Genomic DNA, 57,377 nt, shown 5'->3' on the forward strand with positions numbered 1-57,377 from the left:
TCACACGGTAGCGCTTGTGCATGCCGCCCTCCTGACTTCAAGAGACAGGAGACTCGCGCCAACAAGCCCACACCGCAAGCGGGACAGAGCACTAGATTCGAGGCCGGGAAGCCGAGGGACGGGTTTCAGGAAAAAGAGAGGCGGGGACGCGTGTCGCTCGAAACGGCAGGTCCCGCTCACGGCACCGTCCGAGCGCTCGTCAGCGACACGAGGGCCGTCCCGGTCGAGGAGGTCTGGCGATTCGAGGATCGGGATGCATCCGCATCGTCGCGAATCACCGTCCGGCGGAGTCCACGGCCCGCAGACAGGCTTGCGAATATCGACGGGCACTCTCTCACCCGGGGACCGGCCCGCTTCGGGACGCGCCCCGCAGCCTCGATGCACCATCGGCAAATCAAGCGCGCTTCTGGACTGGTGTTCCGCTTCCGGCCGACTTGAGGAACCCGCTCCGTCGCCGGCCGGTGACGGCGGCAGGGCAGCAAGGTCTACAAGAAGACGGTTCACGGGCCGTGAGATCCAGTGTCGGGGCCGGATGGAACCTCGTATGAAGGGTCGTGGGGCCGATTGCTGCGCCGCCGGTGTGTCCTGGCCGCTACATCGGCAGCGGCGGAAATGGTCTAGCTTCTTCTCGATCGGGCTCTCTGCTGGGGATCAAAAATGAAGAAGCTTCTGACATCGCTCGCCGCGTTCACGGCGATGACCGCCGCGGCCTCCGCCGCCGACCTGCCGCGCCGCGCCGCGCCGCCGGTCTTCACCCCCGTTCCGGTGTTCACCTGGACCGGTTTCTACGCCGGTTTCAACGCCGGTTACGGCTTCGGCGTCGAGGACAACGGCGCCCGTTCGGTCGTCGGCGTCAACTCGCTGACCGGCCTCGTGCGTCCCGGCCAGACCGCCGTCATCGCCTTCGGCGGCAACGACCGCAGCGACGGCTTCGTCGGCGGTGGCCAGATCGGCTACAACTACCAGTTCACCCCGGGCTCCGGCGTCGTCGTCGGTATCGAGGCTGACGCTCAGTACGTCGACTTCGGCCGCAACCGGAACCAGTTCTCGGTCGTGAACAGCAACCCGGCCTTCCCGGGCGTCGCCGCCCAGCAGGTCTTCAACCCGAACGGCGTTTCCAGCCTCGACTTCTTCGGCACCGTCCGCGGCCGTCTCGGCTACGCCTTCGATCGCGTCCTGTTCTACGGCACCGGCGGCTTCGCCTACGGCGCCGGCGGCGGCCGTCAGTTCGGCCTGCCGAACAGCTCCACCGACGACTTCCGCACCGGCTACGCCGCGGGTGGTGGTGTCGAGTACGCTCTCCCGACCGACTCGTTCCTGAACTTCTTCCGCTCCTCGGCCGTGACGCTGAAGGTCGAAGGTCTGTACGTGAACCTCGATCGCGGCGGCGGTGCCCTCAACGGCGCCTTCGCGGTGAACAACGTCGGCACCGTGATCACCACGGCTTCCCCGGGCGTGGTCGTCGTCTCCGGCGCCCAGCGCCGCAACGACACCGAGTTCGCGGTCATCCGCGCCGGTCTGAACTACAAGTTCGGCAGCTACTAAGCCGAACCGTCAATAAGGGTCTCGAAACCAGGGAGCCCGGCCGCAAGGCCGGGCTTCTTGCGTTTGGGCGGGACGCGAGACGAGGGACCTGGACCGGGCCCGCCTCCGGGCGCGAAAAAGCCCGGCCTCTCGGCCGGGCTGTCCGAACGACGCTTCGTCCGGGTCGGGTTCGTCAGGCGCTGGCCTGGATCCAGCGGGAGAGGTCGCCCTTCGGAGCGGCGCCGACCTTCTGGCTGGCGAGCTTGCCGTCCTTGAAGATCATCAGCGTCGGGATCGAGCGGATGCCGTAGGTCGAGGCAATGCCGGGGTTCTCGTCCACATTCACCTTGACGATCTTCACCTTGCCCTGAAGATCGACGGAGATCTCCTCAAGGGCCGGGCCGATCTGACGGCAGGGGCCGCACCACTCCGCCCAGAAATCCACCACGACGGGCTCGGAGGACTGCAGAACGTCCTGCTCGAAGCTCGCATCGGTCACTTTCACGGTCGCCATCATACGTCCTTTCGACACGCGGTCCCCGAAGACACCGGGGAGCGGGTTCGGCGCCTATCGGTCGAGCGAGAATTGGCGACGCCCCGGCGCCCGGTCAAGGCACCCCGTCCGCGCCACGGGTCTGAGGCGCCGGGGCGGCATGGATCGTGCCCGAATCCTCCCCGCAATCCTTGTCCGGCCCGAGCGTCCGCCGCGCGGCAGCGGCGTCTGGACGCCGGTGCGACCCTCGCCGTTCGCGCCCAGCGCCCCATTTGGCGGGCAGGATCGGCGACCCGCACAAGGATCAATCGACGTGACGCGCACCCTTTCGCTCCTGCTCGCCACCGTCGCGGCTCTCGGCCTCGATGCGTCCGCCTTCGCCCAACAGCCCGCCGGTCAGGACACGCGGTCTCCCCGGATCGAGGGCGAGTCGTTCCAGGCGCCGGCGGCGCCGAGCGCGGGCAATTCGGTCGCCGAGAAGGACCCGCCGAACACCGAGTACAAGCCACTCCTGCCCAACCAGACCCGGGCGCCGGAGCCCGCGCAGAAGTCCGAGGTCGAGACCGCGGTCGCGGTGAAGGGGCTCGACAGCCCGTGGGCGATGGAGTTCCTGCCCGACGGGCGGATGATCGTGACCGAGAAGGCGGGCAAGATCCGCCTCGTGGCCAAGGACGGCACCGTGGGCCAGCCGGTGGCGGGCGTGCCGAAGGTCGATGCGCGGGGGCAGGGCGGCCTGCTCGACATCGCGCTCAGCCCGAGCTTCGCCAACGACCGCACGATCTATTTCAGCTTCAGCGAGCCGCGGGACAAGGGCAACGGCACCACCGTGGCCAAGGCCAAACTCGTCGAGAGCGACGGCAAGGCGCGGCTCGACGATCTCAAGATCATCTTCCGCCAGACGCCCGCCTACGACGGCGACAAGCATTTCGGTTCGCGCCTCGTCTTCGCGCCCGATGGGAAGCTGTTCGTCACGGTTGGCGAGCGCTCCGACAAGCAGACCCGCGGACAGGCCCAGGATCTGACGAGCGGGCTCGGCAAGGTCTTCCGGATCGAGACCGACGGCAGCGCGCCGAAGGACAACCCCTTCACCGGCGGCGAGAAAGCGCGGCCGGAGATCTGGTCCTACGGCCACCGCAACGTCCAGTCCGCCGCCCTCGACAGCCAGGGCCGGCTCTGGACGGTGGAGCACGGTCCCCGCGGCGGCGACGAGCTGAACCGCCCGCGTCCCGGCCTCAACTACGGCTGGCCGGTGGTGACCTACGGCATCGAGTATTCGGGCGAGAAGATCGGCGACGGCCAGACCCAGGCCGGCGGTACGGTGCAGCCGGTCTATTACTGGGACCCGGTGATCGGGCCCTCCGGCATGGCGCTGTACAACAAGGATCTCTTCCCGGCCTGGAAGGATCAGTTCCTGATCGGTGGCCTCGTCAGCACCGGTCTCGTCCTGCTCAAGCTCGACGGCGACAAGGTCGTCACCGAGGAGCGCATCCCGCTGGAGCACCGCGTCCGCGACGTGCGGGTCGGCCCGGACGGCGCCGTCTACGCGGTGACCGAGGATGACGGCCAGATCGTCAAACTGACGCCGAAGAAGAGCAGCTGAGGCCAGGCTCGCCTCGCCTCGGCTCCCCGGCACGTCCTTGCGCGGCTCGGCGCAAGCCATCCAGGGCGCGACCTCTCAGGAAAGGTCGCGCCGCAGGATCGTTTCGCAGCCGCGCGATGACGGCGAGGGCGCTCAGGAAACGGCCTCCACCCGCCGCACCACCGGCCCCGAGGTCCAGACCAGGAGAGCCGTGATCGCGTGGTCGGGCCAGATCGCGGCGGCGAGCCGCGCATAAAGTGCAACCTGGGCCGCCTCGCGCTGCGGCAGGGGCGCGCCGTCGGCGGGTGGGCGGCCGGTCTTGAAATCGCACAGCGTGACCCGGCCCTCCTCCACCACGAGGCGGTCGATGCGGCCGGTCACGTCGCGCTCGACGCCGTCCACGCTGATCCGGCCCGAGAGCGCCACCTCGGCGCGGGCTTGCGCCGAGAAGAGCGCGGCGAGGTCGGGCGCCTCGATCAGCCGCAGCACGGAGCGTACGAGGTCCCGGCGCCGGGCCTCGTCCAGGGTCGGCGCACGGGCGCGGGCAAAGCGCTCCGCAGCCTCCGAACGGCGGGCGGGCTCGATGCGCGGCAGGTGTTCGAGCAGGGCGTGAACCAGGGCGCCCCGGCGCCTTGCCTCGGCGTCGCCCTGGCGGCGGCGCGGCTGGCGCTGGCCGTCCGCCGCGCCGAGGGCGCCGGACGGGCTCAGCGGCGGCGCGGACTCGGTCTCCGGGGCGGCCGGCGCGAACAGCCAGGCCGGCACCGCCTCCGCCTCGGACGGAGTCGAATCCCGGGCCGCAGCGGCCAGCGCGGCGGCGGAGCCGTCGCGCCAGAGGGTGATCGCCCCGTGGTCGGTCTCGAGGGTCTCGCCGGCACCCAGGCCCCGCTCCAGGCCGATGCGCACCATCTCGCACCAGGAGGCCGGCGTTTCCCGCGTCGCCCCGCGATACGGCGCGATCACGAGGTGGTCGGCCGCGCGGGTCATGGCGACGTAGAGCAGACGGTTGTGCTCCTCCCGCGCCCGCGCCTGGAGGGCGGAACGGGCCCGGAGCGTGGCCGCGCAATCCTGCGTGCGCCCGCCGGTCCAGACCGGCGGCAGCGGACCGTCGGCGGCGTGGTCGAGGCTGAGCAGCGGCGGGTCGTTGCGGCCGAGCGGCTCGCAGCCGTCGATGACGACGACGACCGGGGCCTCCAGGCCCTTGGCGCCGTGCACCGTCATCACCCGCACCTCGTCCCGGCCGGATTCGAGGTCGCGCTTGACCGAGAGGCCGGACCGGCCGCGGCCGGGCTGCACCACGTAGTCTGCGAGGAAGGCGTCGAGGCAGGGCGCGTCGGTGCCGGTCTCGGCCTCCGCGGCCTGGGCCAGGAACACGTCGATGGCGTCACCCGCCTCGCCGCCGAGCCGGGCGACCAGCCGGCTGCGGCCCCCGTGCGGCCCGAGCAGGGCGGCGTAGAAGCCGAACGGGCCGTTCTCCGCCGCGAGCCGGATCCAGAGCCGCAGCGCCTCCCGGCCGCGTATCGCAGCAGGGTCGCCGGCCTCGGCGTGACGGGCGAGCGCGTCCTCCAGCGTCTCCTCGAAGGGGCGGCGGGCGCAGATACGGGTGAGGTCGTCGTCGGTCAGCCCGACCAGCGGGGTCTTGAGCGCGACAGCCAGCGTCAGGTCGTCGGCGGGGAGCAGCCCGGCGCGGCCGACCGCCACGAGGTCGAGCACGGCGATGTGGCCCGCCACCTCCAGCCGGTCCTGGCCGGCCACCGGCACGCCGAGACCCTTCAGCGCCCGGATCACCTCCTCGAAGGCGGCCGAGCGCTTGCGCACGAGGATCAGCACGTCGCCGGGCCGCCAGACCCGGCCGCAGGCATCGCCCGTCGTCGTCCAGGTCTTCACCGCGCGGGCGATGCGACGGGCGACGACGATGGCCGGGGCGTTGGTCTCGGGCGCGTCCACGGGCGCGGCCCAGGCGTCGGGCTCCTCGGCCTCGGCCGGCTCCTCGATGCCCCAGAGCTCGACGGCGCCGGGCACGCCGGCCCGGGCGGAGGCGTGGACGGTGCCGGGTGCTCCCGCCTCGAAAGACAGGCCGGCGAAGTGCTCGGGGACCTGGAAGACGGCATCGACCGCCGCCAGCACGTGGGAAGCGGTTCGGAAGGAGAGCCGCAGGCTCACGTCGGCGAAGTCGTCCTCGGCGTCCCGCGCGGCCCGCTCCCAGGCGCGCCGGGTCAGCTCGAATTCCCGCGGGTCGGCGCCCTGGAAGCTGTAGATCGACTGCTTGGGATCACCCACGGCGAAGCGGGTGCGGCGCAGGCCCCGCGCGCCCTCGCCCGCGGCGAACTCGGCGGTGAGCGTGCGCAGGATCTCCCATTGCTGCGGGTTGGTGTCCTGCGCCTCGTCCACGAGGACGTGATCGACGCCCCGATCGAGCTTGAACAGGACCCAGGAGGCGCCCACCCGCGAGAGCAGGTCGAGGGTCTTATGGATCAAATCGTCGAAATCGAGGGCGCCGAGCCGGGTCTTCTGCGCCTCGACGCGGCGGTGGATCTCGGCGGCGAGCCGGAACAGACCGCGCGTGCGCGCCAGTGCCCGGGCGGCGCGCAGGCTGTCGAAGAGCGGGATCAGCCGCGCCTGCTCGTCGAGCAGCGCCTGCTTGATCTCCTCCGGGACGGCCTTGGTGCCGAAGGATTTGGCCGCGCGCGGCTCGTCCTTGTCGGTGAAGAAGACCGCGCGGTAGGGGGCCAGCGCCTTGCCCGTGCCCGCGTCCAGAAGCGCGTGCGCCTCCACGAGCCCGTCGGCGAGCCGCTCGTCCGTGCTCTTGCCGGTGCGCAGCCGGCCGGCGATCTCGAGCCAGTTCCCGAGGGTGCTCCCGCCCAGAATCTCGGCCTCGACGGTCTCGACCCCGGTGCCGTCGGCGAGCGCCAGCGCACCGGGCAGGCGGGCCAAGGCCGGTTCGAGGGCGCGGTGATCGGAGAACAGCGCACGCGTGCGCATGGCGGTGCGGATCGCGTCGCGCAGGGTGTCGCCGGAAGCTTCCGCCCCGACCACGGCGAACGCGTCCGACAGCTCCTGGTCGCCCCCGAGGAAGGCATCGGCCAGCACGTTGTCGGTCTCGATCTCGAAGGCCTCGCGCGACTGGTTCTCGTCGAGCACGACGAAGCGGGCCGGCACGTTGGCCTCGAACGGGAACATGTGCAGCAGCCGCTCGCAGAGCGCGTGCAGGGTCTCGATCTTGAGGCCCCCCGGCGTCTCGACGGCGCGGGCGAACAGGCGGCGCGCCAGCCGCAGGGTATCGCGGGAGGGCCGCGCGCCGGTGAGCTCGGTCAGTTCCGCGGCCAGATCCGCATCCGCCAGGGTCACCCAGCGGCCGAGTCGCTGGAAGACGCGGATCGACATGTTGGCGGCGGCCGCCTTGGTGAAGGTGAGGCAGAGGATGCGGCCCGGAGGCGCGCCGTCGAGGAGCAGGCGCAGCACCCGGTCGGTGAGCACCTTGGTCTTGCCCGCGCCGGCATTGGCCGAGACCCAGGCCGAGAGGCGCGGGTCGGCGGCCCGGCGCTGGGCCGCCCGCGTGAGGTCGTCGACGGTGAAGCCGGCCAGAGGGGCGTTCACGCGAGGTCTCCTTCACCAGCCAGCGACCATTCGAGGACGCGGGCGAGGTGGTCGTAATCGCTGTAGGCGCGCACGTACTGGGCGTAGGGCCGCGACAGGTAGGCCGCCTCGCCCGTCATGTAGCGGGCGATCAGGCCGCGCAAGCGCTCCAGATGTTCTGCGACGATGGCCTCGACCGTGCGCGCATCGCCCGGGGGTGCCTTCACGGGGATCGGCCGGAACGGCTCGCGCCCGCCCGAGGCGTGCACGTAGAGCAGGTCGGGGGGTGTGGCCGCCTTCAGCCCCTCGAAGGCGCCCTGCATCAGCATCGCCGCCTCCAGCGTCAGCTGGGGCGAGAAGCCGGCGAAGACGGTGCGGTTGCTCGGCGGCGCGCCGGTCTTGAAGTCGACGATGCAGAAGCCGCCATCGGCCCGCGCCTCGATGCGGTCGGCCCGGGCCGAGAGCGTGAAGCTGCGCTCGCCCAGCGGAATCACCAGCTTGCCCGAACGCTCCGCGTGGATGGCGCTCACGCCCCGGCGCTGCTCGGCCTCCCATTCGAGGAAGGCGGCGGCCATGCGCTCGTAGCGGGGAAACCACTCGGCGTAGAGTTCGGGATACTGGTCCTGGAGCGGGCCGAAGGCATCCAGGGCGATGGCGTAGAGCAGCGTTTCCGCATCCGCCGGCAGCGGGCCGGGATGGGCCTGCGAGAAGTCGCCGAGGACCTTGTGGATCAGGCTGCCGCGCTCGGCCGCGCCCGGCACCACGGCGATGGGCTCCAAAGCCTCCAGCCCCAAAATGTGCCGGGCGAAGATCGCGTAGGGGTCGCGCACCAGGGTCTCGATCTCGGTGACGCTGAGCCGGTCCGGGAACAGGGCCGGGTCGGGCTTCGGCGCGGGACGTTTCAGGCGCGGCGGCGGCGCCTCGAGACCGCGGTCGAGGATCGCCGCGAGCCCGCGCAGGCGCTGACCGCGGGCGACCGCCTCGGCCCAGATGCCGTCGCCGCCGAAGGCGCGCAGGCGCTGGAGGAAGCGCGAGGGCACGGTGGGCGAGCCCTCGCGCTTGGCCGCGCGGGTCAGCACGGCGTCGTGGCAGCCCAGGGCTTGCACGAAGTCGTGGGCTGCCTGCCCGATCCGGCGCTCGGGCGGGCTCAGGCCCACCTGGCCCCGCATCGGCCGGTTGAGGAAGGCGTCGGTGGTCTGGCGCACCGGCCAGACCGCCTCGTCGAGGCCGCCGAGCACGATCCGGTCGACGGAGAGGAGGCGCGCTTCCAGGGGGCCGAGGATGCGCAGGCGCGGATGCGCCGCGCCCTGTGCGCAGGCCACGCTGCGGTCGCGGGCGAGCGTGGTGAAGAAGGCGGCGTAGTCGGAGAACCGGCCCGGCAATTCCTCGAATGCGGCCGATTCCAGATCGTCGAACAGGGCGTCGAGCGCGTCGAGGGAGGGATCGTCGGTCTCCTCGGCGTCCTCCTCCGCCTCGTCCTCAGCCGCGTCCATCATCCGCTCGCAGGCCTCCCGGTGCCCGGCGGCGAGCGCCACGAGGTTGCCGGTGGCGGGGTGGCGATCCGTGCGGAACGGGCCGAGCGCGATCTCCAGCCGGTCGAGGATGGCTTCCGCCAGATCCCAGTCGATCGGCTTCAGGCGCTTCTTAGCGCGGGGCACGCGGCCCGTTCCCCCGCGCTGCAGGGCGAGCGCGTCGCGCATCCCGTCGAAGCTGTTCTTCGGGATCGGGGCGGGACCGCGCAGGCCGCCGATCTCCAGGGCGGCGGCGGCCCGCACCACGTCGCTGCGGGGCAAGCCCAGCCGCACGTAAGGGTGGGCGAGCAGCGCGATGACCCGGGCCGGCGCCATCTCGGCGGCCAGCTCCGCCACGAGGCGGGCAAAGCGCCCCCCCTGCGAGCGGGCGAGGCTCAGGCCCGCCGAATCCTCCGCCGCGATGCCCCAGCGGGCGAGGTCCGCCGAGACGCGCAGCGCGAGGCCCCGGTCGGGCGTCACCAGCGCCGCGGTGGCACCGGGCGTCTCAAGGGTCTCGCGGAGCGCCAGCGCGGCGACCAGCGCCTCCTCGCGCTCGTCCGCCGCCTCGACCACGGCGAGCCCCGCCATGCCGGCCCGCGCCAGGGCGAGGCGCTCGCTCGCGTCGAGGCGGGCCCAGGCGTCGGTGGTCTCGGCCGGGCGCAGGGCCTGCGACAGCAGCCGCTCCCGGGCCAGCGCCTCCGGCGGCGGTGCGCCCAGCGTCTCGACGGCCTCGCGCGCGACGGCGAGGCCCCTCGGGCCGGTCAGCGCCCGCAGGATCGCCTGCGGATGGCCGTGGGCGATCTCGTCGCGGTCGCCGCCCGCGCCGTCGATTGCCTCCCAGCCCTCCGCGTCGAGATGCAGGTCGAGCCCGGGCAGGACCACGGCGCCGCGGGGCAGGCGGGCCACCGCCGCGATCAGGCGGGCGGTGGCGGGCACGGAGCCCGTGGAGCCCGCCACGATCACGGGATCGCCCGGCCGCTCGCGGGCGAGCCGCTCGGCCTCGGCGAGCACGAGGCGGCGGGCGCGGGCGGTGGGATCGGCCAGCGAGCGGGCGGCGAGGATGTCGGGCCAGTGCTCGGCGGCGATCTTGAGGAAGTCGAGGGTGAGACGGAAGTAGCGGGAATGCTCGGCCTCGACGGCGGACGCGATCTCGCTCCAGGGCAGGCCCTCGACGGTGAGCGCGTCCATCAACCCTTCGAGATCGGCGGCGAGCGCCACCGCGTCGGCCGGGGAGGAGGGCACGAGGAAGGGCACCTCGTCGTCGATGGGAAGCAGTTCGCGATCCACCGTCTCGGCCCATTTCTGGACGAGGCGCGCCAGGATCAGGCGGCGCTCCAGGGCGGGGATCGAGGGATGCAGCAGCTCTTCCGGCGTCTCCAGCAGGGTCTCGGCGGAGAGGTCGAGTTCCGCCTCGTCGGCCTCGCCCAGCGGGATCATCCGCGGCAGCAGCGCCGCCCCGCCCAGGCGCGCCGCCAGCACCGTCGAGAGCGCCCGCACGGCGCGCTGCGTCGGCAGGTAGAGCGTGACGGAGGCCAGCGCGAAGGGATCGCCGCCCGCCTCCGCCACCCCGCCGACGAGCCGGCCCGAGACGAGCGCCTCGGCGAGCGTCGTCAGGAACGGCGCGCCGGGCGGGATCGTGAAGACGCGGGGGGAGGGGATCGCGGGCATTCTCGAAGCGGGAAACCTGACGTTGGCCGTGCCCGACGATCTGAGGGCAAGAGGGTGAAGGCTTTCGAAAGGCCGGCAGGCCCGCTCCGGCGAAGGAGGCGGTTCGGCGGGCCGGCCGTTCGAGCTTTGTTCTAGCACGGACCGTGGAATCGTGGCGAGCCGCCTGTTCGCCGGGGCCGGCTTGGCCTATTGCGCCCTTCGACCCGCCCGGCTCCGGCCGGGCCGGGACAACAGGCGGGGCGGCAGGCGGACCGGTGGAAGAAGCCTTCATCCGATGGCTCGGCTCGACGGGCGCCATTCGCACCGAGATCGTCGCGGCCATCGGCCTCGTGCTCACGCTCGGGGTCAGCGTCCACGTGCTGCTGCGCAAGCGCGTGGTGGGCGCGGCCATCGGCTGGATCGGGCTCGCTTGGCTCGCGCCCGTCTTCGGCACGATGCTCTACGTCACCTTCGGCATCAACCGGGTCGAGCGGCGCGCCCGCCGGCTGAAGCGGCGGCCCTCGCAGCAACTCGACGACACGCCGCAGCCCTCCGCCCACGTGCCCGAGGCCTACCGCCCCCTCGACCGGGCGGTGCAGACGATCACCGGCCTGCCGACGGTGGCGGGCAACCGCATCGCGCGCTACCGCAACGGCGACGAGGCCTACCCGGCGATGCTGGCGGCCATCGGCGCGGCGCGGCGCAGCGTCGCCCTGTCGAGCTACATCTTCCGCGACGACCGGACCGGCCAGGCTTTCTGCGCGGCGCTGAAGGCCGCGCAGGACCGGGGCGCCGAGGTCCGCGTGATCGTCGACGGGATCGGCAGCGGCTACTTCTCCCCCGCCGCGTGGCGCCGCCTGCACCGGCTCGGCGTGCCGGCCGGGCTGTTCATGCACTCCGTGCTGCCCTGGCGGATGCCGTTCCTGAACCTGCGCACCCACAAGAAGCTCCTGATCCTCGACGGTCAGGTCGCCTTCACCGGCGGCGTCAACATCTCCGACGACAACCGCGTTGCACAAGGACCGGACTTCCCGATCCGCGACACGCATTTCAAGATCGAGGGGCCGGTGGTCGAGCACCTGACCCAGGCCTTCATCGCCGACTGGCTGTTCGTGAGCGGCGAGGAACTGGAGGGCGAGGCGTGGCTGCCGCCGCTGGCGCCCGCGGGCGACGTCACCGCCCGGGTCGTCACCTCCGGCCCCGATGCCGACATCGAGAAGATCGCCACCGTCGTCCTGCACGCCATCACCCTGGCGAAGGACTCGATCCGGCTGACGACGCCCTACTTCCTGCCCAACGACCTCATCGTCAGCGCGCTCTGCCTCGCGGCGACGCGGGGCGTCGAGGTCGACGTGGTGATTCCCCGCAAGAGCGACCACCGCTTCGTCGACTGGGCGACCCGCGGGCATATCGATCCGCTCCTCAGGAGCGGCGTGCGGGTCTGGATCGACGAGCCGCCCTTCGATCATTCGAAGGCGACGGTGATCGACGGCCAATGGTGTTTCGTCGGCAGCGCGAACTGGGATTCGCGCAGCTTCCGCCTGAACTTCGAGCTGAACGTCGAGGTCTACGACGCCGAACTCGCCCGTGCGCTCGAAGCCTTCATTTCGGAAAAGCGGCAGACCCGGCTGACGCTCGCCGATCTCGACGCCCGCTCGCTCCCGATCCGCCTGCGCGACGCAGCCGTCCGACTGCTTCTGCCATACCTTTGAGCCGCCCGACCGAGGCCGCCCCCTCCGGCGCGGGGGAGAGCCGCACCACGATCGGACGATGGTCGGATAGGCCGCGGGGCAGCACGGCCCGCTCGTGGCAGACGAGGCCGCGCACGAGGCAGCGGTCGAGCCGCAGGGGCAGCACGTCGACCATGGCGTGGGTCGGCCGCCGGGGGCCGACGTCGCGGAAGCCCGGCAGCAGGGCGGGGCCGACGATGTTGTAGTCGCCGAGCACCGCCGCGCGGGCCGGCAGGTGGCTCTCGATGCGCCGCAGCTGGCGCCGGTTGAGCACCTGACCGTGGGAGAGATGCACGTTGGCGACGCCGAATTCGCCGCAATCGAGCACCTGGCAGACCCGGTCGATCAGGACGCCGGGGGGCAGGGTGACGATCTCCGGCGGGTTCGGCCAGGGCGTCGGGCTCCACATCGCCAGCCCGTGGATGCGCCCCGGCAGTTGCGCCCAGGCATAGACGCCGCCGACCCTGTCCTTCAGGGCCGCGATCTCCCGCGTGGCCTCCTGCATCAGCAGCAGGTCGGGCCGCTCCTGCTCGATCAGCGTGACGAGGCAATCCACCGCCGCGCCCGTGCGGCGCAGCAGATTCCAGCTCACGATCTTTTTGGCATCGGGACCGGGCGAGGGGAGCGCGGGAGCGTTGCGTCTCAGGAGCATGAGGCTGGTTCGCGCGATCTCGTGTCGGCTTCGGGGCGGCGGGGAGGCAATGCACGGGGCGAGGATCGGTTCGACCGCTCCGGCTCTCAGCGTCCCTTGCGATCGAGGAAGGCGGCGATCCCGTCTTCCGCGACGCGCGTCAGCATGTTCTGCGTCATCACCCGGCCGGCATGGGCGTAGGCCTCGGCCAGCGGCATTTCCAACTGCTCGTAGAAGGCCCGCTTGCCGACCCGGACGGTGTACGGGCTGCGCGCCGCGATCCCCGCGGCCAGGGACTGCGCGGCGGCGAGCGCTCCGCCAGCCTCCACCACGTCGTTGACGAGACCCAGGCGCCGGGCCTCCTCCGCATCCGCCATCTCGGCGGTGAGCAGCATCCGCATCGCCGCCTTGCGCGAGAGGTTGCGCGAGAGCGCCACCATCGGCGTCGAGCAGAACAGGCCGATCTGCACGCCCGGCGTGGCGAAGCGCGCCTGCGCCCCCGCCACGGCCAGATCGCAGGAGGCCACGAGCTGGCAGCCGGCGGCGGTCGCCACGCCCTCCACCGCCGCGATCACCGGCTGGGGCAGGGCGGGAATCGCCATCATCACGCTCGAGCAGAGCGCGAACAGCGCTTCGAACTTCTCCGCGCCGCGGTCGCTCTGCGCCCGATAGCCGGTCATCTCCTTGAGATCGTGGCCGGCGCAGAAGGCGGGACCCGCCGCCGCCAGAACCACGGCGCGCACGCCGTCGTCCTCCGACAGCGCCGCGAAGGCCTCGCGCAAGGCTTCGAGCAGACGGAGCGAGAGCGCGTTGCGCGCCTGCGGCCGGTTGAGCGTCAGGGTCGCGACGCCGTCGCGATCCGCGCGCAGCAGGGAAGGGGCCGACCCGGTCTCGCTCATGGCATCCTCGCGCCGCGGGTGTCATCCACCCTGTTCCCGCACTCCGTTCTCGCGCGCCATGCGGGGCGCGGCAACGCCACCCCCCTAGCCGGCTCTTGTGCAGTGCCATACCGTGCGCCGCATCAAAGCCCTGCCAGCCCGGAGCCCCCTTTGACGACCGAGATCGCCCGCCCGACCACCCGCAGCCCCGACCACGCCATCGATCCGATCTTCACCGAGCGCTGGTCGCCGCGCGCCTTCACCGGAGAGGCGGTGCCGGAGGCCGAGCTGCTGCGGATGGTCGAGGCGGCGCGCTGGTCGCCCTCGTCCTACAATTCGCAGCCCTGGCGCTTCCTCTACGCGCTGCGCGACACGCCGGACTGGCAGAGCTTCCTCGACCTGCTGGTTCCGGGCAACCAGAAATGGGCCAAGGACACGGGCGCCCTCGTCTTCCTCGTCTCCAGCGAGCGGATGAAGGTCGGCGACGAGTTGAAGCCCTCCGCCAGCCACTCCCTCGATGCCGGCGCCGCCTCGCTCGCTTTCGCGCTCCAGGCCAACCGGCAGGGCTGGCACGTGCACGGCATGGGCGGCTTCGACCGGGAGCGGGCGATGACGGTGCTGAACGTGCCCGAGCATCACCGGATCGAAGCGGCCTACGGCGTGGGTCGGGCGACGCCCTGGGCGGAGCTGACCGAGGAGCAGCAGGCCAAGGAGCGCCCGAACGCCCGGCGCCCGATCACCGACTTCGCCTTCCGCGGCGGCTTTCCGCAGCGCGAAGGCTGAGGGCGGATCGCGCCGAGTCCGACGAGGGGCGCTCGGATGCGGCGCGGCTGTGAGAAAGACGCGGGACCGGCTCAGCGCCGCCGCAGGTTCGAGGACAATGCCGTGCCGGAGCCGGCCCCCACCTACGACAGTCTCGTCGCGGATTTCCGCTGGGAGATCCCGGAGCGCTACAACATCGCGAGCGATGTCTGCGACCGCTGGGCGCTGACCGAGCCGGACCGCACCGCCCTCCTCGTGCTCGACGCGGACGACCGCCCCGAGCCGGTGAGCTACGGCCGACTGCGCTCGGATTCGCTGCGGCTCGCCGCGGCGCTCGCCGCGCGCGGTGTCGGAGCGGGCGACCGGGTGGCGGTCCTGTTGCCGCAATCGGCCGCGGTCGCGGTGACCCACCTCGCCGCCTACCGGCTCGGGGCGATCGCGCTCCCGCTCGCCGGCCTGTTCGGCGAGGCGGCCCTGCAGCATCGGCTCGCCGATTCCGGCACACGGGCCGTCGTCACCGACGCGGCCGGGCTGGCCAAGCTGGAGCGGCTGCGGCCTGAACTGCCGAACCTCGCCACGATCCTGTCGGTCGACGGCGCCGCCGGCGCGGCCGAGGACTTTTTTTCCGTCCTCGCCTCCGCGGCGGAGGATTTCGAGACGCGGGCGACCGGCCCCGACGACCCGGCCCTGATGATCTACACCTCCGGCACGACCGGGCTGGCCAAGGGCGCGCTGCACGGGCACCGGGTCCTGCTCGGCCACCTGCCGGGCTGGACCCTGATGCACGGCTTCCCACCCGAGGGAACCGGCCTGATGTGGACCCCCTCCGATTGGGCCTGGGCCGGGGGGCTGCTCAACGTGCTGATGCCGTCGCTGCGCCTCGGCATGCCGGTGGTGGCCCGGCCCCACGGCCGGTTCGAGCCGGAGGCGGCGTTCCGGCTGATGGCGGATCTCGGCGTCACCCACGCCTTCCTGCCGCCCACCGCGCTGCGGATGCTGCGCGGCGTCGCGAACCCGCGCGAAACATTCGATCTCTCGCACCTGCGCAACATCGCCTCGGCCGGCGAGGCACTGGGCGCCGAGACCTTCGAATGGGCGAAAGCCGCGCTCGGCCTCACCATCGGCGAGGCCTACGGCCAGACCGAGTGCAACCTCGTTCTCGCCTCCAGCGCGCGGATCGGCGTGGCGCGGGCCGGCGCCACGGGCAAGCCGGTGCCGGGTCACCGCGTCGCGGTCCTGCGCGAGGACGGGACCGAGGCGGAGGCCGACGAGACCGGCGAGATCGCGGTACGCGCGCCCGACCCGGTGCTGTTCCTCGGCTACTGGAATCAACCCGAGGCGACCGCCAAAAAATTCCGCGACGGCTGGTGGATGACCGGCGACCGGGCGCGGCGCGACGCCGACGGCTACATCCGCTTCGTCGGCCGCGAGGACGACCTCATCACCTCGGCGGCCTACCGGATCGGCCCGGCGGAGATCGAGGCCTGCCTCTGCGCCCACCCGGCGGTGGCGCTCGCCGCCGCCGTGGGCGCGCCCGACCCGCTGCGCACCGAGGTCGTGCGGGCCTTCGTCACCCTGCGCGACGGGTTTTCAGCCTCCGAGGCGCTCGCCGCCGAGATCCTGGCCTTCGCCAAGGCCCGGCTCTCCGCCCACGAGGTGCCGCGGTCGCTCAGCTTCCGCGAGACCCTGCCGATGACGACGAGCGGCAAGATCATCCGGCGGCAGTTGCGGGACGAGCCAGCCTGAATGCAAAGCCGATCAACTTGAAGCAGATTGAACATAAAAAGCGTGTCGGTCGCTTCGCCCTTTTGCCCAAGATTTTCAACCGATTCACAACTCATGATTTATAAATTTAGCGCATAAGATCCTGACGCGGAAATTCGACACGCCTTCAATTGAATTATGAAGCGAGGGATGGGTTTTTATGAATAGCTATAGAGAAAAACTGGTATTTGGGATTATTGTAGATGTAACCATTTTATTCGCAATATCTTTATTAATTCTAAGTAAAATTTTCCAAGAAGCTGAGCTCATAGCACAACCTGTCATGATCTTCTGCTCTCTAATATGCTTGAAGCTGAACCAACGAGCCGGCGGAGCCACTATCGCACGATTATTTTCGCCTATTAATATCAAGCACATTCGTGATGTATTAAGGAGAGACCGAGGTCGATTATCTATCTTATTTGTTTCAACATCATTATTATTTGCATTTAAATCTATACGACAAACTATTTACATGGAAATTGATGGATTTTATAAGATCGTGTTTGTATTTTTTATATTATCTTGCATATACATAGTGATAAGGATAGCTCTCGTTGTCGAATATTTACTGGTAGATCAAGAATCTGTTCGCCAGTCTAATTAAAAGCCAAATCTGCGCAATTTTATTCCCCGACCGTATCGTTTCCATAAGCTGGCCAGCGCAGCCGATCGATAGGCAAGGGCGCAGCTGACCGGCGCTGCCTTGTGTAAGAGCGGCTATCCAGCCTGCCGCACCTCCATCGGAGTTGCCCCGCCGATTGGTCGCGCGCGACATGACTTTCTGGCACGTGCGCATCTTCCTGGCCCGGAGCAATCTTGATCGAACGCGGAATCCCCGCCCAGCCATCGCCCATGCCCTGTCCGGCGCAGTTCGACCGGCTGCAGCTCGAGCGTGGCACGGACAGCATCTCGCCCCAGCCTGGAATGAAACGCATAAAGACATCTTTATGTCTTGATTGCTCCCTAAGCCACGCCCTGCTACAGGGATGGCCGACCCGGCCGGGTGAACCGGCCGACGCGCCGGGCCGAAGTGCCGGAACGACTGGCCGTTTCGCGCCGGCCACGACTGAAAAGGGATACCGAGATGGCAGCTGCCAACGATTACATCGTCCGCGACATCGGGCTGGCCGATTACGGCCGCAAGGAGATCTCGATCGCCGAGACCGAGATGCCGGGCCTGATGGCGACCCGCGCCGAGTACGGCGCCAGCCAGCCGCTCAAGGGCGCCAAGATCGCCGGCTCGCTTCACATGACGATCCAGACCGCGGTGCTGATCGAGACCCTGAAGGCGCTCGGCGCCGACATCCGCTGGGTGTCGTGCAACATCTACTCGACCCAGGACCACGCCGCCGCCGCCATCGCCGCCGCCGGCATTCCGGTCTTCGCCGTGAAGGGCGAGACGCTCACCGAGTACTGGGACTACACCGCCAAGCTGTTCGACTGGCATGACGGCTCCATGCCGAACATGATCCTCGACGACGGCGGCGACGCCACCATGTTCGTCCACCTCGGCCTGCGCGCCGAGAACGGCGACACCGCCTTCCTCGACAAGCCGGAGTCGGAGGAGGAGGAGGTCTTCTTCGCACTCCTGAAGAAGAAGCTCGCCGAGAAGCCGAAGGGCTGGTTCGCGGGGCTCGCCGACTCGATCAAGGGCGTCTCCGAGGAGACCACCACGGGCGTGCACCGCCTCTACAACCTCGCGCGTGAGGGCAAGCTGCTCTTCCCGGCGATCAACGTGAACGACTCGGTCACCAAGTCGAAGTTCGACAACCTCTACGGCTGCAAGGAGTCGCTGGTCGACGGCATCCGCCGCGGCACCGATGTCATGATGGCCGGCAAGGTCGCGATGGTCGCGGGCTTCGGCGACGTGGGCAAGGGCTCGGCCGCTAGCTTGCGCAATGCCGGCTGCCGCGTGCTCGTCTCCGAGATCGACCCGATCTGCGCCCTGCAGGCGGCGATGGAGGGCTACGAGGTCGTCACCATGGAAGACGCCGCGCCGCGCGCCGACATCTTCGTGACCGCCACGGGCAACAAGGACATCATCACGATCGAGCACATGCGCGCCATGAAGGACCGCGCGATCGTCTGCAACATCGGCCACTTCGACAACGAGATCCAGGTCGCCGGCCTGAAGAACCTCAAGTGGCAGAACATCAAGCCGCAGGTCGACGAGATCGAGTTCGCCGACGGCCACCGCATCATCCTCCTCTCGGAGGGCCGCCTGGTGAACCTCGGCAACGCGACGGGCCACCCGTCCTTCGTGATGTCGGCCTCCTTCACCAATCAGACGCTCGCCCAGATCGAGCTCTGGACGAACCCGGGCAAGTACGAGCGTCAGGTCTACACCCTGCCCAAGAGCCTCGACGAGAAGGTCGCGGCGCTGCACCTCGAGAAGATCGGCGTGAAGCTCTCGAAACTCCGCCCCGATCAGGCCGCCTATATCGGCGTGTCGCAGAGCGGCCCGTTCAAGCCCGAGCACTACCGCTACTGAGCGATCCCGGCCTCCGAACACCCGGCCTGCCACCCCGGCAGCCGGGGCGTCGCCCGGAGCCCGAAGGGTCACCAGAGCAGATTCGCGAGGAAGCCCGGCCCCAGGCCGGGCTTCTTTCGTTGATGCCGGGCACTATCGACGGCGCGGCGGTCGCTGCATCCTCTGACGAGCGGCAGCCCTCGTCGCGCGCTCGTCGCGCGAATTCTGAAACGATTGGCTCACCATTGCGCTGGGCAGCTCGAAAAGATCGTCAAGTCCTCATTCCGGTGGTGTGGCTTTTGTGCGCTGTACGGCGCCGGAATGCGAAGCGAGGGCGTTCGGGGGCAGAAAGGCGCTTCCAGCCGGATTCGACCCCGCGTTACAGTGGCACGAATCCTCGGAGCGGGTGACCCGCGCGTCGGCGGCAAGCCGGACGCGACGGCGATCCTTTGGCCGGTTCCACCCTCGGTTTGGCTCCGAGGGCGCGGGCGGCCGGGTTCGGGTTGGTGGGGGACGGAAACATGGGTCTGGAGCGGGCGGCGCGCGCCCTGCCGCGCTTCGGCATCCTCGCCGTCGCGGCACCGGTCGCGGCGCTGGCCGAGGGCCTTCCGTCCATCGAAGCGAGGCCGATGCTGGGACCGATGCAGACGCACAACGTTGCCGGCCTCGCCGTCATCCTCGGCCTCGTCCTGTTCGCGACCATCCTGTCGCTGGTCTATCTGCGCGAGCGCGTGGGCTGGCTGCGCAAGGAACGCGCGCTGCAGGACGAACTCGCCCGCCTCGACGGCGCGCACGATCAGGCCGAGATGCTGCTCCACGCCGAGCGTCAGGTCATCGTCGCCTGGGCCGGGCGCGGCGAGCCGATGATCGTCGGCGATGCGGGCTTCGCTCAGGACCTCCGCAATCAGGATCCGCGGGGCCAGGACGCCTCACGCGGCCCCGAGGGCGGCGTGCGGCGCCTGCTCGCCTTCGGCACCTGGCTCACCGCCCAGGACGCGCAGCTCCTCGATTCCGCCGTCGCCGCCCTGCGCGAGCGCGGCACCGGCTTCCGGATGAACCTGCGCAGTCTCGCCGGCCGCTTCATCGAGGCTCAAGGGCAGGCCGTGAGCGGTCGGGCGCTGCTGCGCCTGCGCGAGACCACCGAGGAGCGGCGCGAGCTGATCGAGCTGCGCCACACGCTGGAGGAGGCCAAGCGCGGCCTCTCGGCGCTGGCCGGATTGCTCGACGCGCTGCCGCAGCCGGTCTGGCACCGGGGCACGGACGGGAGCCTCGCCTTCGTCAACGCCGCCTACGCCGCCGCCGTGGAGGCCCCGAACCGCGAGGCGGTGCTGAGCCAGGGTCTCGAACTGATCGACCGGCCCGCCCGCGAGCAGATCGCCCGCCAGCCGGGACGGCCGGGCCTGATCGGCCAGCCCCTGCGCCTCTCCGCCGTGGTGGCAGGCGCCCGCCGCACCCTCGACGTGACCGAGAGCGCCCTCGACAGCGGCCGGGTCGGCATCGCCGTCGACGTCTCGGAGTTGGAGAGCGTGCGCGCCGACCTGCAGCGGCAGATGGACGCCAACGTGCGCACCCTCGACCAGCTGCCGACCGCGGTCGCGATGTTCGACGCGCGCCAGCGCCTGATCTTCCACAACGCCGCCTACCAGCGCCTGTGGGACCTCGACCCCGCCTTCCTCGAAGGCCGTCCGCTCGACGGCGAGATTCTCGACCGCCTGCGCGGCGCCCGCAAGCTGCCGGAACAGGCCGATTTCCGCTCGTGGAAGGCCGACGTGCTGGCCGCCTACCGCGCGGTCGAGCCGACCGACACGCCCTGGTACCTGCCGGACGGGCGGACCTTGCGCGTCGTCGCCGATCCCAACCCGCAGGGCGGCCTGACCTACCTCTACCACGACGTCTCGGAGAGCATGAAGCTCGCCTCGCGCTACGACGCGCTGATGAAGGAGCAGGCCGAGACCCTGGAGGCCCTCAAGGAGCCGGTGGCGGTGTTCGGTGCTGACGGGCGCCTGACGGTCGCCAACCGCGCCTTCGCCGTCACGTGGCGACTCGACCCGGCGACGCTCGCGGGCAAGCCGCACGTCGATGCCGTGATCGCCGCCTGCCGGGCGCTGACGCCGGACCAGGGCGCCTGGGCCGGCATCCGCCAGTCGATCACCGGCCTCTCCGAGACCCGCAGCGGCCATGCCTGCCGGCTCGACATCAGCGACGGCACGGTGCTCGACTGCTCCTCGCAGCCCCTGCCGCTCGGCGCCACGCTGCTCACCTTCATCGACGTCACCGCCAGCGCCAACGTCGAGCGGGCGCTGACCGAGAAGAACGACGCCCTGGAGCGCGCCTCGCAGCTGCGCGACACCTTCGTCCACCACGTCTCCTACGAGCTGCGCTCGCCGCTCACCAACATCATCGGCTTCACCCAGTTGCTGGGCGACGAGACGGTCGGCGCCCTCAACGAGCGCCAGCGCGAGTATTCCGAGCACATCATGCGCTCGTCGGCCGCGCTGCTCGTCATCATCAACGACATCCTCGACCTCGCCTCGATCGATGCCGGCTCGCTCGAACTCCAGCGCGAGACCATCGACGTGCGCGCCACCGTGGAGGCCGCCGTGCGCGGCATCGAGGACCGGCTGGCGGAATCCGACATCCGCCTCGATCTCGACGTGCCGGAGGGCGTCGGCAGCGTCTTCGCCGACGGCAAGCGGGTGCGCCAGATCTTGTTCAACCTGCTCTCCAACGCGGTCGGCTTCTCCGAGCCCGGTCAGCAGGTCCGCGTCGAGGCGCGGCGCGAGGGGGCGGAGCTGAAGCTCACGGTGACCGATCGCGGCCGGGGCATCCCGCCCGAGGTGATCGACCGGGTGTTCGACCGCTTCGAGAGCAACACGCTGGGCACCAAGCATCGCGGCGTGGGCCTCGGCCTCTCCATCGTGCGCTCCTTCGTCGAGCTGCATGGCGGCCGCGTCGAGATCCGCTCCGTGCCGGGCAGCGGCACCCGCGTGGCCTGTCTCTTCCCCGTCGAGCCGGCCCCGGGCAGCGGGCGGCTTGCCGATCTCGACCATGTGGATGACGGGGCGCGGGGCGCGCCCGGAGCCGGGGCGAAGCTGGTCGCCCGTTCCGCGGCAGCCAATCTCGACGCCGCCGAATAGGCTGCGCCGCGCGTCGTCCGGGCGCCGGGGTCTCACGCCGGGCGCCGGAAACGGTTAATCATCCCCTGCTACGATCGGCCCGGTTTGGGGGACCGCATCAGGCTCCCGTTCATCGGGACACCCGCCGCCGGGCGCGGCGGGTCGGGCGTGAGGGACGCCGCATGCCGGTCCGAGGGGCCGGATCGCGGCTTGGCGGAGGGTTGAGGCGGTGAGCGATGATCGGGACGGCACGGCGGAGAACCCGCAGCCCGGCCAATCGCCGAATGAGGCTCAGCCGCAGCCCGCGCCGCGGCGGACGGCCTGGGAGGTGCTGCTGCCGGAGGAGGGGGCCACGGAAGACATGGCCGCCTTCCTCGCGGGCTTCCTGCGCCCCGGGGACATCGTCGCCCTGTCCGGCGGCCTGGGGGCCGGCAAGACCACGCTCGCCCGCGCCATGATCCGGGAACTCGCGGGCGATCCTGCGCTCGAAGTGCCGAGCCCGACCTTCACCCTGATGCAGCCCTACGAGACGCGCTCCGGCCGCACCGTGCTGCACGCCGACCTCTACCGCCTGCGCGGGCCGGACGAGCTGGTGGAACTCGGCTTCGACGAACTCTCCGAGACGGCGATCACCCTGGTCGAGTGGCCCGAGCGTCTGGGCGTGCGCGACGCGCCGACGCTGACCGTCGAACTCTCGCTGCGGGCGGAATTCGGCGAGGAGGCCCGCCTCGTGCGGATCGACGGCAGCCCGGACATGCGCGAGCGCCTCGCCCGCGCCCGCGCCATCCGCAGCCTGCTCGCCCGCAGCGGCTGGGACGAGGCCGACCGCCTGCACATGCAGGGCGATGCCTCGTCGCGCGCCTACGAGCGGCTGGTGAAGCCGAGCGGCGAGACCGCCGTGCTGATGATCGCGCCGCCCCGTCCCGACGGGCCCCCGGTCAAGGACGGCAAGCCCTACAGCGCGATCGTCCGGCTCGCCGAGAGCGTCCACGCCTTCGTCGGCATGGACCGGGCGCTGCGGGCGATCGGCCTCTCGGCCCCGAAGATCCTGGGCGAGAACCTCGATGCGGGCCTGCTCATCCTTGAGGATCTCGGCGCCGAGCCGGTCACCGAGAACGGCACGCCGCGGCCCGAGCGCTACGCCGAGGCCGTGCGGTTGCTGGCCAAGCTGCACGCCACCGATCTGCCCGCCGCCGTGCCGGTGAGCGAGGGGATCGACCACGTCATCCCGCCCTACGACCTCGAAGCCCTGCTGTTCGAGGCCGAGCTGATGCCGGAATGGTACGCGCCCGCCATCCGCCGCACGCACTTGCCGCCGGAGGCGCGGGCGACCTTCCTCGACCTCTGGGCCGACGCCCTGCGGGAATTGCTGGCCGAGCCGCCGACCTGGACCCTGCGCGACTACCACTCGCCCAACCTGATCTGGCTGCCCGAGCGGACGGGGCTGGAGCGGGTCGGCGTGATCGACTTCCAGGACGCGGTGATGGGCCACCCGGCCTACGACGTGGCCTCGCTGCTGCAGGACGCGCGGGTCGACGCCAGCGCCGATTTCGAGCTGCGCCTGCTCGGGCTCTACATCCGCGAGCGCCGCTCGCGCGACATCGGCTTCGACATGCAGGCCTTCGCCCGCGCCTACGCGGTGCTGGCGGCCCAGCGCGCCACCAAGATCCTCGGCATCTTCGCCCGGCTCGACCGGCGCGACGGCAAGCCGGGCTACCTCGCCCACCTGCCGCGGATCGAGGGCTACCTCGCCCGCAACCTCGCCCATCCGGCGCTGGCGCCCCTGCGCGCGTGGCACGAGGCCCATCTCCCGAGCCTCGTGGCACAGCGGCCGGACGCCGCGCCTTGAGCCCTACCTTCCAACCGGACTCCTCGACGCGGCATGAGCGCTGAACCGAATTCCAGGACGATCACCCGCGCCTTCGTGCTCGCCGCGGGCTTGGGCAAGCGCATGCGGCCGGTCACGGCGACGCTGCCCAAGCCCCTGGTCGAGGTCGCCGGCAAGGCGCTGATCGACCACGCCCTCGACCGAGCGGCGGAGGGCGGCATCGAGACCGCGGTGGTCAACGTCCACTGGCTGGCCGACCTGATGGAGGGCCACCTCGCCCACCGCAGGGCCGCGCCGCGCATCGTCCTCTCCGACGAGCGCGCGGCGCTCCTGGAGACCGGCGGCGGGGTGAAGAAGGCGCTGGCCCATTTCGCGGGCGAGCCCTTCGTGGTGTTCAACTCGGACTCGTTCTGGCTGGAGGGGCCGCGGCCCAACCTCAACCGGCTGATCGAGGCCTGGGACCCGGAGACGACGGACATCCTGCTCTTGGTCGCCCCCACCGCCACGAGCCTCGGCTACGACGGCGCGGGCGATTTCGACATGGATGCCGACGGCCGCCTCGCCTGGCGGGGCGAGCGCGAGGTCGCGCCCTTCATCTACGCAGGCGTGGCGATCCTGAAGCCGGAGCTGTTCGCCGACACGCCGGACGGCGCCTTCTCCCTGACCCTTCTGTTCGACCGGGCGGCGCGGGCCGGCCGCCTCCAAGGCCTGCGCCTCGACGGGCAGTGGCTCCATGTCGGCACGCCGGAGGCGATCGACGCGGCCGAGGCGCGGGTGCGCGACAGCGCGCGGATCGTTTGAGCGGCGCATCCGTTGTCGGTGCCGACGCCGGGATTTTCGAGACGATGGGCTTTCTCCACGACACGGTCGAGCGGTTCCGCACGACGCTCAAGGCCTATGCCGGCGACGAGACGCTGATGCAGGCGGCGGTCTCGGCCTGCGCCAACGTCGCGGTCGCCGACGGCGAGCTGATGACCGAGGAATTCGAGACGGCGCTCGAGGGGATGCGGGCCAACCCGATCCTGGAGAAGGGCTACGACGCCCTGATGCTGGAGCACGCCTTCTACGAAGGGCTCGGCCGCGCCCGCACCCGCTCCGGCCGCGCGGAGAACCTCGTGCGGATCGCCGCCATCGCCGGGCGGCCCGAGGAGCAGCGCCGCAGCGTCTTCCTCCTCGCCGCGGACGTCGCCGACCACGAGGGCATCGGCCGCGAGGAGGATGCGGCGCTGGCCGAGGTGGCCGGCGCCCTCTCGCTCGACAAGGCCGGGCTGCTCGCGCGCTTCCCGGAGCTGTGAACCGGCGCTTTTCGGCGATTCCGGTCATCCGCCCTTAAGCCTCTTTCTCAAGCGCCGCTTCACGCGCCCCTGTCACTCTGCACGTTCGAGACGCCGGATGCCCGGCGGGCGGAGCGCGTGATGCAGCCGATGACCCTGGCGGTGACCGTGATGAGCCTGAGCGTGGCGGCGGCCATGCTGGCGCTGATCGTGGTCTCGCTCCGCCGCCGCGAACCCGTCGTCCAGGATTCGGACATGACGGAAGCGCTCCAGGACCGGCTCTGGCAGATCGCCGAGAGCGAGGAGCGCTACCGGGTGCTGGTGGAGGCCACCACCCAGGCGGTGGTACAGCGGGACGGGCAGGGGCGCATCACCTTCGCGAGCGAGGGCTTCGCCGCCCTGCTCGGGCTCCGGCCCCTCGACCTGATCGGCTCGACGCTGACCCCGCAGGTGGTCGAGCACGGCGCGGTCGAGCAGCGGCCCGACGGGGTGCGGGTGGTCGAGGAGCGGCTGGTGCCGGTGGACGGCGTGCCGCGCTGGTTCTCCTTCGTCGAGATGCCGGCGGCGGGCAGCGAGGGCAGCCCGAACTGGCTGCGGGCGGGCAAGGACGTGACCGAGCGCGTCGAGGCGGTGCGCTCCCTCGACGAGGCGAAGAGCCGGGCGGAGGCCGCCAACGTCGCCAAGTCCCGCTTCCTCGCCACCGTCAGCCACGAGCTGCGCACGCCGCTCAACGGCATCCTCGGCATGGCCGACCTCCTGCTCGATACCCGCCTCGACCCGGAGCAGCGCACCTACGTCGAGTCCCTGCGCACCAGCGGCAAGGCGCTGCTCGGCCTCGTGGACGGCATCCTCGACTTCTCCCGCATCGAGGCGGGCCGCCTCGACCTCGCCGCCGAACCTTTCGACGTCGCCGCCCTGGTCGAGGGCGTGGTCGAGCTGCTGGCCCCGCGCGCCCAGGACAAGGGCCTGGAGATCGCCCTCGACATCGCCGACGACCTCGTGGCCCTGCGCGTCGGCGACGCCGACCGGGTGCGGCAGATCCTGCTCAACCTCGCGGGCAACGCCATCAAGTTCACGCACAGCGGCGGCGTCGGCGTGAGCCTCGCCCGCGCGGGAGACGGCTTCAGCCTCACCATCGAGGATACCGGGCCGGGCATGGCGGAGGAGCGCATCCCGATCCTGTTCGAGGAGTTCGAGCAGGGCGACGACAGCGCCAGCCGGCGCCACGAGGGCACCGGCCTCGGGCTCGCCATCACCCGCCGCCTCGTGGAGCGCATGAACGGCACGATCGAGGCGCGCTCGACGCTGGGACGCGGCTCGACCTTCCGGGTCGTGCTGCCGCTGACCGCCTCCGACGGGGCGCAGGCGCCCCGGCCCGCGCCGAATCTCGCGTCGCGAAAGATCCTGATCGTGGCGGCCTCGCCCTTCCAGGCCACCTTCCTGGCCCGGCGGCTGGCGCGCTGCCGCGCGGCGGCCGTCGTCGTCGACAGCGCGGAGGCCGGCCTCGACGCCCTGGCGGGCGCCTCCTTCGACGCCCTGATCGCCGACCGCAGCCTCGGCGACGGCGCCGTGCGGGCGCTCGCGGCGGAGGGCAAGCGCTGCGGGTTACGCTGCAGCCTGATCCTGCTCTCGCCCTTCGACCGGCGCGAGTTCGGAGCGCCCACCGCGGCGGGCTTCGACAGCTACCTGATCAAGCCGGTGCGCGCCCGCTCCCTGTTCGACCGCCTGCTGGAACCGCGACCCGCCGCGGCCGGCTCGGCCGCGCCGCCGAGCGAGCCGGCGCCGGCGCGGGTCGAGGACGCGGTGCCGGGCCGGCGCGTGCTCCTGGCCGAGGACAACCCGATCAACGCGCTCTTGGCCACCAAGGCCCTGGAGCGGCTCGGCGCGCAGGTCACGCTCGCCCGCGACGGGCTGGAGGCGCTGGCGCTGATCGCGGACGCGCCGCGCTTCGACCTCGCCCTGATCGACATCCGCATGCCGGGCCTCGACGGCCTGGAGACCGCCCGCCGCATCCGCGCCCGCGAGGCCGAAACCGGTGCCGCCGCCCTGCATCTCGTGGCGCTGACCGCCAATACCGGGCGCGAGGACGTGGCCGCCGCCCACGCGGCGGGCTTCGACGGGTTTCTCGCCAAGCCCCTCAACCTGCGCGCCCTGCCCGGTCTTCTAGGGAACCGCGCCGAGGCCGCGTGAACACGAAAAGCGGCCCTCCTCCCTCGCCCTGGCGCGGATTCTGCCTCATGGTCCGCCCGTCGAGCTGACGGGACGCGCATGACGGCACTGAGCGAACGATCCATCGGGCAACGGCCGGGGAGGGTCCGGCCATGAAGCAGCTTCGATGGCTCGCGGCCCTGCCCGCGCTCGGCATGCTGGTGGGGCCGTTCGTGTTCAACCGGGTCGAGCCGATGGTGCTCGGCATGCCCCTGCTGCTGGCGTGGCTCGTCGCCTGCACGGTGGCGACATCGGCGATCATGGCGCTGATCTACCTCACCGATCCGGCCAACCGCGAGCCGGAGGACGGCGCATGAACGCGGCGCTTCCGATCATCGCGCTCGCCGTCGTGGTGGCGCTCGGCCTCGGCCTCTGGGCCCGGGCCGGGCACACCATGGACATGGAGCAGTGGAGCGTGGGCAAGCGCGGCTTCGGCACGCTGCTCGTCTTCCTGCTGATGGCCGGCGAGATCTACACCACCTTCACCTTCCTCGGCGGCTCGGGCTGGGCCTACGGCAAGGGCGGACCGACCTACTACATCCTCTGCTACCTCACGCTGATCTACGTCATCTCCTACTGGATCCTGCCGCCCGCCTGGCGCTTCGCCAAGGAGCGCGGGCTGTTCTCGCAGCCGGACTACTTCGCCGCGCGCTACGACAGCAAAAGCCTCGGCATCCTCGTGGCCCTGGTCGGGCTGGTGGCGCTCGTCCCCTACATGGTGCTCCAGCTCAAAGGCCTCGGCATCATCGTCGCCACCGCCTCCTACGGCGTGATCTCGCCGACTCTGGCCGTCTGGATCGGGGCGGGCACGCTCACCGTCTACGTCATGGTCTCGGGCGTGCGCGGCTCGGCCTGGACCGCGGTGCTCAAGGACTTCATGATCCTGTTCGTGGTGATCTTCCTGGGGATCTATCTCCCGTATCACTATTACGGCGGCATCGGCCCGATGTTCGAGGCCATCGACACGGCCAAGCCCGGCTTCCTGGCCCTGCCGGACCGGGGCCAGAGCGCGACCTGGTTCGCCTCGACCACGCTGCTCACGGCACTCGGGGGCTGGATGTTCCCGCACATCTTCGCCTCGATCTACACGGCGAGCGACGAGCGCACCTTCCGGCGCAACGCGGTGTTCCTGCCGCTCTACCAGCTCATGCTGCTGTTCGTGTTCTTCGCGGGCTTCGCTGCCGTGCTGCAGGTGCCGGGCCTGACGGGGCCGGACGTCGATCTCTCGCTGTTCAAGATCGCGCTCCAGACCTTCCCGCCGTGGTTCGTCGGCATCATCGGCGCGACCGGCGTGCTGACCGCGCTGGTGCCGGGCTCGATGATCCTGATCGCGGGGGCGACGCTGATCGCGCAGAACCTCTACCGACCGCTGGCGAAGGGCGCGACCGACGCCTCGACGGGCCGGCTCGCCAAGGGGATCGCGCCGCTGCTGGCGCTCGCCTGCGTCGGCTTCACCCTCTATGGGGGCGAGACCATCGTGCAGCTCCTGCTGATCGGCTACGCGGTGGTCACGCAGCTCTTCCCGGCCTTCTTCTTCAGCCTGTGGCCGAACAACCCGCTCACCCGCGCGGGGGCGATGGCGGGCATCCTGGCCGGCGTGGCCGCGGTGGCGGTCACGGTGGTCGGCGGCTACACGCTGGCCAAGCTGTTCCCCGGCCTGCCGGGACCGGTGCAGGATCTCAACATCGGCGTGGTGGCGCTCGCCCTCAACCTCGCGGTCGCCTTCGCCGTCAGCCTCGCCGGCGGCGGGGCGCGGCGGCCGGTTCGGCCCTGAGACACCGGCCGGGCGGCGCTCAGGCGGCGCCCGGCCCTCCCGCGCCCGCCTCGGACTCCGAGCGGGCGTCCTCGAAGGCTTGGCCGGTCCAGATCCGCACGGTGACCGTGGCGCGGCCGTCCTCGATCACGATGCGGTTATAGGCGTTGGGCTCGTTACCGCGCAGCCGCGTCGAGGTGGCGGAGCCGGCCTGTACGGCGAGCAGCCGCTTGCCGCTCCCCTGCATCGTGCCGCGATCGACCGCGACCGTATCGGGCTCGGCACCGCTCTCGGGCGCCTCGGCGAAGCGGGCGTAGTGCCGGTGGAGATGGCCCGCCAGCGTCAGGCCGACGCCGTGGCGGCGGAAGGCGTCGAGCGCCTCGTCGGCGCGGCCGACGAGGCGGGCCTCCGCGTCCCAGGGCGGCGGCATGAAGGGGTGATGGCCCACCACGATGCGGAAGACGTGGCCCGGCAACGCCGCCAGCCGCTCCTCGGTGCGGGCGATCTGCGCCCGGGTGATCTTGCCCTGCGACCAGTCCGTCTCCGGCGCCCAGGTCCGGACCGTGTTGAGGCAGACCACCGCGACCTCGTCGTCGAGGAAGGTCGGCTCGGTGTCCCGCGCGATGAAGCGCCGGTAGCGGCCGAACGGGTGGAAGAAGCGCGTCAGCAGCTTGAAATAGGCGATGTCGTGGTTGCCCGGCACCGCGATCCAGGGCGCGGAGAGCCGATCAAGGAAGGCGCACGCCTCCGCGTATTCCTTCCGCCGCGCCCGCATGGTGAAGTCGCCCGAGGCGATGATCAGGTCGGGCGCATCGCGGTTCAGCTCGGCGACGAGACCTTCGACCACCGCCGGATCGGTGCGCCCGAAATGCAGGTCGGAGATGTGGGCGATCCGTCTCACCGGCCGGGCTCCCGCGCGGCCGGGACGATCACGGTGAGGGCGCGCGGCTCGAGCCGGTAACGCAGGGGCGAGGCGATCAAGCGGATCTCTCCATCGTTCATCACCCGCAGCGCGCGCCGCCCCGCCGAGAGGGCGAAGCGGGTCGCGCCGCGGCGTTCCAGCCCAGGCAGAGCGCGCCAGCGGCCCAGGCCGAAGCCGAGGGCCAGCCGGGCGAGGCGCCAGGGCGGGAGCCGGCGGGCGATGTAGAGCGTCAACCCGCCGCCATCGACCCGGGTCCGCTCCAGAATCTGTCCCGGCCCCTCGGCGTAGTCGTTGTTGATCACCGCGAGCAGGCGAAGCCGCATCCGCATCCGCCGCCCGCCCACCGAAAGGACCGCCGACAGGCGTGGATAGGGTCCGAGATGGCGCAGGGTGGCGAGCGCGAGGCGCAGGAGCCCCGGCAGGCCGATGCGCCGCCCGCGAAAGCCCTCCCGGTGGCGGACCATGCGGGCGGGCATGCCGAGCACGGAATTGATGAGGAAGACGTGCCCGTTGACGCGGCCGACATCGACGGCGCGGGGCCGCCCCGTGCGCAGCGTGTCCACGGCCCCGTCGAGATCGAGCGGGATGCCGAGATCCTTGGCCAGCAGGTTCATGGTGCCCAGCGGCAGGATGCCGAGCGCCACGCGCCCGCCCGCGAGCACGCCGGCCGCGCAGTTGAGCGTGCCGTCCCCGCCCGCCACCGCCAAAGCTTCGACGCCCTGCGTGCCCGCGGCTTGCCGCAGCCGCTCGGCGAGCGGCAGGCTCTCCTCCGGCTCGGGCGCGAGGTCGAAGCCCGCCGCCGCGAGCCGCGCGCGGATCTCGGCCGGGGTGGGACCAGCCGCGAAGGCGCCCGACGCGACGTTGGCGACGAGGACGATCCGCATGTTCGGAAGTGCCGTGTGACCCGCCCGTGATCGCGCGGACATGGCAGGCGCGGGCGTCGGGCGTGTGACGGCGGCCCGGTCCCGCCGGATCAGCTCCGCGGGGGGCGCCGCTCGGCGATGCGCGCCTGGAACCAGTCCCGCAGCAGCTCGCGCTCGTAGAAGAAGGACTGCCCGGAGGAGGAGCGGGCGTAGCGCAGCAGGAAGTTGAGGTCGGTGACCGTCTCCTCGGCGGTGAGCAGGGTGCGGCCGCGCTCCTTCAGGGCGTAGCGCAGGCGGAAGCGCGGCGGGGTCACGTCGCTCACCACCCGCACGCCCTGGCTCGGACCGAAGCTCGGCTGGTCGAACCCGGCGAGGTCGATGTCGAGCACCGCGATGTCCAGCGTCTGGCCCGGGGCCAGCACCCGGTCGCCGAGCGTCTCGAACAGGCGCTGCATCTCCGCCAGCACGACCCGCCGGGACAGGCCGGAGCCGAAGCGGTTCTCGGCATCGGTGTAGCGCTCGGGCGCGACGAAGCTGAGCCGCACCTGCGCCGCCGCCGGAGCGGCGAAGGCGATCGGGGCGGCCAGGGAGGCCAGCAGCGCGAGCGCCGATGCCCTCACTGCTGCGAGCGCTTGATGATCGCCTGCAGGGCGCGGGCGACCGGCTCGGTGATCGTGCGCCGGTACTTGCGGTGAACGAGCTGCCCGTTGTGGTAGATATCCTGCTCGACGTAGAGCCGCTCGCCGTCCCAGCGGACGATGTTGTCGGACTCGGTCGTCTCCTCGACGCCCAGATCCTGGCGGAGGATCGGTGCGCCGGATGTCGTTTGCATGGAGCGGCCTCGGCCTTCGTTGAGGGAACGTCCCCTCCTGTTTAAGGCCTGTGCGCCCGCTGTGCCAGCGCCCTGCGCGCGCGCCGGGCGCTCTCGAAATTGTTTCCCCGTTTCGCTTCCGCCCCGTTGTCGCCGACGGGCCTCCGCCCGGGCGCGGCGCTCCGTCAGCGCACGATCACCTGATCCTTGATGCGCTGGTAGGTGGCGCGGTTGAGCACGCGCTTCGACAGCAACTGGTCGACCGAGGCGTAGGGGCGGTGCTGGATGACCGTGCGGCCGATGGCGCCGCCGCCCTTCAATCCGTTCAGTTCGGCGAGCGTGGCGGTATTGAGATCGACCAGGGCGATGGCCGGGGCGGGCGCGTTCTCCTCCGCCTCGGCGACCGGGTCAGGCTCGGGCGGGGCGGGCGCCGGCACGGCCGACGGCTGCGGGACAGGGGGCGCGGCCGGCGGCGGTGGCGCGGGAGCCGGTTGCGGCGCAGCTTGAACTGCGGATTGGGGCGCGGCCTGAGGCGCCTCGGAGCGCGGCGGCTCGGCCGGCGTCACGACCCGCACAGGCCCGGTCTGCGGCGGGGCTGCCGATGCCTTCGTCCGCCCGGTCTCCGCGGAGCCGGCCGCGGGTGGGGTGGGAGTCGAGGCCGGGCCGCCCAGCCAGACGTGCTGGATGATCCCGGCGATGCCCGCCGCCGCCACGATCAGGAGGAGAACCCGCAGGATCGCCGATCCGCTCAGCATATGCGCCCTTCGTCGAAGTTCGGCCGGCGGCCGGATGCGGGTTCGTCCGCCCGACCTCGGAGAGCGGCCCGTGCGTCGTCGGCGTTCCCGAGGCCGGGCGCCTTCGGCGTCGTCCCGTTCACATCTTAGTGCGCGTAAGCGCCTCGTACATCTGACAAGTCCGAGAGATCGGGCACGGTCCCGCTTCTCCCGCGGCCGATTCGCGGGACCGCCGGACCTTCGCGGAACAGCGGGTTCGGCCCTGAGAAGCCAGCTCAAGGTTGTGGCCGCACCGCATCAGATGGTGCCGGACGACGGGCTCCCCGCGGGAACGCAATACGGCCAAGCTCGTTTGGTGTATGCTCAAGCCTCGCGTCCGGGCTTTTCAGGTCATGTCGATGTCACACGGTTTCCGCTGGTCGCGCCTGCTCCTCGCCGCGGCGGTCGCCGGGCAGGCCGCCGCCTGCTCCTCGCTCCCGCGGACCAACTACACCAAGGCCGAGGCGGACGCCGCCACGGTCCCGGGCATGGTCGGCGTGCGGGCCTATGCCGACGCCAGCGCCGAGGACTTCCTGTCGATGACGGTCGGCCCGCAGAAGAAGCGGCAGGCCTTCAGCTACCTCGCCCTCTCGGGCGGCGGCGGGGACGGGGCCTACGGCGCGGGCGTGCTCAACGGCTGGACCGCTTCCGGCAAGCGGCCGGACTTCACCATCGTCTCCGGCGTCTCGACGGGCGCGCTGATCGCGCCCTTCGCCTTCCTCGGGCCGGCCTATGACAGCTATCTCAGCGATATCTACACCAGCGGCATCGCCGAATCGCTCGTGCAGAGCCCGAGCCTGTCCAACGTCCTGTTCGGCTCCGGCCTGTTCGGCGACGGGCGCCTGCGCAGCCTGATCGCCCGCTACGTGACGCCCGATCTGCTCCAGGCGGTCGCCGAGGAGCATGCCAAGGGCCGCCGCCTCCTCGTGGTGACCACGAACCTCGACACGCAGCGCGCGGTGATCTGGAACATGGGCGCCATCGCCGCCAGCGGGGCGCCCAATTCGGTGGCCTTGTTCACGGACGTGCTGACCGCCTCGGCGAGCATCCCGGCGGTGTTCCCGCCGCAATTCCTCGACGTGCAGGCGGAGGGCCGCGCCTTCCAGGAGATGCACGTGGACGGCTCGGTGGTGACGCCGGTCTTCACCCTGCCGCAGAGCTTCCTCGTGCGGGACGGACGTTTCCGCAACGCCGGCAAGGCCGACATCTACGTCGTCATCAACGGCCGGCTCGAGCCGGAATTCGAGGTGACCAAGAACAACACGCTCTCGATCGTGGAGAAGTCCTTCACCACGGCCAGCCGCGCCCGCTCGCGGGCCACGCTGGTGGCGACCGACGCCTTCGCCCGCCGCAACGGGCTCGGCTTCAACCTGACCTATATCGACGAGAGCGCGCCGCAGACCACGACGGCGCGGGGCTTCGACACGGCCTACATGCGCAGCCTCTATCAGTACGGCTACGAGGCCGGCCGCTCCGGCACCTTCTGGCACCCCAGCGTGCCGGCCGCCCCGCTGGTCAAGAGCGTGGTGCGCGAGGCGGTGGCAGGACGCTGAGCGGACGCCCCGTCACCGGGGCGCCCGAAAATCCTTGTGCCCCCAGCTCAGGCCGTCGCCGGGACGCACCTTCGCCTCGGGCTCCGCACGGCTCTGCCACGCATCGATCGAGAGCCGTTCGGCGGGCGAGAGCGCGTCCGCCGCATCGGCCGTCAGCTGGCTCGGCGTCCGCACGCCCGGCGACTGGCCGAGAGCCGCGATCGACCGGGCATCCCCCTCCGCGACGAAGACGCGATCGGAGAATTCCTGACTCTTCCGAACGCTGCGGAGAGCCCGCCGCGTGCGCTCGTCGGATCGGTCGTCCTCGACGATGAACAGCTGTTCCATCGGGAGCCTCCTTCAGACACCTGCCATTGTATATCCGAGGTGGTAGGGCGTCTCGTCGCACATGGCCCAAGTGTTGCGCTTCATGATGCAATCGACACTGTTATCCGCACAACTCTCGCAATTCAGGTTCGGCCGGCGGTGGAATCCCCAGGCGCCGCCGCAATCGCACCCGCTCTCGGCATACTCGTCCGGCGCACCGAAGATATGACCGGTCTCGTGAGCGAAGATCCGGTCGAGATTTTCCGGACCCCACCCATCGTTTGAATACTGCATCGTGAGGTACGATCCACTACAATAAGCGAAGTGGTGAAGCGTGTAATGCGTAAAAAACGCACAGTACGCTGCTTGCGCACTCTTTTGCGCCTTGATCGAGCGAATGTAACTGCGAATGCCGTTGCCGCCCGGAGCCTGACCGATCGCCGCCAGCGCCGCATCTCGCCAGGGGCGCTCATAGTATTCGTAGAGATCGTCCGGCTTGGTCCCGGCGGGCGGAGCTGATTGCGTGTCGGGAACGTCGATCTGGGCGACTTGGATGTCGTAGGCGAAGGTCACGTCTCGTGCCGGGGCTTGGCCCCCGAGATAACTCAATCCGTTCTGGACCTCGGCGACGATCTTGCGGGTCTGCGCATCCGTCATGGCAAGCGAGCCGGGCCCCGAGACGATGACGAGCCCGACCGCCACGCGGCCCGCCAGCCGCTTCGCCTCCGGCGCCCCGGCCGGGGCGGCGCTCGGGTCCTGCGCGATGGGTGCGCCGCGGATAACGGCCTGACGGTCCCTGTGCAGTTGCGGAACCGCGGTCGAACTGCCCCAGGGCACGTCCGCAAAGGGCCGGCTCGCCTTCCTGGCCCGATACGGCTCCGAGAGCCGCAGGCGGAAGGCCTGCAACCCGCTCTTCTCGGCATCGGACAAGGCCTCTTCGTTGAGGGCCGCCGAGGGACGACCGCCTCCCCCGATGCCGATCCTCACCGACGAACCGTACTCGTGAAGGACAGGGCCGGACGCGGCCGCAAGGCTTCCGTGCGCCGAAACCAGCGGCAGAAGGGTTTCATCGAGCGCCACATCACCGGCCATGCCGTCCAACTCCTGAATCGCGACGGCACGAAGGATTGAAGACAATACCTCCGGTTGTAAAGTGACCAATTGGAAGTGGCGGTCCGATGGTCAGATTTTACCGTGCCGCTCCCGTCTCGAACGGACAAGCCCGACTCGAAACGTCTCGAATTCGCATTCCGGAGCGCATTTCGAGAACAAGTTTCATTGAAGACGACCAAATTTTAGAATATAAATTTCGCGCTTTGGGTTAAAAGCTGCAAATATTTACGCCTGTATAGAGCTTTAAATTGTATTTTGATTTTGTTTCATAATCCGTTCCTTCAATTGTACTGCGTGTGTACGCGCAGCCCTCGAGTACAGAATTTTTGGCCCATGGAGGCCGCCCGATCGGGGCGAGGGGTGGCTTGGCACGGTATGCCGATCGGCCATACCGGCCGCGCGTCATCGTGTGCGGTCGCGTGAGACGAGCCCCAACGGATAGAGGCCTGCATCGATGGATATCGAAGCGCCGGCCTCTTCTTCGGTCAACAGGGGGGATCGTCGCCTGACCGCACGGACAGTCCGGCCGGCCTCGGCTCGGAGAGTCCGTGCTTGGGGCTGCTACTTGCGCAGGATCTTCGTGACGAGGCGGCCGATCGGGCTGCTCGATCCGGCGTTGCGGTCGTCGCGCGCGACCACGCGGTCGTCGGTGCCGAGGATCTTGGTGACGAGGCGTCCGATGAGGCTCATGGGACTGGGCTCCTTGAGGGTGGGCGGAAGGGAACGGTGCAGCTTCTCCGATAACGGGCAGCCCCGCCGTGCCGTTCCGTTTCCCGCGCCGAGCCCGTCAGCCCGGTCGTCCTCGGGCGAGGCTGCGCAGCACCGGCACGAGGTAGGCTGCGAACAGCAGCGCGAGGGCGAGGGCGAAGCCCTGCGGCGCGAACAGGTCCATGCCGCCGCCGATGAGCGGCGGACCGAGCATCAGCCCGGCGTTGTAGAGCATCACGAAGGCGGCGTTGGCGCCGGCGAGATCCGGGCCGCGCAGGGTCGCGCCGAGATGGGCGAGGCCCACGGTGTAGAGCGTGCCGGCGATGCCGCCCCAGACGAAGAGCAGGGCGCTCAGCAACGGCAGCGAGCCGGAGACAGAGGGGATCAGGGCCGCGCCGAGCGCCCCCGCGAGGCTCGCGCCGAGCAGGACGAGGCGGCGGTCGATCCGGTCGGCCAGGAGCCCGACGGGGATCTGGAACAGCACGTTGCCGAGCGCCACCGCGCTCACCAGGGCGGCGGAGACCTGCGCGTCGAGACCGATGCGCAGGCCGTAGAGCGGCAGGATGGCGAAGGCGCCCGCCTCCACCGCGCCGTAGAGGGCGGCAGCCAGCACCGCCAGCGGCGCGAGGCGCAGATAGGTCATCATGCCGGCGCCCTTCGCGTGCCCGAGGGAGGGCGAGAGGTTGCGGGCGAGGATCAGCGGCGTCAGCGCGACGAAGAACAGGGCCGAGCCGGCGAGGTAGGGCGCGTATCCTTCCGTGCCGAGAATCGTCAGCAGCGTCGGCCCGATGGCGAAGCCGATGGCCAGCACCGTCGCGTAGACGCCCATTACCAGCCCGCGCCGCTCGTTGGGCGCCGCGTCGTTGATCCAGTACTCGGAGAGCACGAACAGCACCCCCATCGTCGTCGAGAAGACGAAGCGCAGGGGGAACCACAGGACGATGTCGGGGAAGACCTTGAAGGCGGTGAGGCAGAGGCCGCCGAGCGCGATTGCCAGGATCAGCAGGCGCACCACGCCGACCGACGCGGCGAGCCGCGGCACGAAGGGCACTGTGAGGATCGCGGCCAAGCCCGCCACCGCCGTGTTGAGGCCGATGACGACGCTGGAGGCCCCCATCCGCTCCATCTCCAGCGACAGGAGCGGGATCGACAGGCCGAGACCCGTGCCCACCACCGCGACGCAGGCGATCGCGGCGGCCATCGCGCCGAGACGCTCGCGGTCGGACAGGGGTTGGGAGAGCGCGGACATGACCGTCGGAGGGCGAAAGAGCGGGGAGGGGCGCCTGCCTGACCCCGCCTGCGGCTTTCGCGCAACCCGCTCGCGTCAGGCGGCGTGCCGATCCGCACCCGCGCCGAAATGGCCGATATAGCGGGCGGCGATGGCCGAGACCGGCAGCACCACGAGCACGTCGGTGGTGCCGAACTGGCGGTCCACCACGGCGCCGTCGCCGAAGGTCGCCCCGACCCGGAGATAGCCCTTCACCAGCGGTGGCAGCGCCATCAGCGCCGCCTTCGGATCGACCGCCTCCTTGGCGAGCCGGTCCATCGCCACGTAGCGCTCGGGGAGGGCACGGGCGCGCCACGCTTCCGGCGCGCGGGCGTGGTGGTGGAGGAAGCTCAAGGGCAGGGCGAGGCGATCCGGATCGGTCCCCTCCAGGCTGGCGCAGCCCAGCATCGCGTCGATGCGGTGGTGCAGCACGTAGGTCCAGATGCCGTGCCAGAGCAGCTCGACCGTCCGCTTGGTGCGGTAGGGCTTGAGCACGCAGGAGCGGCCGAGTTCGAGGAAGCGCTTGCCGGGATGGCGATCCAGCAGGGGCGCCAGATCGTACTCGCCGGCCGAGTAGAAGCCGAAATGCGCCTCGGCCCGATCCTGGCGCAGCAGGCGGTAGGTGCCGACCACTTTCGGGCGAGGTTTGCGGAAGGGCTTGGCCTCGGTGGCGGCGTGGTCGATCACCAGGAGGTGGTCGCAGACGGCGTCGTAGGCGTCGATGTCCCGGCGCTTGAGCGCGGCCATGCCCGAGGGGATGGCCGACATCTCCTCGTAGAACACGCCGAAGCGCAGGCGCTGGGCCCGGCGGATCTCGGACTTGGTGGTCGCGAGCCGCACTTCGAGCGAGCCGATGCGGCCGAGGCAAGGCTCGAGACCCGGATCGAGCAAGGGGCGCTTGGCGCGGGCCTTGAGCAGGATCGGCGCGCCGCCGGGAAGCGCGAGGTCAACGCCCTCGAAGGTCTGGCGGAAGCGGGCGAACGGCGCCTGCACCTTGCTTTCCCAGCCGGCCTTCCACGCCGCCGTCGCGTCGCGCGGGGAAAAATTCGGCAGCATGGTCGATCCGTCCCGTCGCGGCCGAGAGGCTGCTGCGCCCCTCGTGTGCGGCGACATCATCACGAAGGCCGCACGCTTTTATGACGGAGAAATCCATTTCGGGACAGAGGCTTGCGCGAGGTGGCCGATCCACCTCGCGCAAGCGCTCCGCTGTAGCCGACGAACGAAATCGGCTAAGGATCCGAGAGACTTGGCGAACGGTGCTCCCGGCTCAGACGAACTGGTTCAGGCCCGGGATCGAGGCGACGATCGGCCCCATCGTATCCTCGCCCGCCTTCTCGCGGCCGTAGGCGAACAGCTCCTGGCCGAGCGGCTGCATCTGGTTCATCGGCACGCCCGCCGAGATCAGCTTCTGGCCGAGCGCCATCACGCCGCCGCCCATCATGCCTCCCAGCATGCCCATCAGGCCGCCGCCGCCCTCCGCGGCGTTCGACTCGGCGATCGCGGTCTCGGAGCCCGGCAGCGCGGCCATCAGCTGGCTCACCTCGGTCGCCGGCCCCTCCTTCTGCAGGAAGGCCAGGATGTGGCCGATCGCGGTCTTGGCGGTCGCCGCGTCGATCCCCGTGCGGTTGGTGACGCGGGCAATCAGCTCTTCCATAAAACGTTTCCTCCTCAGCAGATCTCGTCTGTCCGATGCGGCGGCGGCGAAATCAAGGGTCGCCCGTGAGCCAAGCCCCTGGATCGGGCGGTCCGGGCGCCATACCCTGACGCGCGAAACGGTCACGGTTCGAGCGAGGGCGGCGAGATGGCGGGCGAGGGGACCATCCTGGTGGGGCGGAGCACGGGGCCGCACCCCAAGCCCGAGGTGCTGAGCCTGCGGCTGGCCAACCGCCACGGCCTCGTGGCGGGCGCCACCGGCACCGGCAAGACCGTGACGCTGCAGGTGCTGGCGGAGGGGTTCTCGAACGCGGGCGTGCCGGTCTTCGCCGCCGACATCAAGGGCGACCTGTCCGGCCTGGCCGCCGCGGGCGAGGCCAAGCCGCACTTCGTCAAGCGCGCCGAGGAACTCGGGATCGCTTACGAGCCCGACCGCTTCCCCACCCTGTTCTGGGACGTGTTCGGCGAGCAGGGCCACCCGATCCGCTGCACCGTGACCGAGATGGGCCCGCTGCTTCTGGCCCGCCTGCTCGACCTCAACGACACGCAGGAGGGCGTGCTCAACATCGCCTTCCGCGTCGCCGACGAGAACCAGTGGCCGCTCATCGACCTGAAGGACCTGCGCGCGCTCCTCACCTTCCTGTCCGAGAACGCCAAGGAACTCTCGGCCAGCTACGGCAACGTCTCGGGCGCCTCGATCGGGGCGATCCAGCGCTCGCTTCTGGTGCTGGAGAACCAGGGCGCGGACCAATTCCTGGGCGAGCCGGCGCTGGAGCTGACCGACTTCATGCGCACGGACCGCGAGGGGCGGGGCTTCGTCAACATCCTCGCCGCCGACCGGCTGATGCAGCGGCCGCGCCTCTACGCCTCGTTCCTGCTCTGGATGCTCTCCGAGCTGTTCGAGCAGCTTCCCGAAGTGGGCGACCTCGACAAGCCCAAGCTCGTCTTCTTCTTCGACGAGGCGCACCTGCTGTTCAACGACGCGCCGAAGGCGCTCCTCGACGCGGTGGAGCAGGTGGTGCGGCTGATCCGCTCGAAGGGCGTCGGCGTCTACTTCGTGACGCAGAACCCGCTCGACGTGCCCGAGACCGTGCTCGGCCAGCTCGGCAACCGGGTGCAGCACGCGCTGCGCGCCTTCACGCCCCGCGACCAGCGGGCGGTGCGCGCCGCCGCCGAGACCTTCCGCCAGAACCCGGGCTTCGATGTCGGCAAGGCCATCACCGAACTCGCGGTCGGCGAGGCGCTGGTGAGTTTCCTCGAGGCCAAGGGCACGCCCTCCATGGTCGAGCGGGCCTTGATCGCCCCGCCGCAGGGCCGCGTCGGACCGCTGACGCCGGCCGAGCGCGCCGAGATCGTCCGGCAGAGCCCCTTGCGCGGAAAATACGACGAGGCGGTCGACAACGAGAGCGCCTACGAGATGCTGGCCAAACGCAAGCACCTGGATTCCGCCCCGGCGGAAGCTGCGGGCCAGAGCGAGGGCGGGCTGTCGGGCATGCTGGGCGGGCTGCTCGGCGGCCTGTTCGGCGGCGGCGAGGAGCCGGCCCAGAAGGGCAAAGGGGCCGGCAAGGGAACCGGCCGCACCCGGCGCCCGCCGCCGAGTCTGGCTGAGCAGGTTCTCGGCAACGCCGCCCGATCCATGGCGCGCAAGGTCGGCACCGAGGTGGGCGACGCGATTCTTCGCAACGTGCTGGGCGGGCTGACGAAACGGTAGCGCGCGACCGGCCGCCCTTCTCATCCATACGCTCAGAGCGTATATGTGGTCCTCCGACGAGATCGCGATCGAGATCTCGTCGGTCGATGGCGATGTCATGCTCGTGGCGGTGTCGACGCCGGCAGAGACCTTCGAACTCATTGGAGCCGTCAGCATCCGGGCCGGGATTCTCGTGATCGAGAACGCACACATCCAAGGTCTAGCACCAGGTGCTCTCGGCCGGCACGGGCTCAACGCGATCGCCCGGAAGATGATGGTGGAAACCGATGTCCAAGGGCTTGTCGTTGAAGGAGGCACTCGCACGACGGGGCGCACCCGCGGCCGCCGACAGCGCCCCTTCCGGTTCCCCCATCCGGCTTCTCCTGACGCGGACGGCTGAGATCGCACGGCCCGTCGATCTGGTGCGCCTGCTGGGGACGCACGGCCTGTCCCTGAAGCGGTCGCATGCCGTGCTGAACCGGATTGCGGATGGGGAAGCCATCGCCGTTCGCCTCTGGAGCGAGGCGCCCGAAGCGTTGGCCGCCCGCTTCCGCTCCCTCGGTGTCGAGGCGCGGCCGCTGACGATTCCCGACGTGGACACCAAGGCGATCCGCAGCCGCCTCAACCTGTCCCAGGCTGATTTCGCCGTCCGCTTCGGGTTCGAACTCGACACGGTTCAAAACTGGGATCAGGGGCGGCATGTGCCGGACCCGGCGACGCGCGTCCTGCTGGCGGTGATCGACCGCGATCCGGCCCTTGTCGATGCCGTCCTGACCGAGGCCCGGCCATCCGCGGCCCGCCGAGCGCGCGACCGCGCGGATTGACACACCGCCCCTCAGCAACTATCCGACCGGCACCGCGCGGCTTCCTCGACGAAGTCCGCGCGTTTCGCGTTCGTGCGCTCATGGCCAAGTCCCACCGATCCGGCCCGACCCGCGCGGATGACCTGAACAAGAAGACGGCCCAGGCCCCTCGCGGCGCCGGAGGCCGGCAGAGAACACGAGAGACAACGATGTTCGCAGTCATCAAGACCGGCGGCAAGCAGTATCGCGTCGCCGCCAACGACGTCATCACCGTGGCCACGATCGAGGGCGAGGCCGGCGCCGCCGTCACCTTCGGCGACGTGCTGCTGTTCACCGACGGCGATGCCACCCAGGTCGGCACCCCGCTCCTGTCCGGCATCGGCGTCACCGGCGAGATCGTCCAGCACGGCCGCACCCGCAAGGTCATCGCCTTCAAGAAGCGCCGCCGCCAGAACTCGCGCCGCCGCCGCGGTCACCGCCAGGACTTCACGGTCGTGCGCATCACCGAGATCAGCGCCGGCGGCAAGACCTCGAAGGCCGAGCCGCGCAAGACCCGGAAGGCCGAGCCGGCCGCCGAGTCCGCCCCGGCCGCCGCCGAGTAATCGGCCGCCCGTCCGAACGCAGATCCAGCAGAATTCCGGAGCAATCCCATGGCACACAAAAAAGCAGGCGGCTCGTCCCGCAACGGCCGCGACTCCGCCGGCCAGCGCCTCGGCGTGAAGAAGTTCGGCTCCGAGGCCGTCATTCCGGGCAACATCATCGTGCGCCAGCGCGGCACGAAGTGGCATCCCGGCACCAATGTCGGCATGGGCAAGGATCACACCCTGTTCGCGCTCGTCGAGGGCAAGGTGCAGTTCGAGACCCGGCGCGGCCGCGCGTTCGTAGCCGTGGTGCCGCTGGCCCAGGCCGCGGAATAACGGCGGACGTTGTCGCTGACGACGAAGCGAGCGTCCCGCCGGTGTCCTACACCGAACCGGCGGACGATCGCTGAAGGCTTCCCGAGGAAAGCCCGGCGGATCGGATCACGGGGGAGGATGGGGCACCATCCTCCCCCTTCGTCGTCCCGGACGGCGCCGCAAAGCGCCCTCACATGACCGGTTCACGATGTTCCCCGATCTCACTCGCGACGACGTCTTCCGCATCGAGACGCGACGGCTCTGGCTGCGCTGGCCCACGGCCCGCGACGCCGAGGCCGTGCTCCGGCTCGCCGGCGATCCGGCGGTCGCCGGGATGACGGCGCGGATCCCGACGCCGCTTCCCCCGCACGAGGCCGAAGGCTTCGTGATCCGGGCGCGTGCCGCCAACGCCTCCGGGGAGGGGCTGGTCATGGCGATCACCCGCCGGGCGAGCCCCGGCAGCCTGATCGGAATCGTCTCGATCGAGGATCGGCCCGAGGCGCCCGAGCCGCATCTGGGCTACTGGCTCGGACGGCCGTTCTGGGGCGAGGGTTTGATGCGGGAGGCGGCGGACGCCCTCATCGACGCCTACTTCGCCTATGCGGGCGGGCAGGCGTTGGCCTCGGCGGCGATGGTCGCAAACCCGGCCTCGCGGCGCGTCCTGGAGGCGTGCGGCTTCCGTTGCACGGGGGAAGCGGCGCCGGTCTTCGCGGCGCGGGGCGGCGCGGTGCCGAGCCACAGCTTCTGCCTCGACCGGGACACGTGGCTCGCCCGGCGCGCGGAGGCGGCGGAATCCGTGGCGGCGAGGGGCCTGAGATGAGGACACGGACGCTCGCCGGCCTCGGCGCCGCCCTCACGGCGGTCGCGCTCGTGTCGCTGATCGTCGCGATCACCCGCGACGAGGCCGTGCCGCCGATCCGCTCCGCGGCGCCCGCGCCGCGACCGCCGGGAGAAAGCCGCCTCTACTGCGAGTTCTACAGTTTCGCGGGCCGCACGCCGCGGGTCGGGTTCTACTTCGCCGGCCCGCGGGAGGGCGGCGGCAGCTACGGCCAGCTCTTCCAGCGGGAGGCGGACGGAACCCAGACCCTGTTCGAGCAGCGGCCGGCCTGGAACTACGACCGCGGCGGCGAGGCGCCGACCCTGCGCTCGCCGGACGGCGCGATCCAGATCAACCTCTACGGCGACGGCGGCGCCAACGGGCGGCAGCCGGATGCCGGCGGGTGGTTCGAGGCCGGCCTGCGCAGCGTCCAGTACCTCAATCTCGACGGCCAGTGCCGTCGCACCGAGAGTTGAAACAACCGTGCAGGCCGCTCGACCCGAGGTCGAGCGGCCTTGCGTCCGGCGGATGGCCGCCGCCGCGCAGTCCGCGCGGGCGAGGGGCGATGATCGGGATCATCGCCCCTCGATACCCGGCACCATCCGCGTCCCCTATCTGAGAGAAGCACCGTGAAATTCCTCGACGAAGCCAAGGTCTACGTCCGCTCCGGCGACGGCGGTCCCGGCTGCGTCTCGTTCCGGCGGGAGAAGTTCATCGAGTTCGGCGGCCCGAACGGCGGTGACGGCGGGCGGGGCGGCGATGTCTGGATCGAGTGCGTGCAGGGGCTCAACACCCTGATCGACTACCGCTACCGGCAGCACTTCAAGGCGAAGAAGGGCGAGCACGGCATGGGCTCGAACTGCCACGGCGCCAAGGGCGACGACGCGGTGCTCCAGGTGCCCGCCGGCACGCAGGTCTTCGCCGAGGACGGCGAGACGCTGATCGCCGACATGACCGAGGTCGGCCAGCGGGTGCGGCTGGCCAAGGGTGGCAATGGCGGCTTCGGCAACGCCTACTTCACCACCTCCACCAACCGCGCCCCGCGCCACGCCAATCCCGGCCTGGAGGGCCAGGAGATGTGGGTGGTGCTGCGCCTCAAGCTCATCGCCGATGCCGGCCTCGTCGGCCTGCCGAACGCCGGCAAGTCGACCTTCCTGGCGACCGTCACCGCCGCCAAGCCGAAGATCGCGGACTACCCCTTCACCACGCTCCATCCGGGCCTCGGCGTGGTGCGCTCGGATGCCCGCGAGTTCGTTCTCGCCGACATTCCCGGCCTGATCGAGGGCGCGCACGAGGGCGTGGGCCTGGGCGACCGGTTCCTCGCCCATGTCGAGCGCTGCCGGGTGCTGCTCCACCTCGTGGAGGGCACCACCGAGCACGCGGGCAAGGCCTACAAGCTCGTACGGCGCGAACTCGAAGCCTATGGCGGCGGCCTCGCCGACAAGCCGGAGATCGTGGCGCTCTCCAAGGCGGACGCGCTCGACGCGGAGACGCTCAAGCAGCAGGTCGCCCGGCTGAAGCGGGCCGCGGGAGCTAAGCCGCTCGTGGTCTCGGCGGCCTCGGGGCAGGGGGTGCAGGAGGCGCTGCGCGCGATCCAGGCGCAGCTCGACGGACAGGACGCCACGGAAGAGGCGGACGCACCGGCCGAGCCCTGGCACCCGTAAGATCTCGGCACCCGTGAGCGGAGCGGCGCTACGCCTCAGCCCGCTCCCGGCGACGGGCCTTGCCGCCTTGTCCTAACATCGGGCCATGCGCAGCGCCCTCCTCCTCCTCGTCCTCGCCGCCGCCCCCGCGTCGGCGGAGGAATCCTGCACCGACCTGATCGCGCGGGTGCGGGCCGCGACCAAGGCGGAGGTCGCCGAGCGCAGCGCCGATTTCGCCCGGTTCGATGCGGGCCCGCAGACGGCGCTGACGCTCTCCTGCGCAGGCGAGCAATCCTCGGTCGGCGCGCAGTACCGGGGCGAGACCGTGCCGACGGAGTACGACACGCTATTCGGGCAGGCCGGCCACGCCGTCACGGGGATCGCTCCGGACCGCCTGAGCGAGGCCGCCCGGCAGGCCCGCGAGGGCGCACAGGCCAAGCGCCACAGCACCATCGACGTGGGCGGCGCCCGCGTCACCTGCGCCTTCATGCGCCGGGAGCAGGGCCCGCTCACCCAATGCGCCGTTCTTCAGCGCCCCGGCGCCTGATCCGGTTTCCGGCTGATCGCTTCGGTCTCTTCCGTCGTCCCTGCGAGGCTCAGCGAAAGCAATCCAGGGCTCTGCACTCTCCGGACAGGTCGCGCTCTGGGTTGCTTCGGCTCCGCCTCGCGATGACGGAGCGGGGCAAAGGCCGAGGCGATCAACCGGAGACGATATGATCCGTCCGCTCGGCCGCCATCGCGCGCGTCGGCGAAGCGATCCGGCGGCGCGACATCTCTGGATGGAGCGCGGCCCTGGATTGCTTCGGCTTCGCCTCGCTCGGACGCAAGCGGCTCTGCCGGGCGCGATGCGAGCGGCCGACTTCGGTCCTATCCGTTCCCCGCGCCGTGCAGGCCGGCCGGCACCGGATCGTCCGCGTCGAGGGTTCGGGCCACGGTGCGGGCGACGCTGACCAGCGCCGTCACCATCGGCGTCGCCGGATCGCGGCGCGGGGCGACGAGGCCGATGGCGTGGCGCAGATCCGGTTCGACGATCGGGATGGCCCGCAGGCCCTCGGTCGGTCCCAGCGCGTCGGCGAGGATCGCCGGCATCACGCTCGCCCATTGCAGCGTGCGCACATGGGTCATCAGCACGACCATGGAATTGGATTCCAGCGTCGGGGCCGGCTCGCCGCCGGCGGCGCGGAGTTGCTGGTCGATGATGCGCCGGTTCTGCATGTTCGGCGTCAGCAGGCAGAGCGGAATCGTCGCCAGCTCCGCCCAGGTGACGCTGGCCCGGTCGTCGTAGGGACCGCCGGCGGCGGTCAGGAGCTGGTAGTGCTCGGTGTAGAGCGGGACGGCGATGACGCGGCCGAGGGGCTCGTTGTCGAGGTAGGTCAGCCCCGCATCCGCCTCGAGGTTGTCGATCAGCGAGAAGATCTCCTCCGACGTGGTGGAGAGGACGCTGAAGCGCACGTTCGGATAGCGCGCCCGGTAGGGCGTGGTCAGCGCGGCCACCATCGGCAGCGCGGTCGGCACCGCGGCGATGCGCAGGTGGCCCGTCAGGCCGCGGCGCAGGGCCGCCACGTCGTCCTGCATGGCGCGGGCATCGCCGACGATGCGCCGGCCCCAGGCCAGCACCCGGTCGCCCTCGGGCGTGAAGCCCTGGAAGCGCGAGCCGCGCTGGACGAGGCGTACGCCGAAGCGGTCCTCCAGGCTCTTCACGCCCGCCGACAGGGTCTGCTGGGTGACGCCGCAGGCCTCCGCCGCCCGCCCGAAATGCTGCTCGCGGGCGAGCGCCAGAAGGAATTCGAGCTTGTCGATCACGTGAGCGCCGTCCCGACGCCCGCGGGGAGGGCGGGCTGCCGCCGTGGTAGGCCGATTGCGGGAGGCGGCTCAAGCCGCCGGCCGGACGACGGGGGTTCAGCCCGCGTCGCTGGCGCCCTCGCCCGCGAGCTGCGGGTTGCGCGTGGCCGGGCGCACGGGGCTGTCCGTCGTCGGCTCGCCTTCGAGCGCCTTGTGCACCAGGGCGTCGAGCCGCTCGCCGGCCTCGTCGGCGTAGCCTTCGAGGTCGCGGCGCATCTTCGGCGTCCAGAACGCCACGATGTGGTTGTGGATGCCCGCCACCGCCTCGTCTTCCGGATAGGAGCGGAAGAACAGGGCGATCTGGTTGGCCATGCGCACCAGTCGGTCGTTGGTGGTCGTTGCGCTCATTGCCTGCTCGGGATTTCCATGTTCCGGATCAGAGACCGACCCGATGGTTCGGTCCGGCTTCCGCCGTCATTGCGAGCGGAAGCGAAGCAATCCAGCAGCGCGACCTTTCCGGATCGAACTGCGCCCTGGATTGCTTCGGCTTCGCCTCGCAATGACGGCGGAGGCATCAGAACCAAACAACCCATACGGGAGCGAGCCGACGGCCCGCTCCCGAACTCTCCGAAAACTACTCCGCGGCTTCCGCGATGCGGGTCAGCGAGAAGTCCTCCTCGTAGAACTTCGCCTGCCAGTCGGAGGGCCGGTTCGTGCGCCGCACCTGCACCGCCGTCACCTTGTACTCGGGGCAGTTGGTGGCCCAGTCCGAGTAGTCCGTGGTGATGACGTTGGCGCCGGTCTTGGCGTGGTGGAAGGTCGTGTAGACGATCCCCGGCTGCATCCGCTCCGTGACCTTGGCCTTGAGCGCGATGTCGCCCGAGCGGCTCTCCAGCGCGACGAGGTCGCCGTCGACGATGCCGCGCATCTCCGCATCGAAGGGGTGGATCTCCAGCACGTCCTCCTCGTGCCAGCGGGAGTTCTCGGTGCGCCGCGTCTGCGCGCCGACATTGTACTGCGAGAGGATGCGGCCCGTGGTGAGGATCAGCGGGAACTTGCCCGTGGTCCGCTCGTCGGTGGGCACGTATTCCGTGATCATGAAGCGGCCCTTGCCGCGCACGAACCGGTCGACGTGCATCATCGGCGTGCCGAGCGGCGCCTTCTCGTTGCAGGGCCACTGGATCGAACCCAGCTCCTCCAGCTTGTCGTAGGAGACGCCGGCGAAGCTCGGGGTGAGGGCCGCGATCTCGTCCATGATCTCGGACGGGTGGGTGTACTCCATCTTGTAGCCCAGCGCGTTGGCGAGCAGCATTGTGCCCTCCCAGTCGCCGTAGCCGCCCATTGGGGACATCACCTTGCGCACGCGGGAGATGCGGCGCTCGGCGTTGGTGAAGGTGCCGTCCTTCTCCAGGAACGAGGCCCCGGGAAGGAAGACGTGGGCGTACTTGGCGGTCTCGTTCAGGAACAGGTCCTGGATCACGATGCACTCCATGGCCCGGAGGCCGGAGGTGACGTGATGGGTGTCGGGGTCGGACTGCGCGATGTCCTCGCCCTGGATGTACATGCCCTTGAAGGTGCCGCCGACGGCCTCGTCCAGCATGTTGGTGATGCGCAGGCCCGGCGCGTTGTCGAGCTTGGCCCCCCAGATCGCCTCGAAGCTCTCGCGGGTGGCGTCGTCCGAGACGTGGCGGTAGCCCGGCAGCTCGTGCGGGAACGAGCCCATGTCGCAGGAGCCCTGCACGTTGTTCTGGCCGCGCAGCGGGTTCACGCCCGCACCCACCATGCCGATGTTGCCGGTGGCCATGGCGATGTTGGCCATGCCCATCACCATGGTCGAGCCCTGGCTGTGCTCGGTCACGCCCAGCCCGTAGTAGATCGCGGCTTTGCCTCCCGTGGCGTAGAGCCGGGCGGCGGCACGGATCTCCCCCGGATCGACGCCGGTGATCGCCTGCGCGGCTTCCGGCGAGTTGCGCTCCTCGGCGATGAACCGGGCCCAGGACTCGAACTCGGCCAGATCGCAGCGCTCGCGGACGTAATCCTCGGCGATCAGCCCTTCCGTGACGATGACGTGGGCGAACGCGTTGATGAAGGCGACGTTGGAGCCGGGCTTCAAGGGCAGGTGATGGTCGGCCCGGATGTGGGGCGACTTCACGAGGTCGATCTTGCGCGGGTCGGCGACGATGAGGCGGGCGCCCTCGCGCAGGCGCTTCTTCATCCGCGAGCCGAAGACGGGGTGACCGTCGGTCGGGTTGGCGCCGATGACGAGGATTACGTCGGATTCCTCGACCGACTTGAAGTCCTGCGTGCCGGCGGAGGTGCCGAGCGTGGACATCAGGCCGTAGCCGGTCGGCGAGTGGCAGACGCGGGCGCAGGTATCGACGTTGTTGTTGCCGAAGGCGGCGCGCACCAGCTTCTGGACGAGGTAGGCCTCCTCGTTGGTGCAGCGCGAGGACGTGATGCCGCCGACGGAATCCCGGCCGTATTGGGCCTGGATGCGCTTGAATTCGCTGGCGGCGTGATTGATCGCCTCCTCCCAGGAGACCTCGCGCCACGGATCCGTGATCTTCTCGCGGATCATCGGCTTGGTGATGCGGTCCTTGTGGGTGGCGTAGCCGTAGGCGAAGCGGCCCTTGACGCAGGAATGGCCCTCGTTGGCCTTGCCGCCCTTGTAGGGCACCATGCGCACGACCTTGTCGCCCTGCATCTCGGCCTTGAAGGCGCAGCCGACGCCGCAATAGGCGCAGGTCGTCACCGCCGCATGGTCGGGCTGGCCGAATTCGTGGATCGTCTTCTCCTGCAGCGTCGCGGTCGGGCAGGCCTGAACGCAGGCGCCGCAGGACACGCATTCGGACTGCATGAAGTTGGTCGGGCCCGCCGCCACGCGGCTGTCGAAGCCGCGGCCCTCGATGGTGAGCGCGAAGGTGCCCTGCGTCTCCTCGCAGGCGCGGACGCAGCGGTTGCAGACGATGCACTTCGACGGGTCGTAGGTGAAGTAGGGGTTCGACTCGTCCTTGGGCAGGTAGCGCTCAGAGGTCGGCTTGACGTGGTTGTCGCCGTCATAGCCGTAACGCACGTCGCGCAGGCCGACCTGACCTGCCGTATCCTGCAGCTCGCAATCGCCGTTGGCGGCGCAGGTCAGGCAGTCGAGCGGGTGGTCGGAGATGTAGAGCTCCATCACGCCCTTGCGCAGGCGATGCAGCTTGTCGTTCTGGGTATGCACGACCATGCCGTTCTCGGCCGGGGTGGTGCAGGAGGCGGGCGTGCCGCGGCGGCCCTCGATCTCCACGAGGCACATGCGGCAGGAGCCGAACGGCTCGAGCGAATCCGTGGCGCAGAGCTTCGGGATCTTGGTGCCCATCTGCATCGCGGCGGCCATGACCGAGGTGCCCGCGGGCACCGTCACGCTCTCTCCGTCGATGGTCAGCGTCACCGTCTGCTCGTTGAGCCGGATCGGCGTGCCGTAGTCGATTTCCTTGATGAGGGTCATGCGAGCGCCTCCTCACTCGGCCGCGACGGGCAGATCGCCCGCGCGCCGAAAATCCTCGGGGAAGTTGGTGATGGCGCTCATCACGGGCATGGGCGTCAGGCCGCCCATGGCGCAGAGCGAACCGTCGGTCATGACCTCGCAGAGATCCGCGACGAGCTTGAGATTGGCCTCAGGGCGGATGCCGGAGATGACCTTGTCCATGGTCTCGACGCCGCGGGTGGCGCCGACGCGGCAGGGGGTGCACTTGCCGCAGGATTCGGTGGCGCAGAACTCGAAGGCGAAGCGGGCTTGCTTGGCCATGTCGACCGTGTCGTCGAACACCACGATGCCACCATGGCCGACGAGACCCTTCTTGGCCGCCATCGCCTCGTAATCGAGCGGCGTGTCGAGCAGGTCGTCGGGGAAGTAGGCCCCGAGCGGGCCGCCGACCTGCACCGCGCGCACCGGACGGCCCGAGGCCGTGCCGCCGCCGAACTCCTCGATCACCTGACGGATGGTGATGCCGAAGGCGTACTCGATCAGGCCGCCCTGGGCGACGTTGCCGGCGAGCTGGATCGGCAGGGTGCCGAGCGAGCGGCCCATGCCGTACTCGGCGTAGGACTTGGCGCCGTGCTCCAGGATGTAGGGCACGGCCGTGAAGGTCATGACGTTGTTGACCAGCGTCGGCTTGCCGAGGAAGCCCTTGAGCGCCGGGATCGGGGGCTTGGCCCGGACGATGCCGCGCTTGCCCTCCAGGCTCTCCAGAAGCGAAGTCTCCTCGCCGCAGATATAGGCGCCGGCACCCAGGCGGACTTCGAGGTGGAAGGCCTTGCCCGAGCCCATGACGTTGTCGCCGAGCACGCCGGCCCGCACGCCGTTGGCGATCGCGTCCCGCAGGGTTTTGAACGCCTGCGGGTACTCGGAGCGGCAATAGATGTAGCCCCGGGTCGCGCCGGTCGCGACGGCGGCGATGGTCATGCCCTCGATCAGGTTGAAGGGGTCGCCCTCCATCATGATCCGGTCGGCGAAGGTGCCGGAATCGCCCTCGTCGGCGTTGCAGACCACGTATTTCTGGTCCGCCTTGGCCAGCATCACCGTGTTCCACTTGATGCCCGCCGGGAAGCCGGCGCCGCCGCGCCCGCGCAGACCCGAATCGCGCACCTGCGCCACGACGCCCTCGGCATCGAGCTTCAGCGCGGCTTCCAGGCCGCGATAGCCGCCATGGGCCCGGTAATCCTCGACCGAGACCGGATCGACCACGCCGCAGCGGTGGAAGGTCAGCCGGTGCTGACGCGCCAGGAACGGGATCTCTTCCGGCTTGCCGAGGCGCAGCGCGTGCTCGCCGCCCTCGACGAGACCGGCATCGAGCAGGCCCTCGACATCGGCCGGGGTCACCGGGCCGTAGGCGATGCGGCCCTCCGGCGTGGCAACCTCGACCATCGGCTCGAGCCAGAGCATGCCGCGGGTGCCGGTGCGAACGATGCGCACGTCGAGGCCACGGCGCTCGGCGCCGGCGAAGATCGCGCGGGCGACGCGGTTGGCGCCGAGACCCAGGGCGACCGCGTCCTGCGGGACGTAGAGGGTGATGCTCACGCGCGGGCCTCCTTGAGGGCGGCGTCGAGGGATTCGGCCGTCAGACGGGCCAGCGGCTCGTCATCGATCAGGGCGGCGGGGGCATTGGCGCAGAGGCCAAGGCAGTAGACCGGCTCGACGGTGACGCCGTCGGCGCTGGTTCCGTGCCAGTCGCAGCCCATCCGCGAGAGGATCTCGCCGTGCAGCCGGTCGGAGCCCATCGCCTGACAGGCCTCAGCCCGGCACAGCTTCACGTGGTGATGCCCAGCCGGCGGCTCGCGCCGGAAGTCGTGGTAGAAGGTCAGGCAGCCATGCACCTCGGCGCGCGAGAGGTTCAGCGCGTCGGCGATCATCGGCACCGCCTGTGCATCGACGTAGCCGAACGTCTCCTGCAGAGCATGCAATATAGGGAGAGTCGCGCCCTCCAGGGATTGCAGCTCGGCCACGATCCCCGCGGCGCGTGAGGCGTTCCAAGGCTCGGAACCAGCCATGTTTTCCTGCCCAACTTGGTTTTGTTCTAAGGCTCGATCCAAACAGGGATGGCACTAAAGTTCAATCAAGCTGTCTCGTGGTTTGACAAAAATTCTCGATCAAAACGGGCTGTTTGCACTGCATCAACCGCTCGAATGGCGCCCAAAAATATTTTTGATGCCGTTCCAAATTTTCTTTCGCCTCAACGGGATACCACTCCTGCGGGATGGCGCGGGGCCGGCTGGAGATGCGCGAACAAGGGCTTGCGCGCCGCCGGGCACGGGACGGCTCGGCAAATGAATCCACCGCTCGTTGCGAGACGATCCGGGGGCGAACCCCGCCGGACGGCGCGCCTTACGCGGCGCCCCGCACCGCCCGGAACTGTGCGTAGCGCTTCAGGAGATCGTCGATCACCCGGTCGCGGCTGTAGCCGGTGACATCGTGCGCGCGGTCGCCCTCCGAGGTCTGCACGAGGGCGCGGTAATGGCGCTCGTCCGACGATGTTGATGGGTTCTCGGCCCAGGCGAAGCTCGGATTCCGCAGGCCGCGCACGCGGATGCCGTAGCGGAAGGCGCCGCGGTCGCCGTAGGGCACGATGAGGTCGACGCGCTCGGCCGAGCGCCTGATCTCGGGCGACAGGCCGCTCTCGCGCATCTGCGCCGCCACCGCTTCGAGCGCGGGCGCGGCGGTCCCGTCGAGGAAGGCCCGCAGGTCTTCCTTGCCGTAGGAATGGGTGATCGCCGCCAGCCTCTGCTGCCAGGACAGGCCGCCCGGCGATCCGGCGTTGCGGGACAGGTCGAGACCGCCGCTGCGCCCCTCCGATTGCAGCGCCCGCAGCAGGCCGTAGCAGATGAAGATCATGATCAGGGCGAAGGGCAGGGCGCTGACGATGGCGGCGGTCTGAAGCGCCTCCAGCCCGCCCGCCGTCAGCAGCACGGCGGCGATGGCGCCCCCGGCCACGGCCCAGAACACCCGCTGCCAGACCGGCGGGTCCTCGGCCGCCCCCGAGGTGATCATGTCGATCACCAGCGCGCCCGAATCCGCCGAGGTGACGAAGAAGAAGATCACGAGCAGCGTCGCCAGCCCCGAGGCGATCGTGCCGAAGGGCAGTTGCCCGAGCATGGCGAACAGGGCGACGGGCATATCGTCCTTCACGATGGCCGAGAGCGCCACGGTGCCGGCCCGGTCCATCTCGATGGCCGTGTTGCCGAACACCGTCATCCAGAAGAAGGTGAACAGCACCGGCACCAGCAGCACGCCGGTCACGAACTCGCGGATGGTGCGTCCGCGGGAGATGCGGGCGATGAACATGCCGACGAAGGGCGACCACGCGATCCACCAGCCCCAGTAGAACAGGGTCCAAGTGCCGAGCCATTCGTTGGGCCGATAGGCGTAGGTCTGGAGCGTCCGCTCGACCACCGCGCCGAGATAGGCACCCAGGTTCTGCACGAAGGCCTGGAGCAGGAACACGGTCGAGCCGGTGACCAGCACGAAGGCGAGGAGCAGCACGGCCAGGACGATGTTGAGTTCGGACAGGACCTTCACGCCCTTGTCGAGCCCCGAGGCCACGGAGAGCGTGGCGCAGCCGGTGATGGCGGCGATGAGAATGATCTGGACGAGCGTGTTGTTGGGAACCCCGAACAGGTGGCTGAAGCCGGCATTGACCTGAAGCACGCCGAGGCCCAGCGAGGTGGCGACGCCGAAGATCGTGCCGAGCACCGCGAAGACGTCGATCGCGTGCCCGATCGGACCGTTGATCCGGTCGCCGATCAGCGGGTGCAGGGCCGAGCGGACCGTGAGCGGCAGCCCGCGGCGGAAGGCGAAGTAGGCGAGCGCCAGCCCGACGACGATGTAGATCGCCCAGGCATGCACGCCCCAGTGGAAGAAGGTCAGCACCATCGCGCGCTGCGCGGCCTCGATGGTCTTGCCCTCGCCGATGGGGGGCGTGGCGTAGTGCTGGAGCGGTTCGGCCACGCCGAAGAAGATCAGGCCGATGCCCATGCCGGCGCTGAACAGCATGGCGAACCACGACAGGTAGCTGTAGTCGGGCTCGCTGTCGTCCGGCCCGAGCCGCACGTCGCCGTAGCGGCTCAGCATCAGGAAGATCGCGAAGCCGAGAAAGCCTGCGACGGAGGCGATGTAGAACCAGCCGAACTCGCGCACGATCTCCGCCTGCACGGCGTCGAAGATCGACTTGGCCTGCACCGGAAACAGGGCGGCGAGGCCGGCAAAGGCGAGCGTCAGCCCGGCCGAGGTGAAGAAGACGAATGGGTTGACCTGCATCCTCGGGCGTCTTCGGCCCCGGCCTTCAGGTTTGGTGAGATCGTTCATGCCGGCCCGGCTTTCCTTCCCGTGTTCGAACGATCCGGTTGCGGCGGATACAGGCGTGCTTCGGCGCCGAAGCGGAGAGCCGCCTCGGGGCCGGTCAGGCACCCCTCACTTATGTTAAAAGCCGCGCTTCGGTTCCCGGGCCCGCTGCGGGACCGTCGCCGGCTCAGGCGTCGAGCGCGGCGTAGGTGAGCACCCGCAGCTCGCGGCGCAGGGGCAGCGCGGAGGACGGCACGAGCTGGGCGAGGAGCACCACCGCCATGTCCTCGTCCGGGTCGATCCAGAACGAGGTGCTCGCCACCCCGCCCCAGGACACCTCGCCCGGCGTGCCGAGGATCTGGGCGCGGGCCGGGTCCAGCATCACCGAAAAGCCGAGGCCGAAGCCGATCCCGGCATAGGAGGATTCGGCGAAGCGCGGCTGGCCCATCGACGCGAGGTCGCCGGGCAGGTGGTTCATCAGCATCAGCGCGACGCTCTTGCGGCCGAGCAACCGCACGCCGTCGAGTTCGCCGAGGTTCAGGATCAACCGGCAGAAGCGCAGGTAGTCGCCCGCCGTCGAGACGAGGCCGCCGCCGCCCGAGGCCAGCGGCGGGGGTTCGAGGAAGCGGCTGCCGACGCTGTCGTCGTAGAGGCGCAGGCTTCCCGTCCGGTCGAGTGCGTAGTTGGCGGCGAAGCGCTCGCGCTTGTCCGGGGCCACGAAGAAGTCGGTGTCGTGCAGGCCGAGCGGACGCAGGATGCGCTCGCGCATGAAATCCGCGAAGTCGAGGCCGGAGACGACGGCCACGAGATGGCCGAGCACGTCGGTGGCGACCGAGTAGTTCCACTCGGCGCCCGGCTGGGCCAGCAGCGGCTGCTGCGCGAGTCGCGCCACGAGCTCGCCGAGCGGCAGGGTCGAGGTCTGGAAGTCGATCTCGTTCTGCCGGTAGAGGGCATCGACGAGGGTCGCCTCCATGAAGCCGTAGGTGAGGCCGCTCGTGTGGGTGAGCAGGTCGTGGATCGTGATGAGCCGGCGGGCCGGCTCGGTCTCGAGCCGCGCCCGGTTGCCGCCGGTGGCCACGCGCATCTGCCCGAACTCGGGCAGGAAGCGCGCCACCGGGTCGTCGAGCTGGAAGCGCCCCTCCTCGTAGAGCATCATCACCGCGAGCGAGGTCAGCGGCTTCGTCATCGAGTAGATGCGGGTGAGGGTGTCGGCGGCGAACGGCCTCTCCCGCGCGAGGTCGGCATGGCCGTGGGCGCGGAAGAAGGCGGTCTTGTCCCCCCGCAGCACGCTGACCGAGAGGCCGGCGAGCCGCCCGGATTCCACGTAAGCCCGCATCCAGGCATCGATCCGCTCCAGGCGGTCGGGGCAGAGGCCGACGTCTCGGGGATCGGTCTCAACCTGCATGCGCGGCTCCTCGCGTTCGTGTCCGAGGCCCGTGTAGCGGCCCCGGACGGCGTGGCGCCAGCCCGAAAACCGTCACCAGCCCATCGTGCCGGGTGCGCCCTTGAACGGGCCGACGAGCCCCGGCGTGATCCAGCCGCCGTAGAAGCCGCCGGGCTGCGGCTCGGCCCGCACGTCGCCGACGAGGCAGGAATCCATCGGCCCGGCATAGAAGGCGACGTAGCCGGCGATGGGCCGGAAGCCCGGCGTCGGGTCGGGATAGGCCCAGGCCGCCCCCGGCGCCCGCGTCCCGCCGCCCGTCACGTCGAACAGGACGGCGCTGCCTTTCCACTCGCAGAGTCCGGCCCGGCGCGGGAGCCCGAGCACGCCCTCGGCGACATCCTGGGGCGGGAAGTAGTAGGTCGGCGGGTGGCTCGTCTCCAGCACGCGGAAGCCGGCCGTGGTCGCAGCGATGGTCCGGCCGCCGAGGACGACCGTCAGCCGCTCCGGCACCGGCTCCAGCCGAGGCGGGCGGGGATAGTCCCAGACGCTTTCCTGGCCCGGATCGGGGCGGACGGGGATGGGCCGCACGGGCTCCTCCGTTGGTGTCACATCACGGGTTTGTCGCAACCGCCCCTCATGCTAGCGCAGGGGAAGCCCGAGAGAAGGACGATGCCGTGAGCCAAGAGGCACGCCAGACCGCCGATTACGCGCTGTTCCTCGATTTCGACGGAACCCTGGTCGAGATCGCCCCGCGCCCCGATGCGGTGCAGGTCGATCCCGCCCTGGTGCCCGCCCTGGAGCGCCTGCGCGAGCGGCTCGGCGGGGCGCTGGCGATCGTGACCGGCCGGCCCGTCTCCGTCATCGACGACTTCCTGAAGCCCGCCCGCTTCGACGTCGCCGGCCTGCACGGGGTCGAGCGCCGGGTGGACGGGACCTTGAGCGGCGGACGGCCGGAGGATCATCCGGCTCTTCGCGCGGGCGTCGAGCGGCTGCACGCGGAGACGGCCCGCTACGAGGCGGTGCTGATCGAGGACAAGGGCGCCTCGGTCGCCGTGCACTGGCGGCTCGCCGCCCCCGGCGATGCGCAGGCGGCGGAGGACATCGTCAAGGCGGTCGCCCGCGATCTCGGCGCCGCCTACCGGCTCCAGCTCGGCAAGGCGGTGGGCGAGATCGTGCCCGCCGACGCCACCAAGGGCCACGCGATCCGCGCCTTCCACGACGCCGCGCCCTATGCCGGCCGGCGGGCGATCTTCCTGGGCGACGACCGCACCGACGAGATCGCCTTCGCCTCGGTCAACGAGGATGGCGGCGTCAGCGTGCGCATCGGCGACGGCGAGACGGTCGCCGGGCGCCGCCTCGCCGACCCGGCCGCCGTGCGCGCCCTCATCGCCGCCTGGGCCGAGGGCGCGCCGATCGACCCCGATACGATCCCTGCCGCGTGAACGGGCGGCGCTTGCCGTACGGCCGTCGCACCCTCTGTTAAGGTCGCGGCAAAGGACGACGAAGGGCGAGGCGGATGTTCGAATTCCCGGTGCTGGTCGGCGATATCGGCGGGACGAACGCCCGCTTCGGCCTGATCGAGGCGAAGGGCGAGCAGGCCCGCCTCCTCGCCCGCGAATCGACCGGCGGCTATCCCGATCCGAGCGCGGCGATCCGCGCCTCCCTGGAGGAGAGCGGCGCGCCGGCCCCCCGCTCGGCGATCCTGGCGATCGCGGGGCGGGTCGATGCGCCGGCCGTCCAGCTCACCAACGCGGACTGGCTGGTGGACGCCGCCGCGATCGGGCGGGATTTCGGTCTCGCCCGGGTCGCCCTCGTCAACGATTACGTCCCGGT

48 protein-coding genes and 1 pseudogene (1 of these 49 running past the window's edge) are annotated in these 57,377 nt (G+C 70.4%); 25 read left to right on the forward strand and 24 right to left on the reverse strand.

The window, feature by feature from the left end; all coding sequences use genetic code 11:
- Window positions 1–657 precede the first annotated feature (657 nt).
- Window positions 658–1,545, forward strand: a complete 888-nt coding sequence (locus tag ACPCJR_RS22510) for an outer membrane protein (RefSeq protein WP_391515741.1) — start codon at window positions 658–660, stop codon at window positions 1,543–1,545.
- Between the two features lie 172 nt (window positions 1,546–1,717).
- Here ACPCJR_RS22510 and trxA read toward each other — a convergent pair whose 3' ends face one another.
- Complete coding sequence (gene trxA, locus ACPCJR_RS22515; RefSeq protein ID WP_110351028.1) at window positions 1,718–2,038, reverse strand: thioredoxin; 321 nt, start codon at window positions 2,036–2,038, stop codon at window positions 1,718–1,720.
- A gap of 292 nt (window positions 2,039–2,330) precedes the next feature.
- Here trxA and ACPCJR_RS22520 point away from each other — a divergent pair, with 292 nt between their 5' ends.
- Window positions 2,331–3,617 carry a PQQ-dependent sugar dehydrogenase gene (locus ACPCJR_RS22520; RefSeq protein ID WP_391515743.1) on the forward strand — a complete coding sequence of 429 codons (1,287 nt, stop codon included), beginning with the start codon at window positions 2,331–2,333 and terminating at the stop codon, window positions 3,615–3,617.
- A gap of 132 nt (window positions 3,618–3,749) precedes the next feature.
- Here ACPCJR_RS22520 and addA read toward each other — a convergent pair whose 3' ends face one another.
- Entirely contained in the window at window positions 3,750–7,190 is a 3,441-nt protein-coding gene (addA, locus tag ACPCJR_RS22525) for a double-strand break repair helicase AddA (protein WP_391515745.1), read from the reverse strand.
- Window positions 7,187–10,348 carry a double-strand break repair protein AddB gene (addB, locus tag ACPCJR_RS22530; protein WP_391515747.1) on the reverse strand — a complete coding sequence of 1,054 codons (3,162 nt, stop codon included), beginning with the start codon at window positions 10,346–10,348 and terminating at the stop codon, window positions 7,187–7,189. Before addB ends, addA begins: the two co-directional genes overlap by 4 nt.
- Window positions 10,349–10,602: 254 nt before the next feature.
- On the opposite strand from addB, the gene cls reads away from it, so the two are divergent.
- On the forward strand, window positions 10,603–12,039 hold the full coding sequence (gene cls, locus ACPCJR_RS22535) for a cardiolipin synthase (RefSeq protein WP_391515748.1): 1,437 nt from the start codon (window positions 10,603–10,605) through the stop codon (window positions 12,037–12,039).
- Here the strand turns inward: cls and ACPCJR_RS22540 are convergent.
- Both ACPCJR_RS22540 and ACPCJR_RS22545 read right to left on the reverse strand, forming a co-directional pair.
- Complete coding sequence (locus tag ACPCJR_RS22540; RefSeq protein ID WP_391515750.1) at window positions 11,930–12,709, reverse strand: endonuclease/exonuclease/phosphatase family protein; 780 nt, start codon at window positions 12,707–12,709, stop codon at window positions 11,930–11,932. The genes cls and ACPCJR_RS22540 overlap by 110 nt on opposite strands.
- 86 nt (window positions 12,710–12,795) lie before the next feature.
- Window positions 12,796–13,587, reverse strand: coding sequence for an enoyl-CoA hydratase (locus tag ACPCJR_RS22545; RefSeq protein WP_391515752.1), 792 nt, complete (start codon window positions 13,585–13,587; stop codon window positions 12,796–12,798).
- Between the two features lie 150 nt (window positions 13,588–13,737).
- Here ACPCJR_RS22545 and ACPCJR_RS22550 point away from each other — a divergent pair, with 150 nt between their 5' ends.
- The 10 genes from ACPCJR_RS22550 to ACPCJR_RS22595 all read left to right on the forward strand — a co-directional run bounded on the left by ACPCJR_RS22550 (window position 13,738) and on the right by ACPCJR_RS22595 (window position 28,765).
- Window positions 13,738–14,349 carry a nitroreductase family protein gene (locus ACPCJR_RS22550; RefSeq protein ID WP_391515754.1) on the forward strand — a complete coding sequence of 204 codons (612 nt, stop codon included), beginning with the start codon at window positions 13,738–13,740 and terminating at the stop codon, window positions 14,347–14,349.
- A gap of 102 nt (window positions 14,350–14,451) precedes the next feature.
- On the forward strand, window positions 14,452–16,074 hold the full coding sequence (locus tag ACPCJR_RS22555) for an AMP-binding protein (RefSeq protein WP_391515755.1): 1,623 nt from the start codon (window positions 14,452–14,454) through the stop codon (window positions 16,072–16,074).
- A gap of 1,105 nt (window positions 16,075–17,179) precedes the next feature.
- Window positions 17,180–18,586, forward strand: a complete 1,407-nt coding sequence (gene ahcY / locus ACPCJR_RS22560) for an adenosylhomocysteinase (protein ID WP_391515756.1) — start codon at window positions 17,180–17,182, stop codon at window positions 18,584–18,586.
- Window positions 18,587–19,086: 500 nt separating this feature from the next.
- Entirely contained in the window at window positions 19,087–21,702 is a 2,616-nt protein-coding gene (locus tag ACPCJR_RS22565; RefSeq protein ID WP_391515758.1) for a sensor histidine kinase, read from the forward strand.
- 208 nt (window positions 21,703–21,910) lie between these two features.
- Window positions 21,911–23,530: a tRNA (adenosine(37)-N6)-threonylcarbamoyltransferase complex ATPase subunit type 1 TsaE gene (gene tsaE / locus ACPCJR_RS22570; protein WP_391515759.1), complete on the forward strand. Its 1,620-nt coding sequence runs from the start codon at window positions 21,911–21,913 to the stop codon at window positions 23,528–23,530.
- Window positions 23,531–23,563: 33 nt separating this feature from the next.
- Window positions 23,564–24,310 carry a nucleotidyltransferase family protein gene (locus tag ACPCJR_RS22575; protein WP_391515761.1) on the forward strand — a complete coding sequence of 249 codons (747 nt, stop codon included), beginning with the start codon at window positions 23,564–23,566 and terminating at the stop codon, window positions 24,308–24,310.
- 44 nt (window positions 24,311–24,354) lie between these two features.
- Complete coding sequence (locus tag ACPCJR_RS22580; protein WP_391515763.1) at window positions 24,355–24,804, forward strand: tellurite resistance TerB family protein; 450 nt, start codon at window positions 24,355–24,357, stop codon at window positions 24,802–24,804.
- Window positions 24,805–24,924: 120 nt separating this feature from the next.
- Window positions 24,925–26,973: an ATP-binding protein gene (locus ACPCJR_RS22585; RefSeq protein WP_391515764.1), complete on the forward strand. Its 2,049-nt coding sequence runs from the start codon at window positions 24,925–24,927 to the stop codon at window positions 26,971–26,973.
- A gap of 131 nt (window positions 26,974–27,104) precedes the next feature.
- The gene (locus ACPCJR_RS22590) at window positions 27,105–27,308 is read left to right on the forward strand and encodes a DUF3311 domain-containing protein (RefSeq protein WP_391515766.1); all 204 of its coding nucleotides are present in this window, start codon (window positions 27,105–27,107) and stop codon (window positions 27,306–27,308) included.
- Window positions 27,305–28,765 (forward strand): sodium:solute symporter family protein, encoded by a 1,461-nt coding sequence (locus ACPCJR_RS22595; RefSeq protein WP_391515768.1) that lies wholly within the window; start codon window positions 27,305–27,307, stop codon window positions 28,763–28,765. The genes ACPCJR_RS22590 and ACPCJR_RS22595 overlap by 4 nt, the downstream gene beginning before the upstream one ends.
- Window positions 28,766–28,784: 19 nt before the next feature.
- On the opposite strand, the gene ACPCJR_RS22600 is transcribed toward ACPCJR_RS22595, so the two are convergent.
- The 5 genes from ACPCJR_RS22600 to ACPCJR_RS22620 all read right to left on the reverse strand — a co-directional run bounded on the left by ACPCJR_RS22600 (window position 28,785) and on the right by ACPCJR_RS22620 (window position 32,095).
- Entirely contained in the window at window positions 28,785–29,645 is an 861-nt protein-coding gene (locus ACPCJR_RS22600) for a metallophosphoesterase family protein (protein ID WP_391515769.1), read from the reverse strand.
- The gene (locus tag ACPCJR_RS22605) at window positions 29,642–30,550 is read right to left on the reverse strand and encodes a diacylglycerol/lipid kinase family protein (protein WP_391515771.1); all 909 of its coding nucleotides are present in this window, start codon (window positions 30,548–30,550) and stop codon (window positions 29,642–29,644) included. Before ACPCJR_RS22605 ends, ACPCJR_RS22600 begins: the two co-directional genes overlap by 4 nt.
- Window positions 30,551–30,639: 89 nt before the next feature.
- On the reverse strand, window positions 30,640–31,149 hold the full coding sequence (locus ACPCJR_RS22610; RefSeq protein ID WP_391515773.1) for a DUF3016 domain-containing protein: 510 nt from the start codon (window positions 31,147–31,149) through the stop codon (window positions 30,640–30,642).
- Window positions 31,146–31,361 (reverse strand): hypothetical protein, encoded by a 216-nt coding sequence (locus ACPCJR_RS22615; RefSeq protein WP_110351010.1) that lies wholly within the window; start codon window positions 31,359–31,361, stop codon window positions 31,146–31,148. Before ACPCJR_RS22615 ends, ACPCJR_RS22610 begins: the two co-directional genes overlap by 4 nt.
- 164 nt (window positions 31,362–31,525) lie before the next feature.
- The gene (locus ACPCJR_RS22620) at window positions 31,526–32,095 is read right to left on the reverse strand and encodes a ComEA family DNA-binding protein (RefSeq protein ID WP_391515775.1); all 570 of its coding nucleotides are present in this window, start codon (window positions 32,093–32,095) and stop codon (window positions 31,526–31,528) included.
- Window positions 32,096–32,472: 377 nt separating this feature from the next.
- Between ACPCJR_RS22620 and ACPCJR_RS22625 the strand changes: the two genes are divergently transcribed.
- On the forward strand, window positions 32,473–33,666 hold the full coding sequence (locus ACPCJR_RS22625) for a patatin-like phospholipase family protein (protein ID WP_391515777.1): 1,194 nt from the start codon (window positions 32,473–32,475) through the stop codon (window positions 33,664–33,666).
- A 12-nt stretch (window positions 33,667–33,678) separates the two neighbouring features.
- Here the strand turns inward: ACPCJR_RS22625 and ACPCJR_RS22630 are convergent, their stop codons facing one another.
- The 6 genes from ACPCJR_RS22630 to ACPCJR_RS22655 all read right to left on the reverse strand — a co-directional run bounded on the left by ACPCJR_RS22630 (window position 33,679) and on the right by ACPCJR_RS22655 (window position 38,714).
- Complete coding sequence (locus tag ACPCJR_RS22630) at window positions 33,679–33,993, reverse strand: hypothetical protein (protein WP_391515779.1); 315 nt, start codon at window positions 33,991–33,993, stop codon at window positions 33,679–33,681.
- A gap of 12 nt (window positions 33,994–34,005) precedes the next feature.
- A complete protein-coding gene (locus tag ACPCJR_RS22635; protein WP_391515781.1) occupies window positions 34,006–35,064 on the reverse strand; it encodes a hypothetical protein in 1,059 nt (352 codons plus the stop codon).
- A gap of 582 nt (window positions 35,065–35,646) precedes the next feature.
- On the reverse strand, window positions 35,647–35,775 hold the full coding sequence (locus ACPCJR_RS22640; protein ID WP_192282456.1) for a TFIIS helical bundle-like domain containing protein: 129 nt from the start codon (window positions 35,773–35,775) through the stop codon (window positions 35,647–35,649).
- A gap of 97 nt (window positions 35,776–35,872) precedes the next feature.
- A complete protein-coding gene (locus ACPCJR_RS22645; protein WP_391515783.1) occupies window positions 35,873–37,042 on the reverse strand; it encodes an MFS transporter in 1,170 nt (389 codons plus the stop codon).
- Between the two features lie 75 nt (window positions 37,043–37,117).
- Window positions 37,118–38,116: a GNAT family N-acetyltransferase gene (locus tag ACPCJR_RS22650; RefSeq protein WP_391515785.1), complete on the reverse strand. Its 999-nt coding sequence runs from the start codon at window positions 38,114–38,116 to the stop codon at window positions 37,118–37,120.
- A gap of 211 nt (window positions 38,117–38,327) precedes the next feature.
- On the reverse strand, window positions 38,328–38,714 hold the full coding sequence (locus ACPCJR_RS22655) for a DUF2267 domain-containing protein (protein WP_110351003.1): 387 nt from the start codon (window positions 38,712–38,714) through the stop codon (window positions 38,328–38,330).
- Between the two features lie 147 nt (window positions 38,715–38,861).
- Here ACPCJR_RS22655 and ACPCJR_RS22660 point away from each other — a divergent pair, with 147 nt between their 5' ends.
- The 9 genes and pseudogenes from ACPCJR_RS22660 to ACPCJR_RS22700 all read left to right on the forward strand — a co-directional run bounded on the left by ACPCJR_RS22660 (window position 38,862) and on the right by ACPCJR_RS22700 (window position 45,109).
- The gene (locus ACPCJR_RS22660; RefSeq protein ID WP_391515787.1) at window positions 38,862–40,424 is read left to right on the forward strand and encodes a helicase HerA-like domain-containing protein; all 1,563 of its coding nucleotides are present in this window, start codon (window positions 38,862–38,864) and stop codon (window positions 40,422–40,424) included.
- Window positions 40,425–40,467: 43 nt separating this feature from the next.
- Entirely contained in the window at window positions 40,468–40,803 is a 336-nt protein-coding gene (locus ACPCJR_RS22665; protein WP_391515788.1) for a hypothetical protein, read from the forward strand.
- Between the two features lie 136 nt (window positions 40,804–40,939).
- A complete protein-coding gene (locus tag ACPCJR_RS22670; RefSeq protein WP_391515790.1) occupies window positions 40,940–41,227 on the forward strand; it encodes a helix-turn-helix domain-containing protein in 288 nt (95 codons plus the stop codon).
- Window positions 41,228–41,415: 188 nt separating this feature from the next.
- Window positions 41,416–41,724: pseudogene (gene rplU / locus ACPCJR_RS22675) on the forward strand (50S ribosomal protein L21); the annotation flags it as partial.
- 132 nt (window positions 41,725–41,856) lie between these two features.
- Window positions 41,857–42,123 carry a 50S ribosomal protein L27 gene (gene rpmA / locus ACPCJR_RS22680; protein ID WP_137831655.1) on the forward strand — a complete coding sequence of 89 codons (267 nt, stop codon included), beginning with the start codon at window positions 41,857–41,859 and terminating at the stop codon, window positions 42,121–42,123.
- A gap of 187 nt (window positions 42,124–42,310) precedes the next feature.
- On the forward strand, window positions 42,311–42,922 hold the full coding sequence (locus ACPCJR_RS22685) for a GNAT family N-acetyltransferase (RefSeq protein WP_391515792.1): 612 nt from the start codon (window positions 42,311–42,313) through the stop codon (window positions 42,920–42,922).
- Entirely contained in the window at window positions 42,919–43,395 is a 477-nt protein-coding gene (locus ACPCJR_RS22690) for a hypothetical protein (RefSeq protein WP_391515793.1), read from the forward strand. The genes ACPCJR_RS22685 and ACPCJR_RS22690 overlap by 4 nt, the downstream gene beginning before the upstream one ends.
- A 153-nt stretch (window positions 43,396–43,548) precedes the next feature.
- Window positions 43,549–44,583: a GTPase ObgE gene (gene obgE / locus ACPCJR_RS22695; protein ID WP_391515795.1), complete on the forward strand. Its 1,035-nt coding sequence runs from the start codon at window positions 43,549–43,551 to the stop codon at window positions 44,581–44,583.
- 85 nt (window positions 44,584–44,668) lie between these two features.
- Entirely contained in the window at window positions 44,669–45,109 is a 441-nt protein-coding gene (locus ACPCJR_RS22700) for a hypothetical protein (RefSeq protein ID WP_391515796.1), read from the forward strand.
- 320 nt (window positions 45,110–45,429) lie between these two features.
- Here ACPCJR_RS22700 and ACPCJR_RS22705 read toward each other — a convergent pair whose 3' ends face one another.
- The 8 genes from ACPCJR_RS22705 to ACPCJR_RS22740 form a co-directional block, all read right to left on the reverse strand.
- On the reverse strand, window positions 45,430–46,365 hold the full coding sequence (locus ACPCJR_RS22705) for a LysR family transcriptional regulator (protein WP_391515798.1): 936 nt from the start codon (window positions 46,363–46,365) through the stop codon (window positions 45,430–45,432).
- Between the two features lie 96 nt (window positions 46,366–46,461).
- A complete protein-coding gene (locus ACPCJR_RS22710; protein WP_096487213.1) occupies window positions 46,462–46,752 on the reverse strand; it encodes a formate dehydrogenase subunit delta in 291 nt (96 codons plus the stop codon).
- A gap of 226 nt (window positions 46,753–46,978) precedes the next feature.
- Window positions 46,979–49,831, reverse strand: coding sequence for a formate dehydrogenase subunit alpha (gene fdhF, locus ACPCJR_RS22715; protein ID WP_391515800.1), 2,853 nt, complete (start codon window positions 49,829–49,831; stop codon window positions 46,979–46,981).
- A 12-nt stretch (window positions 49,832–49,843) separates the two neighbouring features.
- Window positions 49,844–51,403 carry a formate dehydrogenase beta subunit gene (locus tag ACPCJR_RS22720; RefSeq protein WP_391515802.1) on the reverse strand — a complete coding sequence of 520 codons (1,560 nt, stop codon included), beginning with the start codon at window positions 51,401–51,403 and terminating at the stop codon, window positions 49,844–49,846.
- On the reverse strand, window positions 51,400–51,873 hold the full coding sequence (locus ACPCJR_RS22725) for a formate dehydrogenase subunit gamma (protein ID WP_391515804.1): 474 nt from the start codon (window positions 51,871–51,873) through the stop codon (window positions 51,400–51,402). Before ACPCJR_RS22725 ends, ACPCJR_RS22720 begins: the two co-directional genes overlap by 4 nt.
- A 334-nt stretch (window positions 51,874–52,207) precedes the next feature.
- Window positions 52,208–54,136: a BCCT family transporter gene (locus ACPCJR_RS22730; protein ID WP_391515805.1), complete on the reverse strand. Its 1,929-nt coding sequence runs from the start codon at window positions 54,134–54,136 to the stop codon at window positions 52,208–52,210.
- A 211-nt stretch (window positions 54,137–54,347) separates the two neighbouring features.
- A complete protein-coding gene (locus tag ACPCJR_RS22735) occupies window positions 54,348–55,565 on the reverse strand; it encodes a serine hydrolase domain-containing protein (RefSeq protein ID WP_391515807.1) in 1,218 nt (405 codons plus the stop codon).
- Window positions 55,566–55,637: 72 nt separating this feature from the next.
- A complete protein-coding gene (locus tag ACPCJR_RS22740) occupies window positions 55,638–56,132 on the reverse strand; it encodes a DUF427 domain-containing protein (protein ID WP_391515809.1) in 495 nt (164 codons plus the stop codon).
- An 86-nt stretch (window positions 56,133–56,218) separates the two neighbouring features.
- On the opposite strand from ACPCJR_RS22740, the gene otsB reads away from it, so the two are divergent.
- Window positions 56,219–56,986 carry a trehalose-phosphatase gene (otsB, locus tag ACPCJR_RS22745; RefSeq protein ID WP_391515811.1) on the forward strand — a complete coding sequence of 256 codons (768 nt, stop codon included), beginning with the start codon at window positions 56,219–56,221 and terminating at the stop codon, window positions 56,984–56,986.
- Between the two features lie 74 nt (window positions 56,987–57,060).
- Window positions 57,061–57,377, forward strand: the 5' end (the start) of a protein-coding gene (locus tag ACPCJR_RS22750; protein WP_391515813.1) for a glucokinase. Its footprint extends 676 nt past the window's final position; only the first 317 of its 993 coding nucleotides appear in the window; it begins with the start codon at window positions 57,061–57,063; its stop codon lies off the right edge, out of view.

This window comes from Methylobacterium sp. NPDC097929, from assembly GCF_049543375.1.
Taxonomy (GTDB): Bacteria; Pseudomonadota; Alphaproteobacteria; order Rhizobiales; family Beijerinckiaceae; genus Methylobacterium.

Bases quoted from the DNA above. Each gene is read 5' to 3' on its own strand.
- ACPCJR_RS22630 (WP_391515779.1), bottom strand. From the start codon at position 33,993: ATGGAACAGCTGTTCATCGTCGAGGACGACCGATCCGACGAGCGCACG.
- ACPCJR_RS22620 (WP_391515775.1), bottom strand. From the start codon at position 32,095: ATGCTGAGCGGATCGGCGATCCTGCGGGTTCTCCTCCTGATCGTGGCG.
- ACPCJR_RS22650 (WP_391515785.1), bottom strand. From the start codon at position 38,116: ATGCTGCCGAATTTTTCCCCGCGCGACGCGACGGCGGCGTGGAAGGCC.
- ACPCJR_RS22540 (WP_391515750.1), bottom strand. From the start codon at position 12,709: ATGCTCCTGAGACGCAACGCTCCCGCGCTCCCCTCGCCCGGTCCCGAT.
- ACPCJR_RS22635 (WP_391515781.1), bottom strand. From the start codon at position 35,064: ATGGCCGGTGATGTGGCGCTCGATGAAACCCTTCTGCCGCTGGTTTCG.
- ACPCJR_RS22625 (WP_391515777.1), top strand. From the start codon at position 32,473: ATGTCACACGGTTTCCGCTGGTCGCGCCTGCTCCTCGCCGCGGCGGTC.
- ACPCJR_RS22575 (WP_391515761.1), top strand. From the start codon at position 23,564: ATGAGCGCTGAACCGAATTCCAGGACGATCACCCGCGCCTTCGTGCTC.
- rpmA (WP_137831655.1), top strand. From the start codon at position 41,857: ATGGCACACAAAAAAGCAGGCGGCTCGTCCCGCAACGGCCGCGACTCC.
- ACPCJR_RS22605 (WP_391515771.1), bottom strand. From the start codon at position 30,550: ATGCGGATCGTCCTCGTCGCCAACGTCGCGTCGGGCGCCTTCGCGGCT.
- ACPCJR_RS22545 (WP_391515752.1), bottom strand. From the start codon at position 13,587: ATGAGCGAGACCGGGTCGGCCCCTTCCCTGCTGCGCGCGGATCGCGAC.
- trxA (WP_110351028.1), bottom strand. From the start codon at position 2,038: ATGGCGACCGTGAAAGTGACCGATGCGAGCTTCGAGCAGGACGTTCTG.
- ACPCJR_RS22615 (WP_110351010.1), bottom strand. From the start codon at position 31,361: ATGCAAACGACATCCGGCGCACCGATCCTCCGCCAGGATCTGGGCGTC.
- ACPCJR_RS22725 (WP_391515804.1), bottom strand. From the start codon at position 51,873: ATGGCTGGTTCCGAGCCTTGGAACGCCTCACGCGCCGCGGGGATCGTG.
- ACPCJR_RS22585 (WP_391515764.1), top strand. From the start codon at position 24,925: ATGCAGCCGATGACCCTGGCGGTGACCGTGATGAGCCTGAGCGTGGCG.
- ACPCJR_RS22685 (WP_391515792.1), top strand. From the start codon at position 42,311: ATGTTCCCCGATCTCACTCGCGACGACGTCTTCCGCATCGAGACGCGA.
- ACPCJR_RS22645 (WP_391515783.1), bottom strand. From the start codon at position 37,042: ATGTCCGCGCTCTCCCAACCCCTGTCCGACCGCGAGCGTCTCGGCGCG.
- ACPCJR_RS22640 (WP_192282456.1), bottom strand. From the start codon at position 35,775: ATGAGCCTCATCGGACGCCTCGTCACCAAGATCCTCGGCACCGACGAC.
- ACPCJR_RS22665 (WP_391515788.1), top strand. From the start codon at position 40,468: ATGTGGTCCTCCGACGAGATCGCGATCGAGATCTCGTCGGTCGATGGC.
- ACPCJR_RS22710 (WP_096487213.1), bottom strand. From the start codon at position 46,752: ATGAGCGCAACGACCACCAACGACCGACTGGTGCGCATGGCCAACCAG.
- ACPCJR_RS22580 (WP_391515763.1), top strand. From the start codon at position 24,355: ATGGGCTTTCTCCACGACACGGTCGAGCGGTTCCGCACGACGCTCAAG.
- ACPCJR_RS22660 (WP_391515787.1), top strand. From the start codon at position 38,862: ATGGCGGGCGAGGGGACCATCCTGGTGGGGCGGAGCACGGGGCCGCAC.
- ACPCJR_RS22655 (WP_110351003.1), bottom strand. From the start codon at position 38,714: ATGGAAGAGCTGATTGCCCGCGTCACCAACCGCACGGGGATCGACGCG.
- ahcY (WP_391515756.1), top strand. From the start codon at position 17,180: ATGGCAGCTGCCAACGATTACATCGTCCGCGACATCGGGCTGGCCGAT.
- ACPCJR_RS22595 (WP_391515768.1), top strand. From the start codon at position 27,305: ATGAACGCGGCGCTTCCGATCATCGCGCTCGCCGTCGTGGTGGCGCTC.
- ACPCJR_RS22510 (WP_391515741.1), top strand. From the start codon at position 658: ATGAAGAAGCTTCTGACATCGCTCGCCGCGTTCACGGCGATGACCGCC.
- ACPCJR_RS22730 (WP_391515805.1), bottom strand. From the start codon at position 54,136: ATGCAGGTCAACCCATTCGTCTTCTTCACCTCGGCCGGGCTGACGCTC.
- fdhF (WP_391515800.1), bottom strand. From the start codon at position 49,831: ATGACCCTCATCAAGGAAATCGACTACGGCACGCCGATCCGGCTCAAC.
- addB (WP_391515747.1), bottom strand. From the start codon at position 10,348: ATGCCCGCGATCCCCTCCCCCCGCGTCTTCACGATCCCGCCCGGCGCG.
- ACPCJR_RS22735 (WP_391515807.1), bottom strand. From the start codon at position 55,565: ATGCAGGTTGAGACCGATCCCCGAGACGTCGGCCTCTGCCCCGACCGC.
- ACPCJR_RS22690 (WP_391515793.1), top strand. From the start codon at position 42,919: ATGAGGACACGGACGCTCGCCGGCCTCGGCGCCGCCCTCACGGCGGTC.
- ACPCJR_RS22700 (WP_391515796.1), top strand. From the start codon at position 44,669: ATGCGCAGCGCCCTCCTCCTCCTCGTCCTCGCCGCCGCCCCCGCGTCG.
- ACPCJR_RS22565 (WP_391515758.1), top strand. From the start codon at position 19,087: ATGGGTCTGGAGCGGGCGGCGCGCGCCCTGCCGCGCTTCGGCATCCTC.
- ACPCJR_RS22590 (WP_391515766.1), top strand. From the start codon at position 27,105: ATGAAGCAGCTTCGATGGCTCGCGGCCCTGCCCGCGCTCGGCATGCTG.